Origin of the sequence: Mycobacterium sp. DBP42 (assembly GCF_005924235.1) — a bacterium.
Taxonomy (GTDB): domain Bacteria; phylum Actinomycetota; class Actinomycetes; order Mycobacteriales; family Mycobacteriaceae; genus Mycobacterium; species Mycobacterium syngnathidarum.
The window spans coordinates 1-57,031 of the sequence record NZ_VCMY01000025.1; the positions used below are offsets into that span (position 1 = coordinate 1).

55 protein-coding genes and 2 pseudogenes (1 of these 57 cut by a window edge) are annotated in these 57,031 nt (G+C 63.4%); 27 read left to right on the forward strand and 30 right to left on the reverse strand.

Going from position 1 to position 57,031, the window contains the following annotated elements:
- The 3 genes from E0T84_RS20565 to E0T84_RS20575 all read right to left on the reverse strand — a co-directional run.
- Positions 1–1,193 (reverse strand): ThiF family adenylyltransferase (locus tag E0T84_RS20565; protein WP_138745361.1); only part of this gene is annotated, 1,193 nt, incomplete at its 3' end.
- Positions 1,193–1,723, reverse strand: coding sequence for a hypothetical protein (locus tag E0T84_RS20570; RefSeq protein WP_138745362.1), 531 nt, complete (start codon positions 1,721–1,723; stop codon positions 1,193–1,195). The genes E0T84_RS20565 and E0T84_RS20570, both read right to left, overlap by 1 nt.
- Before the next feature lie 9 nt (positions 1,724–1,732).
- The gene (locus E0T84_RS20575) at positions 1,733–2,692 is read right to left on the reverse strand and encodes a hypothetical protein (protein WP_138745363.1); all 960 of its coding nucleotides are present in this window, start codon (positions 2,690–2,692) and stop codon (positions 1,733–1,735) included.
- 418 nt (positions 2,693–3,110) lie between these two features.
- On the opposite strand from E0T84_RS20575, the gene E0T84_RS20580 reads away from it, so the two are divergent.
- Positions 3,111–3,293, forward strand: coding sequence for a hypothetical protein (locus E0T84_RS20580; RefSeq protein ID WP_138745364.1), 183 nt, complete (start codon positions 3,111–3,113; stop codon positions 3,291–3,293).
- Positions 3,294–3,330: 37 nt separating this feature from the next.
- Positions 3,331–3,980 (forward strand): annotated as a pseudogene (locus E0T84_RS20585) (Fic/DOC family protein).
- Between the two features lie 163 nt (positions 3,981–4,143).
- On the opposite strand, the gene E0T84_RS20590 reads toward E0T84_RS20585, so the two are convergent.
- Positions 4,144–4,779 (reverse strand): TetR/AcrR family transcriptional regulator, encoded by a 636-nt coding sequence (locus E0T84_RS20590; RefSeq protein WP_371726183.1) that lies wholly within the window; start codon positions 4,777–4,779, stop codon positions 4,144–4,146.
- A gap of 375 nt (positions 4,780–5,154) precedes the next feature.
- Between E0T84_RS20590 and E0T84_RS31885 the strand changes: the two genes are divergently transcribed.
- The 3 genes from E0T84_RS31885 to E0T84_RS20600 are packed head-to-tail and all read left to right on the forward strand — an operon-like array spanning position 5,155 to position 8,608.
- Positions 5,155–5,301 carry a hypothetical protein gene (locus E0T84_RS31885; RefSeq protein WP_171055114.1) on the forward strand — a complete coding sequence of 49 codons (147 nt, stop codon included), beginning with the start codon at positions 5,155–5,157 and terminating at the stop codon, positions 5,299–5,301.
- Positions 5,286–5,720 carry an MmpS family transport accessory protein gene (locus E0T84_RS20595; RefSeq protein ID WP_138745365.1) on the forward strand — a complete coding sequence of 145 codons (435 nt, stop codon included), beginning with the start codon at positions 5,286–5,288 and terminating at the stop codon, positions 5,718–5,720. Before E0T84_RS31885 ends, E0T84_RS20595 begins: the two co-directional genes overlap by 16 nt.
- Positions 5,717–8,608, forward strand: a complete 2,892-nt coding sequence (locus tag E0T84_RS20600) for an RND family transporter (RefSeq protein WP_138745366.1) — start codon at positions 5,717–5,719, stop codon at positions 8,606–8,608. The genes E0T84_RS20595 and E0T84_RS20600 overlap by 4 nt, the downstream gene beginning before the upstream one ends.
- 92 nt (positions 8,609–8,700) lie before the next feature.
- Here E0T84_RS20600 and E0T84_RS20605 read toward each other — a convergent pair whose 3' ends face one another.
- The 3 genes from E0T84_RS20605 to E0T84_RS20615 form a co-directional block, all read right to left on the reverse strand.
- On the reverse strand, positions 8,701–9,489 hold the full coding sequence (locus E0T84_RS20605) for a cutinase family protein (RefSeq protein ID WP_138745367.1): 789 nt from the start codon (positions 9,487–9,489) through the stop codon (positions 8,701–8,703).
- Complete coding sequence (locus tag E0T84_RS20610) at positions 9,479–9,943, reverse strand: STAS domain-containing protein (RefSeq protein ID WP_171055115.1); 465 nt, start codon at positions 9,941–9,943, stop codon at positions 9,479–9,481. Before E0T84_RS20610 ends, E0T84_RS20605 begins: the two co-directional genes overlap by 11 nt.
- A 126-nt stretch (positions 9,944–10,069) precedes the next feature.
- Positions 10,070–11,005 carry a helix-turn-helix transcriptional regulator gene (locus tag E0T84_RS20615; protein WP_138745369.1) on the reverse strand — a complete coding sequence of 312 codons (936 nt, stop codon included), beginning with the start codon at positions 11,003–11,005 and terminating at the stop codon, positions 10,070–10,072.
- A 125-nt stretch (positions 11,006–11,130) separates the two neighbouring features.
- On the opposite strand from E0T84_RS20615, the gene E0T84_RS20620 reads away from it, so the two are divergent.
- The 7 genes from E0T84_RS20620 to E0T84_RS20650 are packed head-to-tail and all read left to right on the forward strand — an operon-like array spanning position 11,131 to position 18,026.
- Positions 11,131–12,366, forward strand: a complete 1,236-nt coding sequence (locus E0T84_RS20620; protein WP_138745370.1) for a multidrug effflux MFS transporter — start codon at positions 11,131–11,133, stop codon at positions 12,364–12,366.
- Between the two features lie 11 nt (positions 12,367–12,377).
- Positions 12,378–13,388 carry a zinc-dependent alcohol dehydrogenase family protein gene (locus tag E0T84_RS20625; RefSeq protein WP_138745371.1) on the forward strand — a complete coding sequence of 337 codons (1,011 nt, stop codon included), beginning with the start codon at positions 12,378–12,380 and terminating at the stop codon, positions 13,386–13,388.
- Positions 13,389–13,406: 18 nt separating this feature from the next.
- Positions 13,407–14,540 (forward strand): alpha/beta hydrolase, encoded by a 1,134-nt coding sequence (locus E0T84_RS20630; RefSeq protein ID WP_138745372.1) that lies wholly within the window; start codon positions 13,407–13,409, stop codon positions 14,538–14,540.
- A gap of 42 nt (positions 14,541–14,582) precedes the next feature.
- Positions 14,583–15,560, forward strand: a complete 978-nt coding sequence (locus tag E0T84_RS20635; RefSeq protein ID WP_138745373.1) for an aldo/keto reductase — start codon at positions 14,583–14,585, stop codon at positions 15,558–15,560.
- Positions 15,561–15,579: 19 nt separating this feature from the next.
- Positions 15,580–16,119 (forward strand): cyclophilin-like fold protein, encoded by a 540-nt coding sequence (locus E0T84_RS20640; RefSeq protein WP_138745374.1) that lies wholly within the window; start codon positions 15,580–15,582, stop codon positions 16,117–16,119.
- Between the two features lie 47 nt (positions 16,120–16,166).
- Positions 16,167–16,931, forward strand: a complete 765-nt coding sequence (locus tag E0T84_RS20645) for a glucose 1-dehydrogenase (RefSeq protein WP_138745375.1) — start codon at positions 16,167–16,169, stop codon at positions 16,929–16,931.
- Between the two features lie 54 nt (positions 16,932–16,985).
- A complete protein-coding gene (locus E0T84_RS20650) occupies positions 16,986–18,026 on the forward strand; it encodes an SMP-30/gluconolactonase/LRE family protein (protein ID WP_138745376.1) in 1,041 nt (346 codons plus the stop codon).
- A 140-nt stretch (positions 18,027–18,166) separates the two neighbouring features.
- Here the strand turns inward: E0T84_RS20650 and E0T84_RS20655 are convergent, their stop codons facing one another.
- Entirely contained in the window at positions 18,167–18,808 is a 642-nt protein-coding gene (locus E0T84_RS20655) for a TetR family transcriptional regulator (protein WP_138745377.1), read from the reverse strand.
- 130 nt (positions 18,809–18,938) lie between these two features.
- On the opposite strand from E0T84_RS20655, the gene E0T84_RS20660 reads away from it, so the two are divergent.
- Positions 18,939–19,397, forward strand: coding sequence for a hypothetical protein (locus E0T84_RS20660; protein WP_138745378.1), 459 nt, complete (start codon positions 18,939–18,941; stop codon positions 19,395–19,397).
- Between the two features lie 107 nt (positions 19,398–19,504).
- Here E0T84_RS20660 and E0T84_RS20665 read toward each other — a convergent pair whose 3' ends face one another.
- The 3 genes from E0T84_RS20665 to E0T84_RS20675 all read right to left on the reverse strand — a co-directional run bounded on the left by E0T84_RS20665 (position 19,505) and on the right by E0T84_RS20675 (position 24,004).
- Positions 19,505–20,428: a class I SAM-dependent methyltransferase gene (locus tag E0T84_RS20665; RefSeq protein WP_138745379.1), complete on the reverse strand. Its 924-nt coding sequence runs from the start codon at positions 20,426–20,428 to the stop codon at positions 19,505–19,507.
- Positions 20,429–20,699: 271 nt separating this feature from the next.
- The gene (locus E0T84_RS20670) at positions 20,700–23,582 is read right to left on the reverse strand and encodes an RND family transporter (protein ID WP_138745380.1); all 2,883 of its coding nucleotides are present in this window, start codon (positions 23,580–23,582) and stop codon (positions 20,700–20,702) included.
- Positions 23,579–24,004: an MmpS family transport accessory protein gene (locus E0T84_RS20675; RefSeq protein ID WP_138745381.1), complete on the reverse strand. Its 426-nt coding sequence runs from the start codon at positions 24,002–24,004 to the stop codon at positions 23,579–23,581. The genes E0T84_RS20670 and E0T84_RS20675 overlap by 4 nt, the downstream gene beginning before the upstream one ends.
- Before the next feature lie 295 nt (positions 24,005–24,299).
- Here E0T84_RS20675 and E0T84_RS20680 point away from each other — a divergent pair, with 295 nt between their 5' ends.
- Positions 24,300–25,034 (forward strand): TetR/AcrR family transcriptional regulator, encoded by a 735-nt coding sequence (locus tag E0T84_RS20680; protein ID WP_138745382.1) that lies wholly within the window; start codon positions 24,300–24,302, stop codon positions 25,032–25,034.
- A gap of 282 nt (positions 25,035–25,316) precedes the next feature.
- Here E0T84_RS20680 and E0T84_RS20685 read toward each other — a convergent pair whose 3' ends face one another.
- Positions 25,317–25,937 carry a TetR/AcrR family transcriptional regulator gene (locus tag E0T84_RS20685; protein WP_138745429.1) on the reverse strand — a complete coding sequence of 207 codons (621 nt, stop codon included), beginning with the start codon at positions 25,935–25,937 and terminating at the stop codon, positions 25,317–25,319.
- Positions 25,938–26,093: 156 nt separating this feature from the next.
- Between E0T84_RS20685 and E0T84_RS20690 the strand changes: the two genes are divergently transcribed.
- Both E0T84_RS20690 and E0T84_RS32580 read left to right on the forward strand, forming a co-directional pair.
- Complete coding sequence (locus E0T84_RS20690; protein WP_171055117.1) at positions 26,094–26,756, forward strand: class I SAM-dependent methyltransferase; 663 nt, start codon at positions 26,094–26,096, stop codon at positions 26,754–26,756.
- Positions 26,757–27,383: 627 nt separating this feature from the next.
- Positions 27,384–27,518 (forward strand): hypothetical protein, encoded by a 135-nt coding sequence (locus E0T84_RS32580; RefSeq protein WP_256366548.1) that lies wholly within the window; start codon positions 27,384–27,386, stop codon positions 27,516–27,518.
- Between the two features lie 220 nt (positions 27,519–27,738).
- Here E0T84_RS32580 and istB read toward each other — a convergent pair whose 3' ends face one another.
- The 11 genes from istB to E0T84_RS20745 all read right to left on the reverse strand — a co-directional run bounded on the left by istB (position 27,739) and on the right by E0T84_RS20745 (position 38,457).
- On the reverse strand, positions 27,739–28,536 hold the full coding sequence (istB, locus tag E0T84_RS20695; protein WP_138745383.1) for an IS21-like element helper ATPase IstB: 798 nt from the start codon (positions 28,534–28,536) through the stop codon (positions 27,739–27,741).
- The gene (istA, locus tag E0T84_RS20700; RefSeq protein WP_138745384.1) at positions 28,536–29,771 is read right to left on the reverse strand and encodes an IS21 family transposase; all 1,236 of its coding nucleotides are present in this window, start codon (positions 29,769–29,771) and stop codon (positions 28,536–28,538) included. The genes istB and istA overlap by 1 nt, the downstream gene beginning before the upstream one ends.
- A 470-nt stretch (positions 29,772–30,241) precedes the next feature.
- On the reverse strand, positions 30,242–30,442 hold the full coding sequence (locus tag E0T84_RS20705) for a hypothetical protein (protein WP_138745385.1): 201 nt from the start codon (positions 30,440–30,442) through the stop codon (positions 30,242–30,244).
- Positions 30,443–30,865: 423 nt separating this feature from the next.
- The gene (locus tag E0T84_RS20710) at positions 30,866–31,531 is read right to left on the reverse strand and encodes a TetR/AcrR family transcriptional regulator (RefSeq protein WP_138745386.1); all 666 of its coding nucleotides are present in this window, start codon (positions 31,529–31,531) and stop codon (positions 30,866–30,868) included.
- 286 nt (positions 31,532–31,817) lie between these two features.
- Complete coding sequence (locus E0T84_RS20715; RefSeq protein ID WP_138745387.1) at positions 31,818–32,573, reverse strand: SDR family oxidoreductase; 756 nt, start codon at positions 32,571–32,573, stop codon at positions 31,818–31,820.
- A 52-nt stretch (positions 32,574–32,625) separates the two neighbouring features.
- On the reverse strand, positions 32,626–34,173 hold the full coding sequence (locus tag E0T84_RS20720; RefSeq protein WP_138745388.1) for a multicopper oxidase family protein: 1,548 nt from the start codon (positions 34,171–34,173) through the stop codon (positions 32,626–32,628).
- Positions 34,170–34,580: a hypothetical protein gene (locus E0T84_RS20725; protein WP_138745389.1), complete on the reverse strand. Its 411-nt coding sequence runs from the start codon at positions 34,578–34,580 to the stop codon at positions 34,170–34,172. Before E0T84_RS20725 ends, E0T84_RS20720 begins: the two co-directional genes overlap by 4 nt.
- 1,487 nt (positions 34,581–36,067) lie before the next feature.
- A complete protein-coding gene (locus E0T84_RS32750) occupies positions 36,068–36,409 on the reverse strand; it encodes a DUF6285 domain-containing protein (RefSeq protein ID WP_138745390.1) in 342 nt (113 codons plus the stop codon).
- Positions 36,406–37,416: a phosphotransferase family protein gene (locus E0T84_RS20735; RefSeq protein ID WP_138745391.1), complete on the reverse strand. Its 1,011-nt coding sequence runs from the start codon at positions 37,414–37,416 to the stop codon at positions 36,406–36,408. The genes E0T84_RS32750 and E0T84_RS20735 overlap by 4 nt, the downstream gene beginning before the upstream one ends.
- 202 nt (positions 37,417–37,618) lie before the next feature.
- On the reverse strand, positions 37,619–38,056 hold the full coding sequence (locus tag E0T84_RS20740) for a PPOX class F420-dependent oxidoreductase (protein ID WP_138745392.1): 438 nt from the start codon (positions 38,054–38,056) through the stop codon (positions 37,619–37,621).
- Positions 38,056–38,457: a nuclear transport factor 2 family protein gene (locus E0T84_RS20745; RefSeq protein ID WP_138745393.1), complete on the reverse strand. Its 402-nt coding sequence runs from the start codon at positions 38,455–38,457 to the stop codon at positions 38,056–38,058. The genes E0T84_RS20740 and E0T84_RS20745 overlap by 1 nt, the downstream gene beginning before the upstream one ends.
- Positions 38,458–38,657: 200 nt before the next feature.
- Between E0T84_RS20745 and E0T84_RS20750 the strand changes: the two genes are divergently transcribed.
- The 4 genes from E0T84_RS20750 to E0T84_RS20765 all read left to right on the forward strand — a co-directional run bounded on the left by E0T84_RS20750 (position 38,658) and on the right by E0T84_RS20765 (position 43,264).
- A complete protein-coding gene (locus E0T84_RS20750; protein WP_171055118.1) occupies positions 38,658–39,665 on the forward strand; it encodes an NADP-dependent oxidoreductase in 1,008 nt (335 codons plus the stop codon).
- A 58-nt stretch (positions 39,666–39,723) separates the two neighbouring features.
- Positions 39,724–40,986 carry an acyl-CoA dehydrogenase family protein gene (locus E0T84_RS20755; RefSeq protein ID WP_138745394.1) on the forward strand — a complete coding sequence of 421 codons (1,263 nt, stop codon included), beginning with the start codon at positions 39,724–39,726 and terminating at the stop codon, positions 40,984–40,986.
- A 280-nt stretch (positions 40,987–41,266) separates the two neighbouring features.
- Entirely contained in the window at positions 41,267–42,538 is a 1,272-nt protein-coding gene (locus E0T84_RS20760; protein ID WP_138745395.1) for a cytochrome P450, read from the forward strand.
- Between the two features lie 123 nt (positions 42,539–42,661).
- Complete coding sequence (locus tag E0T84_RS20765; RefSeq protein WP_138745396.1) at positions 42,662–43,264, forward strand: TIGR03086 family metal-binding protein; 603 nt, start codon at positions 42,662–42,664, stop codon at positions 43,262–43,264.
- Positions 43,265–43,464: 200 nt separating this feature from the next.
- Here E0T84_RS20765 and E0T84_RS20770 read toward each other — a convergent pair whose 3' ends face one another.
- Positions 43,465–44,223, reverse strand: a complete 759-nt coding sequence (locus tag E0T84_RS20770; protein WP_171055119.1) for an SDR family NAD(P)-dependent oxidoreductase — start codon at positions 44,221–44,223, stop codon at positions 43,465–43,467.
- 345 nt (positions 44,224–44,568) lie between these two features.
- Between E0T84_RS20770 and E0T84_RS20775 the strand changes: the two genes are divergently transcribed.
- Positions 44,569–45,261 carry a FadR/GntR family transcriptional regulator gene (locus E0T84_RS20775; RefSeq protein WP_171055120.1) on the forward strand — a complete coding sequence of 231 codons (693 nt, stop codon included), beginning with the start codon at positions 44,569–44,571 and terminating at the stop codon, positions 45,259–45,261.
- 53 nt (positions 45,262–45,314) lie between these two features.
- Here E0T84_RS20775 and E0T84_RS20780 read toward each other — a convergent pair whose 3' ends face one another.
- Positions 45,315–47,264, reverse strand: coding sequence for an acetoacetate--CoA ligase (locus E0T84_RS20780; protein WP_138745398.1), 1,950 nt, complete (start codon positions 47,262–47,264; stop codon positions 45,315–45,317).
- A 169-nt stretch (positions 47,265–47,433) separates the two neighbouring features.
- Here E0T84_RS20780 and E0T84_RS20785 point away from each other — a divergent pair, with 169 nt between their 5' ends.
- From E0T84_RS20785 to E0T84_RS20795, 3 genes and pseudogenes are all read left to right on the forward strand, one after another.
- On the forward strand, positions 47,434–48,435 hold the full coding sequence (locus E0T84_RS20785) for a 3-keto-5-aminohexanoate cleavage protein (RefSeq protein WP_171055121.1): 1,002 nt from the start codon (positions 47,434–47,436) through the stop codon (positions 48,433–48,435).
- A complete protein-coding gene (locus tag E0T84_RS20790; RefSeq protein ID WP_138745400.1) occupies positions 48,432–49,460 on the forward strand; it encodes a homogentisate 1,2-dioxygenase in 1,029 nt (342 codons plus the stop codon). Before E0T84_RS20785 ends, E0T84_RS20790 begins: the two co-directional genes overlap by 4 nt.
- 111 nt (positions 49,461–49,571) lie before the next feature.
- Positions 49,572–49,771 (forward strand): annotated as a pseudogene (locus tag E0T84_RS20795) (NAD(P)-binding protein); the annotation flags it as partial.
- Positions 49,772–49,778: 7 nt separating this feature from the next.
- Here E0T84_RS20795 and E0T84_RS20800 read toward each other — a convergent pair.
- Both E0T84_RS20800 and E0T84_RS20805 read right to left on the reverse strand, forming a co-directional pair.
- The gene (locus E0T84_RS20800; RefSeq protein WP_138745401.1) at positions 49,779–50,330 is read right to left on the reverse strand and encodes a hypothetical protein; all 552 of its coding nucleotides are present in this window, start codon (positions 50,328–50,330) and stop codon (positions 49,779–49,781) included.
- 247 nt (positions 50,331–50,577) lie between these two features.
- Positions 50,578–51,438: an SDR family oxidoreductase gene (locus E0T84_RS20805; protein ID WP_138745402.1), complete on the reverse strand. Its 861-nt coding sequence runs from the start codon at positions 51,436–51,438 to the stop codon at positions 50,578–50,580.
- A 183-nt stretch (positions 51,439–51,621) separates the two neighbouring features.
- On the opposite strand from E0T84_RS20805, the gene E0T84_RS20810 reads away from it, so the two are divergent.
- Complete coding sequence (locus E0T84_RS20810; RefSeq protein WP_138745403.1) at positions 51,622–52,827, forward strand: GAF domain-containing sensor histidine kinase; 1,206 nt, start codon at positions 51,622–51,624, stop codon at positions 52,825–52,827.
- Complete coding sequence (locus E0T84_RS20815; RefSeq protein ID WP_138745404.1) at positions 52,827–53,516, forward strand: response regulator transcription factor; 690 nt, start codon at positions 52,827–52,829, stop codon at positions 53,514–53,516. The genes E0T84_RS20810 and E0T84_RS20815 overlap by 1 nt, the downstream gene beginning before the upstream one ends.
- Positions 53,517–53,559: 43 nt before the next feature.
- Here the strand turns inward: E0T84_RS20815 and E0T84_RS20820 are convergent, their stop codons facing one another.
- The 3 genes from E0T84_RS20820 to E0T84_RS20830 are packed head-to-tail and all read right to left on the reverse strand — an operon-like array spanning position 53,560 to position 56,184.
- Entirely contained in the window at positions 53,560–54,192 is a 633-nt protein-coding gene (locus tag E0T84_RS20820) for a maleylpyruvate isomerase family mycothiol-dependent enzyme (protein WP_138745405.1), read from the reverse strand.
- Entirely contained in the window at positions 54,189–55,025 is an 837-nt protein-coding gene (locus E0T84_RS20825; RefSeq protein ID WP_138745406.1) for a fumarylacetoacetate hydrolase family protein, read from the reverse strand. The genes E0T84_RS20820 and E0T84_RS20825 overlap by 4 nt, the downstream gene beginning before the upstream one ends.
- A gap of 4 nt (positions 55,026–55,029) precedes the next feature.
- Entirely contained in the window at positions 55,030–56,184 is a 1,155-nt protein-coding gene (locus E0T84_RS20830) for a cupin domain-containing protein (RefSeq protein ID WP_138745407.1), read from the reverse strand.
- A 91-nt stretch (positions 56,185–56,275) separates the two neighbouring features.
- Here E0T84_RS20830 and E0T84_RS20835 point away from each other — a divergent pair, with 91 nt between their 5' ends.
- On the forward strand, positions 56,276–57,031 hold the beginning of the coding sequence (locus tag E0T84_RS20835) for an FAD-dependent monooxygenase (protein ID WP_138745408.1). The gene runs 816 nt beyond the window's last position; only the first 756 of its 1,572 coding nucleotides appear in the window; its start codon is at positions 56,276–56,278; its stop codon lies beyond the right edge, outside the window.

Here is a 57,031-nt window from a genome sequence, read left to right on the forward strand (position 1 = left end):
GGCCACATGGGGGCGGGGCGCAACGCGATGATCAAGTGGTCGCTAGGCAGGCGCTGATCGTTGAATCCGGCTGCCTGCAGCAGTGTTGCCACGGCCATCTTTGCTGCGTATGCCGCAACGAGGTGTAGATCGGCGCCGACTGCGGTCATCGGACGGTGATGGGTTCCTTCGCCATACGGGCGGTTGATGGCCGGTTCTGGGTCAAACGCGCCGGTCTGCTGATGGCGCGCGCGGATGCAGGTGATGCACCCGCGGTCATGCCAGGGGCGTAGCCGGATGACCTCGCCGAGGGCGCCGCTTTCGAGGACACAGGCAAGGATGGCGTCTTTGCCTGCTCGACGGGCCAGATGTCCGGCCACACGCCGTGAATTCACACCGTCGGTTGCGCAGACGATGACATCGACGACATCGAACAATGCACGGATGGTGTTGGCGTCGTCGACCACGTCGAGCGGATAGGTGTTCACCCGAGTGTCCGGGCGTTGCCGTTCGAGGTCTTCCCTCAGGGCGTTGACCTTCAGCTTGCCCACCTGGCGTGCTGAACTCGTATGCCGAACCAGGTTGTGGCGCAGGAGTCGATCGGGATCGACGAGATCGAGTGTGCCGATGCCGTACAGCGCCAATGCGTGTGCGGTGGCCGAGCCGATACTGCCGGCGCCCACGATGCACACCCGCTGCTCCTGCAGATTCTCGATCGGCCAATGGTCGGCCAGTTGTTGCACGCTGCTGGTCGGTGTATCGATGTCGACGGCAATCGGGTGCACAGCTTCGTTACTTACCGCCCAGCCTGCCAGGCGCGGCACCCGAGCTGCGGTGTAATCGGCCGGCATATCGGGTGCGTAGGTGAGCACGAGGTAGGTGTGTTCACCTGGGCTCGGCAACGCGGCGGATAGCAGCTCGCGGAACCCTTTTAGGGTGATTCCGGCAGCGCGACCCCGCGTGAGCGTCCACACCACCTGGGCGTCAGCGTCAACTTTGTACCATCGGCCGGCCCGGCGGACATCGGCTGTGCCCATGAAGTGGGAGCGATTGAGCCCTACCACGGGCACGAGTCCGGCCCGGCCGGAGGAGACGGCGACGATTCTGGCCAGTTGCTCGGGTTCGGACATCTGCGCGGACATCTCGCCCCAGAGCCCATCTTGTTCGATCGTGTCGAGCACCGCGGTGGGAACCAGCACGAAGAGCTCAGCCATCACGGCCTACTCTGAGTCAGGGCCCCGGCGATCACGGCATCGAGTTCGGTGTTTGTGACGATGCCGTTGATGGTCATGGAATCGATCAACCCAGCTTTCATCAGGGCGTATTCGACGTGCCAGCCAGCCGCTTTGAGAAGAACGTCGACCAATCTGGCGCGGGTACTCCAGGCAGCTTCGCTTTGAAAAAGGCACAACGTGCCATCGCCGTTGACGTGCCATCGCTGCTGGGTACGCTCGATGATCTGCGGTTCGGGATCGAGGGGTACGACGCGGGGCGGCGCTGCGGGGTAGGCCTGGCCGCATCGCACCAAGGCCTGTAGTCCGCGGCCGCCGAGGAGCGCGTCGAGACCGTCGGGCGGGTCGCGATGAAACGGCCACATCGGGAGCTCACCGCTCCATTGGCCGTTTCCGTCAGTGCTCCAGGTCAGGTCAGGGAAGTGGGTCTGAAGCTGATCCCTGTCTGCTTCTAAGCGGCCAGGTTCGTGGTGCCACCATTCATAGCGGTCATCGTCGGCGTCGGCTGGCACTGGCTGTCCTCAGCCTTGCGGGGAGTCGGTGATGAGGGGAACCACCGCTGGTGGCAACTGGGGACTCGTCTTTTTTGGTGGGGCGGGGAAGTCTTGCCCGAACAGTTCTTGCCAGGTGCGTTGGGCGCCGTCGGGGTCGTTGCGTGCGGCCTGGTCGCAGGCCTGGTCGGCGAGGTCGGCGGCGTCGAGCAGGGCCTCGCGCAACGCCGCGGTGTCGAGGTCGGGTTGGATCGGGCCGCAGTGGCCGGCAGGATCGTCGACGCCGAGGTTGACCTGCACCGCTGCAGCGGTGAAAAACTGCCGTAGAGCTTCTGGGCGATTGCCGACATGCGGAAGGCATTGCAACGCAAGAACTTCGATAACAAGGGACTTGATGCGGGTATCGCTGGTCACGCCTTTGCGCCAATTCTTGAGGACCCGCACCATAGGGCGGAAGAATGACCAGTCCTGCTGATGGAGACGGACTTGTTCGATCAGGTATTCGGGGTCGGCGGCCGACCATTGCCGGGCGCGAGTGCTTGGGATGAGCAAGGTGTTGTCGGCTTGCCGGATAACCGGCATGACATCGACGGTGAAGGGATGTTCGCTCTCAGGGGGATCGACAAAGCACTTCACGGCGTGATCGCGGGTGTCGGCGCGCCGGACCAGCTTGCTGTCGGTTCCTCGCGACAGTCCAAGACGTGCCACAATCTCGTCGTGGGCGCGGCTGAGCGCGTCAACTGACGATTGCCCCGGTGTGCCCCAGTCGGGTACGGCGGCGGCGTCGAAGACCATGATCAGGTCGACGTCGTGGATGGGCTCGAGTTGGGTGCGGCGCTCCAGGGATCCGGACTTTACGATCTCCTTGACGTCGTCGGCCTTCTCCAGGGCGCCTATGAATAGGTCCCGTCGTGTGCGCGCGAGGGCGACGTGGGCCGGGTCGGCGTCGATCGTCTGTTGGTACGCGTTGAAGGCTTCATAGACTCCCACGTCGCGACTCCCACCCGACACGTGTGTCGTTTTCAGCCTCCTGCCGGGGCGGTTCGCAAGCGAAACTCGGGAACCGTGTGTGACGGCTCCGGGAACTCTAGCCGCAGCCTGAGTGGACCCTTGCGAGCTTGCTGGAAACTGGTCCGGCTGGTCTCGGCATCCTCTGGGTGACGGAATTTTCACCCAGCGTCAATAGTACCCGCATGGTCCGACAGGTGGTCAGAGTAAGTGCCGGCCGAATCACATACCTGGTATTCACGTGCGGCATCGCCGTGGTGGCGGACCAGGCTTACGGGGCGTCGGGATTAACTGGAGTGCATTTTTGCGCTGCTGTGGGGATTGCATGTTGTGGGGGCGAGTCTCCTCCTCGCTGTCCGGCGTGTGCACTATCTTGGAAGGACACGAGAGGTGGTGTCCGGTGGGAGAAGTGCGGAAGTCTGAGCGTCGGGTCAAGGCGGTCCGGGCGATCCGACGCAGCTCCGAACTGGAAGGCGCGCGCAGTACAGAGGCCACCCGCGATGATCAGGACGCGTACGTCCGAGGGACGATCACCGCCGCTGAGCTGACCGATCGGGTCCGGCGCCGCTACAACATCCAGTAGCCGAGTCCCTACGCCCCACCCATGGGATACCGGCGACATGGCGAAGAACTGGCAGGGGTACTTCCTGTCAGGCACCATGATCTTGAGGAATCGCGTCGGCGCCCAGACCGCTGAGGAACTTCGCGACTCCGAAAATGACCTCGTTGAGATCCGCGTTATCGAGCTGCGCGAAGACCCCGACCTTCAGGCGAGCGCTCCTACGATCTAGCGTTCCTGCAGAGAATCCACCGCCAGCTCTTTCAGGACATCTACGATTGGGCCGGTGACGTGCGCACCGTCGGCATCGAGAAAGGCGACGAATCCTTCTGCCCTCCAGGCAATATCGGTCAGGCAATGCAACACGTCGCCTCCGAGGTTCACCGTCTTCAACAGCTCACCGGCGTAGCGGATGTCGACCTGGCATGTACCGTGGCCTACCTCTACGACTACACCAACTTCGCCCACCCCTTTAGAGAAGGCAACGGCCGCTGCACCCGCGAGTTCTTTGACATCCTTCTATCCGAACGGGGTGCCGGACTCGACTGGACCAAAACAGATCTGGACGAGCTACACAGCGCGTGCCACGCCGCGCGAGTGGAGCCCAATCTGAGCGGGTTGATCACGATGTTCACGCGGATCCTCGACGCCGACCCCGCCTACTACTTCTCCCTATTCTCCCTAGAACTGTTGATCAGAAGATTCGGATGATTCGGATGTCTCCATGGTGAATGTGCGCATCGATGCTGTGGTGCTACCGCCTGGTCCGCCAGGATCTGGGCAGTGGCCATCGTCAACCTTCGTTGGTGCCTTGTGCGCGACAGGCGAGTGTTCACCCTGATCTGTGCGATAGGGCCATTAAGCTCGCATCGGCCTAGGCGGTGAAGATCTCGTGGAGTAGTTGGGCGGTGTGCTGCACGTGAGGCACGGGTGTGTCTGATGGCGCGGACACGTCGCTGCTGATCCAGCGCTGGAGCCCGCAGCGCACGGTGGCCAGCGCCAGCGCGGAAATCAGCGCTGTCTTGTTGTCGCCGGGTGGTACACCCATGCGCTGCGCGACGAGCTGCGCCAGCCGTGACTCGAAGCTCTCCATCTCGGCGAGCAGCGCAGCGCGTACTGCCGGCGTGGTAGCAGCGATATTCAGCATGGCCGCAGCCTGTGCACGGCCGGGAGCCGACGCGAGTTCGTGGCTCAGCAAGGCGATCAACTCGGTGAGCACGGTCGCCGCCGGCGCGGGTTGGGCGGAGGTGAAATCGTCAATCATTTGGGTCGGCAGGTCATCGAACGGGTTATACGCGATCGACGATTCTTTGTTCGGGAAGTAGTTGAAGAACGTGCGCTGTGAAATCCCGACCTCAGAGCAGATCTCTTCAATCGTCACCTTGTCGAAGCCGCGTTCACTCATCAACCGCACGGCAGTCTCACGGACCTCCGCGGTGGTCTGTCGGCGGCGACGCAGCCGCAGATCCACTTTCTCTACCATCTCTACCACCCCACCATACTTGCACATTCTGCAAACATTGCTGGCGCAGTGTGTGCCGCATGGATAAGCGGTCACGCCGAAGAAGAAGCTGATCGCGCCCTCTGTCAGAGAGCTCGCGGCGACACACACAGGTTGAGATGCTTCAGTTGCTCATTGACCGCAGTCGTGATTGCTCGGGTGCTCATGAGCCGCGGGCTTAGGCGCTCCCGCTGGGCGCGCGGCTCCGGGTAAATGGTGGATTCGTCTGCGGCGCAAAGGTAGTCGGCTCTGATGTGTCCGCCTCTATCCAGTCAATAGGTATGGCGGGCCTCGATCCGTCGTGTTGAGCGACGCGATTTGCGCATTTCCATCACTTCCAACGATTTAGCACGCTGCCGTTGCTGCATAGCTTGCAGATAGTGCATGATCATCAATCAGTGCAACCTCAGCTGGCGATGGCCCGAAGACGCGCACACCGACGCCGGCGTGGACAACGAGGAGATCAGCACGATGACGCTCATGCGGGTGTGGTCAGGCGAACGGAAGGTCCATCAATGGTCGGAGCGGTGAAGCGGATATGGATTCCGCTGCTCATCGTGGTGGTGTTCGCCATCGGAGGATTGGTGGTGTATCGCATGCACGGGTTTTTCGGCTCGAACAACGAGATCACCCGGCCGGGGGCTGGCTTGGCTGAAGACGCCGAGCCGTTCGACCCCAAGGTCGTGAAGTACGAAGTTTTCGGAATGGACGGTGCTGTGGCCACCATCAATTACCTCGACCTCGATGCGGAACCGCAGATTGTGCGGGATGCCCCCCTGCCTTGGTCGATTACGCTCACTACAACCGCACCATCGGCCAGTGCCACCATCGTGGCCCAGGGCGATGGCAACAGCATTGGTTGCCGCATCGTGGTAAACGACGAGGTCAAGGCTGAGAAGACCTCAGACGGTGTGAAGGCTCAAACCTTCTGCCTGGTGAAGTCCGCATGAGCAGCGACCACGCCGGCAAGCATCCGGCGATCCCTCGGTTCATTCGCCTGTTCTGTGTGCCAGTTCTTCTGGGTTGGGTGGCGCTGACAGCCATCCTGAACGTCGTTGTGCCCCAACTAGAAACGGTCGGTCAGGAGCACTCGGTGTCCCTGACGCCCGATGATGCACCGTCGCTGCAGGCGACGAAGCTGGTCGGTGAGGTCTTTGAGGAATTCGACTCCAACAGTTCGGCGATGATCGTCCTGGAGAGCGAGAAGCCACTCGGAGACGAGGCCCATCGTTACTACGACGGACTGATCACCAAGCTCAGGGCTGACACCAAGCACATCCAGCATGTTCAGGACTTCTGGGGCGATCCTCTCACCGCCGCGGGCGCGCAGAGCGCCGACAACAAGGCGACGTACGTCCAGCTATATCTGGCTGGCAACCAGGGCGAGGCGTTGGCCAACGAATCCGCTCAGGCGGTAAAAGACGTGGTAGCCGCTGATCCGCCGCCGGCGGGCTTGAAGGTCTACGTCACCGGGTCGGGGCCGCTGGCGTCCGACCAGCAGCACGCCGGAGACAAGAGCCTGAAGCTAGTCACCGCACTGACCATGGGCGTGATCGTGCTCATGTTGCTCCTCGTCTACCGCTCGGTCGTCACGCTTGTCCTGGTACTGCTCACGGTCATGCTCGAACTACTTGCGGCCCGCGGCGTGGTTGCGTTCCTCGGCTACTACGAGATAATCGGGCTCTCGACGTTCGCAGTCAATTTGCTCACCATGCTGGCGATCGCGGCGGGCACCGACTACGCGATTTTCCTTGTCGGCCGCTACCACGAGGCGCGTCAAGTCGGCGAAGACCGCGAAACCGCTTTCTACACCATGTATCGGGGCACCGCACACGTGATCCTGGGCTCGGGTCTGACGATCGCCGGCGCAACCTTCTGTCTTAGTTTCACCCGATTGCCGTACTTCCAGACCCTGGGGGTGCCCTTAGCAATCGGCATGCTCACCGTCACCCTGGCAGCGCTCACCATGGCACCGGCCCTGATGACCGTGGCCAGCCGATTCGGACTGCTGGAGCCCAAACGCACCGCGAGAACACGATGGTGGCGTCGAGTGGGTACCGCCGTCGTGCGCTGGCCTGGACCGATTCTGGTGGCGACCATTGCTGTCGCCCTCATCGGACTCCTGGCCCTACCGTCCTACACGACCAGCTACAACGACCGGGACTATCTACCAGCCGGTATCGAAGCAAACCAGGGCTACGCCGCGGCGGAGCGACACTTCCCTCAAGCTCGCCTGAACCCGGAGTTGCTGATGGTCCAGGCCGACCACGATCTCCGCAACCCGGCAGACATGCTCATCATCGAACGCATCGCCAAGTCCATCTTTCATCTCCCGGGTATCGCTCGAGTCCAGGCCATCACCCGGCCACTGGGTACGCCGATCGACCACACCTCGATCCCATACCAGATCGGTATGCAAGGGGTGACCCAACAGCTGAACCGGTCCTATTCAGAAGATCGCACGGCTGACCTCCTGGTGCAGGCCAAAGACATCTCCAACACGATCGACATCCTGCGGCAACAGGTGGCACTGCAGAAGGAGAGCGCGGCCGCCCAACACGAGCAGACCCAAGCCTTCCACGATCTCATTCCGGTCGTCATGGATCTGCGCGACAAGATCGCCAACTTCGACGACTTCTTCCGGCCGCTGCGCAATTACTTCTACTGGGAACCGCATTGCTTCGACATCCCCGCATGCGCCGCAATACGGTCGGTGTTCGACGCCCTCGACGGCATTGACTCGCTCGTTGACCAATTCGGAAGCATCACAGGCAGTTTGGACAAGCTCGATACCCTCCAACCGAAACTCAATGCTCTGCTCCCGCCCCAAATCGCAACTCAGGAGGCCAACCGCGACCAGATCCTGGCCAACTACGCCACGCAGAAGGGCCAGCAGGATCAGCAAGCCGAGCAACAACAGAACTCGAATGCGATGGGCAAGGCGTTCGACGATTCCAACAACGACGACTCGTTCTACCTACCGCCCGAGGTCTTTGACAATGCGGACTTCAAACGGGGCCTCAAACAGTTCGTGTCGCCTGACGGTAAGGCCGTGCGTTTCATCATCTCCCATCAGGGCGACCCGGCGTCAGAAGAGGGCATCTCCCACATCGATCAAATCAAGAACGCTGCCTTTGAAGCCATCAAGGGGACCCCGATGGAAACCTCGAAGATCTACCTGGGGGGCACGGCCGCGACCTACAAGGATATGCGGGAGGGCTCCAACTACGACCTGATGATCGCTGCCGTATCCGCACTCTGCTTGATCTTCGCCATCATGCTCGTCATCACCAGGGCAGTCATCGCCGCATTAGTGATCGTCGGCACGGTAGTGCTGTCGCTGGCCGCGTCGTTCGGATTGTCAGTCCTGCTCTGGCAACACATCATCGGACTCGAACTGCACTGGATGATCCTGGGCATGTCCGTGATCATCCTGCTCGCAGTCGGGTCGGACTACAACTTGCTTCTGGTCGCCCGATTCAAGGAAGAACGGCACGCAGGACTAAAGACAGGCATCATCAGGTCGATGGCCGGCACTGGAAGTGTGGTGACCTCAGCCGGTCTGGTCTTCGCCTTCACCATGATGACGTTCGCCATCAGCGACCTACGCGTACTGGGTCAGGTCGGCACCACCATTGGACTCGGATTGCTGTTCGACACCCTGGTGGTGCGATCGTTCATGACGCCCGCTATCGCCGCGCTGTTAGGCCGCTGGTTCTGGTGGCCGCAGAACGTACGTACCCGCCCGGCCCGGCAACCAGGCGACCTGACCTTGGTCGGATCAGCAGGCTTGCACAGCACGCAGCCCGCACCCGACGAAGAGTCGAGAAAGGAATGAGCCGCGTGCTGGCATCGCGTTCTCCCATCGAATGAGTGCGGCGTCTCCACGGTGGCAGTCAACAGCTCTCGCTCTCCCGTGCCGTGCTTTCGTCAGGGGTTCGCCGGTGGATGGTCCCATTGGTTGGGTGGGACGGTGCTGGACGCAGGTTGGAGGCCGAGGTGGTCGGCGGCGAAATCGACACCTTGGTTGATCAGGCCGTCGTAGCCGGCGGAGGTGTGCACCGCGAAGTTCATTCCGTCTGAGCAGACAGCGTCCTCTGGGGCGCAGACCTTCAGTGTCTTGCCCTGATATTGCTGTCCGATGACTATGGGCGGTTCGCCGAGAAAGTTCATTGCCCGGATGTTCGGCGTCCCGTACAGCACAACCGCGGCGACCTTCTCGGCGACCTCTGGCTGTAACGGTTTGGGCACCGTGGCGGGATCCACGCCGTCCGGGACGGCGGCCGAGGTGACGAACCCCATGACCGCTGCTCCTTGGGAGTATCCGCCGAGCACCATTTTGGTGTCGGGACAGTCGGCGGCAGTTTTGGTCACGTGTGCGCCGGCGTCACGGATACCGTCCACGCCGGTGCTCCACTGGTCGGTGGCCGGATAGTTGACCGGATAGACGCTGAAAGACTTGTCTCCTAGCCGTTGTCGCAGGGAATCGGCAAACGCCTGTCCGGTCGGGCCGATGCCGGGAGGTTCACCGGTGCCGCGGGCGAACACCACTTCCACGTCGGGACATGGCTGCGCCGAGGCGGGTGGCGCGGAATTGCCGAGTAATACTCCTAACCCTGCGACCGCGACGGCACTGATGGGACCAACTAGGCGTTTGACCACGTGTGTTTCCTCTGCTGGTTCGAATTGGATTGTTGCGGTGGGCTGATCACTCACCATGGGCGCCGGCCGGCTTGAGTCTGTGTGTCACAGATGTTGTAGGTGTGTGCACCGATGCCAACGCCGCGGTGAGCGATTCGCTGACCGGAATCTCGTTGCCTTGGCCGCAGATGGTTAGCAGTCGCGACACCGACGGGCTGGCCACCAGTGTCCACCGCACATCGCGATCGAGGCAGTAGGCGCCTATGGTGTGCAGAGCCGCACAGCCGGCTGTGCCCATGAATTCGACCGCGGCCAGGTCCAGGACGAGCCATTCGCACCACGCGCTGTGGCGGACCTGGTCGATGAGATGGTCGGCGTTGGCGGCGTCGATCTCACCGACAACCCTGATCAGGTGGCCTGTACGGCCTCGGTGGGTCGTGAAATGGGCGCGGGAACCATGGCGCCGTGCACTGCCAACTCCGTGAATCGATGCGCCGGTCGATGTGTGCGCTGTGGCGATCAGGACAGACATGTCGACCCCTTCAGACGACATTCGTACTGCTGGGTTGTGGCAGGGAGCCGACTGGCCAGCACCCTGTGGCGGGGCTGTGGGCTCAACCTTGGAGGAAAAAATACTCCTGTCTGGAGTGCACAGCAATCACTGTCGAGACGGTGGCTCAGCTGATGAGGATTCGTTCGCCTGCACAGCGGAAAGTGCCGAGGGTGAACGTGCTGTCTCAGTGCGCGTGGCGGCCAGTGAGGCGAGGAGTTGCAGTTTCTCCGCGGAGGGCGATCCGGGCTCTGCGGTGTAGACGATCAGGGCCATGCCGGGCTCGGCGGTGATGGCGAGTTCTTCGTAGGCAAGGGTCAATTCACCGACGTCGGGGTGATGGAACCGCTTGGTTCCGGCGCCGTGGGTGCGCACGTCGTGGGTGCCCCAGAGGCGGCGGAAGGTCTCGCTCTGCGTCGAGAGTTCACCGACGAGGTCCTGGAGGCCCCGATGGTGTGGGTCCCGTCCGGCTTCGGCGCGCATGATCGATACGCACATGTGGGCGAACAGATCCCAATCGGGGTAGAAGTCGCGCGAGGCGGGGTCGAGGAACTGGAACCGCGCCAGGTTCGGCGTGCGGCCGCCGTCGCCGATGAGTGGGGAGTAGAACATCCGCCCGAGGGCGTTGGTGGTCACCAGATCTTGCTGCTGATTCCGGACGAACGCGACGCCGTTGGTGATGGCTTCCAGTGCCCAGTGCAAGCTGGGTCGGCTCGCACCGGTCTTGCTGCTGCGGCGGCGCGGTCGGCCGGATATCGGGATGCCGTCGGCGGCGCGGGCGAGGTCGAACAGGTGGGCGCGTTCGGTGTCGTCGAGCCGCAGCGCTTGCGCGATCGCCTCCAGCACCGAGGCTGATGCGCCGGCAATGCTGCCGCGCTCCAGCTTGGAGTAGTACTCGATGCTGACTCCGGCGAGGGCGGCAACCTCGCCGCGGCGTAGGCCGGGGACGCGACGTTGCCCGACGTCGGGCAAGCCGACGTCGGCGGGCGAAAGTTTCGCTCGGCGGGAGGTCAGGAACTCACGCACCTCAGCCTTGTTGTTCACCGATTCGACGGTACCGCTGCAGCGTGCGATCAGGGGTGCCCTGGCAGTACACCTCTCGCCAGTGCCTTCCTCAGGCGTTTGCGGGGCGGTTGCATGGATGTTGAATCCGGCATCGAGAGGATCTGATGACCCTGACCACTGAGCAGGCCGCGCGTCGCGCGCAAATGGGGCTGAGTGCGGGTGTGCTCGGCACGATCGTGCTGATCACCGCGATCGCGCCGCTGGCCACGGACATGTACGTACCTGCCTTCCCGCTGGTTGGCCGGGATCTGGTCGCCTCGGCCACGCAGGTGCAGTTGACGTTGACGACGTTCTTCGTCGGTATGGCGCTGGGGCAGCTGGTCGGTGGGCCGGTGTCGGACCGGATCGGTCGGCGGATGCCATTGCTGGTGTCGCTGGCGGTGCTGACCGTGGCCTCGGCGGTGTGCGCGTTCAGCCCGAGCATCGCGGTGATGATGTTGGCGCGGTTGGTGCAGGGATTCAGCGGGGGATGGGCGATGGTGATCGCCCGCTCGATCGTCGTGGACCTCACCCGTGGGGCGCGGCTGGTGCGGGCGATGAACCTGGTGGCCGGTGTCTCCGGGATCGCCCCGATCGTGGGGCCGCTGCTTGGCGGGGTGATCCTGCAGTTCTCGCACTGGCGGGTGTCGTTCTGGGTGGTGGCCGTGCTGGCCGCGTTGATGCTGGTTGCGGTCCTGGTTGGTGTACCGGAGACGCTTCCCGCCGAGCAGCGGCACGGCGGCGGGCTCAGCCACATCGTCGGTACGACGCAAACGGTGCTGCGCCACCGATCTTTTGTCGGCTATCTACTGGTGTTCGGCTCCTCGATGGGCATGATCTTCGCCTACGTGGCCACCTCGGCGTTCGTGCTGCAGTCGATGAACGGACTGTCGCCGATGGTCTATTCCATCGACTTCGCATTCAACGCGGTCGGTCTGACCGTCGCTACGTTGGCCGCGGCGCGGCTGGCCAACCGGGTATCCACCCGCAAAGTGGTCCGCGTAGGTCTAGCCGCGAGCGTGGCAGCCGGCGTGCTGCTGCTGGTGGGTGCGATCTGGTTCGACATGCCGCTGCCGATGGCGCTGGGTGGCTTTTTCGTCCTGATGACCGCCCAGGGGCTGGTCGGCCCCAACGCCGGCGCGCTGGCCTCCGGCGCCGTGCCCGAGCACCCGGGCACCGGCTCGGCGCTGCTGGGTTTCCTGCAGTGGTGCATGGCGGGTGTCATCGCGCCGTTGGCAGGTCTGGGCGGCACCGAGACCGCGGTGCCGATGGCCGCGATCGTGACTGTCCTCGCCATCGCATCCGCACTGGCACTCAGGGTGCTCGCTCCGGCGAATATCGCACAGTCTGAACAACATTGAGAGGAAACCTCATGCGTGGAGTCATCATGTACGGTCCGGGCGACGTCCGGGTCGAGGATCGCCCGCACCCGGTCATCGAACAATCCACCGACGCCGTCATCCGGGTCACCGCCACCTGCATCTGCGGATCCGATTTGTGGCCGTACCGCGGGATCGAGTCCGTTGACCACGCCCCGATGGGACACGAGTACGTCGGCGTCGTCGAGCAGGTTGGTGATGCGGTGCGCGACATCCAGGTCGGTGACTACGTCGTCGGCTCGTTCGTCGCATCGGACAACACGTGCGAAATCTGTCTGGCCGGATATCAGTCCCGTTGTGTTCACCAGGTCATGATGGGTGCGATCGGCACCCAGGCGCAGTACGCGCGCATCCCGTTGGCCGATGGCACCCTGGTCAAGGTGCCCGGCGAACCGACCGAGGCTCAGACGCGCAGCCTGCTGGCTGCCTCCGATGTGCTCGGTACCGGGTGGTTCGCCGCTGTCGCAGCCGAGGCCGGGCCCGGTAAGACGGTGGCCGTGGTCGGGGACGGCGCGGTCGGGTTGCTCGGCATCCTCGCGGCGAAACACCTTGGTGCAGAGCGGATCATTGCGATGTCTCGGCACGCGGACCGGCAGGTCCTCGCTCGTTCGTTCGGCGCCACCGACATTGTCGAAGACCGTGGTGAGGACGGGATCACGCGGATCAAGGAACTCACGGGCGGATACGGTGCTCACTCGACGATCGAAGCGGTCGGCACCCAGGAATCGATGCTGCAGGCCATCGGCGCCACCCGTCCCGGCGGGCACGTCGGCTACGTGGGAGTGTCCCACGGTGTCGAGCTCGATGGGCTCGATCTGTTCTTCGCCACTGTCAGTCTCCTCGGTGGTCCCGCGCCCGTGCGTCGGTTCCTGCCCGACCTGATCATGACCGACCAGATCAACCCGGGCGTCGTCTTCGACCTCACCTTGCCGTTGGACGACGCCGCAGCGGGCTACCGGGCGATGGACGAGCGTCGCGCCACCAAAGTACTTCTCACCCTGTGACAAACGAAGGAACCCGACATGACCCAGACTCCCGACCCGCGCCTGAGTAGGCGCGGCGTGATCCGGCTCGCCGGACTGGGTGCGGCCACGGCCGGCCTGCTCGGGGCAGCTGCGTGCTCGTCTGGTGGCGGCGGCACTGTAGCGGCGCCGTCCGACGGCCGGGCCAAGCTCCCGCGACCCGACTCCGGTCTTCCGCCGGGCGACACGTCCCGCGGCGCCGACAACTTCTTCATCAGCGATGATCTCACCGCCGAACCCGTCACTTTCCGTAATCAGTTTGGTCAGCGACTGTCGGCAAACCTGTTCGCACCCAAGGGCATGAGTCGCGCCGGCCAGAGTCCGGCCCTGGTGGTGAGCCACCCGATGGGAGCGGTCAAGGAACAGTCGGCCAACCTGTACGCCCAAAAGATCGCCGAGCAGGGTTTCGTCACACTGGCTGTCGACCAGCCGTACTGGGGCGACAGCGACGGAGAGCCACGCAACCTGGTCGCCCCCGACAGCTACGCCGAAACCTTCAGCGCCGGAGTCGATTACCTACGCTCCCTGGATTACGTGGATCGCGAGCGGATCGGTGCACTCGGTATCTGTGGCAGCGGCAGCTACGTGATCAGCGCCGCCAAGATCGATCCCCGGATCAAGGCCGTGGCCACCGTCAGCATGTACGACATGGGCGCAGCCAACCGGTTCGGTCTCCGTGGCGCGGTCACCATGGACCGACGCCGCGCGGTACTGGCCAAGGCCGCTGAGCAGCGCGACATCGAGTTCGCCGGCGGTCGAACCGAATTCACCAGCGGTACCCCCGAACAGCTCACCCCTCAGTCCAGCGCGGTGGACCGAGAATTCTTCGACTTCTACCGCACCGCCCGCGGCCACCAATCGAACACCACTACACACCCGACATTCACCAGCAACGTGCGGTTCCTGAACTACTTCCCGTTCGAAGAGATCGAGACCATTTCGCCGCGGCCGATGATGTTCGTCGCCGGCGATCAGGCACATTCATTGGAGTTCAGCCAGGACGCCTACCGTCGGGCCGCCGAACCCAAAGAACTCGTCCTGGTTCCCGGTGCCGGACATGTGGACCTGTACGACCGCGTCGACCTGATTCCGTTCGATCGGCTGACCGCGTTCTACCGGCAGCACCTGACCTGACATCCACCCGAAATGTCCTCACGACACGAAGGAGCATGACAAATGGAATACGCACATCTGGGTCGGTCTGGCGTCTTGGTGAGCCGTATCGGTTTGGGCACCATGAACTTCGGTGATGCCACCGGTGAGCCCGAAGCCTTCCAGATCATGGACCGGGCCGTCGAACTGGGCGTGAACTTCTTTGACTCTGCCGATGTGTACGGGGGCCCGCAGCGCCCGGACATGGAGAAGGGTTTCGGAACGTCCGAGGAGATCATCGGCCGTTGGTTGCAGAGGTCGGGCAAGCGCGACGACATCGTGCTCGCCACCAAGGCCTACCAGCCGATGGGGCTCGGCCCGAACGATCGGCGACTGTCGGCTTATCACCTCAAGCGGGCCTGCGAGGCGAGCCTGCGCCGGCTGCAGACCGACCACATCGACCTCTACCAGATGCACCATGTCGACCGCGCCACACCCTTCGAGGAAATCTGGCAGGCGATGCAACAGCTCGTGGTTGAGGGCAAGATCACCTACATCGGTTCCAGCAACTTCGCCGGCTGGGACATCGCCACCGCGCAGCTGACCGCTCAGCACCGCAACTTCCTCGGCCTGGTATCTGAACAAAGTCTGTACAACCTGACCAACCGGGCCATCGAACAGGAACTCATCCCGGCCCTACAGCATTTCGACATCGGCCTGATTCCGTGGAGCCCCCTGGCCAGCGGTGTCCTGGCGGGCAAACCCAAGGGCGAGCAGACGGTCCGGCGCGCCGCACTGTCCGCGACGTATGACGCATTGGCACCACAGCTCGACGCCTACGAGCAGCTCTGCGCCACCCGCGGGCGCACGCCCGCCGAGGTCGCGCAGGCCTGGCTGCTGCACCAGCCGGCCGTGGCGTCGGTGATCGCCGGGTCGCGCACCGTGGCGCAGCTCGACGCCGCCGTCGACGCCCTCACCGTCCAACTCGACGAGACCACACTCGCCGAGTTGGACCGTGTATGGCCCGGCCCCGGAATCGCACCACAGTCCTACGCCTGGTGAGCGGCGATCCCGTATGGGCATGACTACGCACCGCTGCCAGCTGACCGTGACGGCGCTGGTCCTGGCACTCACCATGTCTGGGTGCACTCACGATTCCGGAGGCGCCACGGCCGGCATCGCTGCTGAGACATCGCCGATCTCGGCAACCGTGCGCGGGCAGACCACTACTCGGGACGAGAGTCAGGAGGACGAAGTGACCGGAACGGCCGTGCATTTCACCACGGGATCGACAGTTGTGGAGGTGACGATCAACGAGGACACGCCCACCACCCGGGACTTCCTGGCGATGCTGCCCATAACGCTGACCTTTGAAGACTTCAACAGGATGGAGAAGATCGCCTACCCCCCGCGCGGATTCGACACCACCGGCAACACGGGCATGACACCCAAAGTCGGAGACCTGTTCTCCTACATCCCCTGGAGCAATCTCGGCTTCTTCTACAACACCGGCTCACTCGGCTTCTCCGAACAGCTCGTCCGGATCGGCACCACCGACGACCTCGACGCCGTGATGCGCCTCGACGGTCAGCAGGTCACCATCACGGTCGCGAGCCGCTGACCAGAATGCATCGAACCTAAAACACACAGACGGGAGAACAGCACAGCATGATCACCTACGATTTCACCGGTCAGGTCGCGCTTGTTACGGGCGCCAGTTCCGGAATGGGGTTGGCGACCGCACGCGCCTTCGCCGCCTCCGGCGCTGCAGTGGCCCTCGCCGACATCAACACCGAGCAAGTCGAAGCGGTTACCGCCCAGCTCACCGACCAGGGCTACCGGGCGATCGCGGTGACTTGTGATGTCACCGACGAGCAGCAGGTCGCCGCCGCCGTAACCGCTACGGTGGCTGCGTTCGGTCGCCTGGACATGGCCTTCAACAACGCCGGCATCATGGTCCCGCAGGCCGACGCCGCCGACGAACCAGCCGAGGCATTCGACCGGGTCACCGCGATCAATCTGCGCGGGGTCTGGGCGTCGATGAAGCATGAATTGCAGCAGATGCGCGAGCAGGGCTCAGGCGCGATCGTGAACTGTTCTTCACTGGGTGGCCTGGTCGGTGGGGCGGGTCGGGCGGCGTACCACTCGGCAAAGCACGGTGTGCTGGGCCTGACCAAAAGTGTGGCCTTGGAGTACGCCGCGCGCGGCGTACGTGTCAACGCCGTGTGCCCCGGCACCATCGCAACTCCGATGGTCGAGAGGATGACCGCCGAAGGCCAACTCGTTCCCGACGAAACGCTCGCTGTCACCCCGATGAAGCGCTACGGCACCGGCGAGGAGATCGCTGCCGCGGTGTTGTGGTTGTGCAGCGATGGTGCGAGTTATGTCACCGGTGTGGCGCTGCCGGTCGATGGTGGCTACACCGCCGCGTGACCGATCGAGTGCGCGGCGCGCACATCTGGCAACCACTAGAGAGAAGTACCGGAAATGGCAAAGAGCATGTCGACGGCAGCGCTGGCCGCGGCGTTGTCGGCCGTGCTCGTTCTTACCGGGTGTTCCGGCGAGTCGACCCCGTCCGGACCGGCCACGCAGCTGTCCTACGACGAGCACAACCGCGGTCCGGTGCCGATACCGCCGGCCGAGCGGGATCTGCAAACCGTGTCGGCAATGCCGTGGTTTCAAGTCTCGGAGACCCGACGGACCTTGGAAGGCGTAGCTTTCGACGCTGTCGGGAACCTGTACTTCTGCGACGTATCGGCCCGGCGCGTCCTACGGCTCACACCTGAGCGGGAACTGTCCACCGTAGTCACCCTGGAACGACTCGCTCCTGGCGGTCTGGCGTTCGCCCCGGACGGACGACTGTTCATGGCGGCACTGGGCGATGGCTACCGGGACGGGGCCATCATGGCGGTGAACACAGACGGGTCAGGTTTACGCTCGGTCATCGCGACCGATGCCGGATACCTGCCCAACGACCTGGTCTTCGGCGCTGACGGCGGCTTCTACTTTTCCGATTTCCGTGGTTCCTCCACGAATCCAGCCGGCGGCGTGTACTACGTCTCACCCGATTTCGCGACCATCACCGCGATTCTGCCAAACCTTGCTCAGGCCAACGGGATGGCGCTCAGCCCGGACGGAAAGCGTTTGTGGGCAACGGAGTTCGCGCGAAACCTTCTCCATCAGGTCCAGCTCACCAATGCCACCACTGTCGCCCCGATCGGAACGGCCATCGCCTACCAGTTCCAGGGCCCCGCACCGGACTCGATGCGGGTCGACGCCGACGGGAACGTCTACGTCGCTCTGTATGGACAGGGACGCGTCCTGGTGTTCAACAGCAACGGCATACCTATCGGTCAGGTCCTGCTGCCGGACCGGGAACAGGGCCACAATCTGCAATCCACCAGCCTGGGTATTCGTCCCGGCACCAATGACCTGTACATCGTCTCCGACGACACCGACGGCGGCCAGGGCGCAAACATCTTTCATGCCAAAGCGTTTGCATACGCCACATCCCCATTTGCCCGATGACACGCCCGCCGCTGCCTACGCAGTTTGGAGACGTCCAACGGTCCAGCCGGTTGAGTGGGTTGCCGGTGTCTTGGCCGCTCGCACTCATAGCGCGCGGTTCTGTGTACAACCCGGTGCCTTTGGCTCGGTGAGCCCGAGATTTATTGACGCACCGAGACCGGTTTGTGCGGCGACCGAGCGCCGTTGATCGTTGTAAACAAGAGATCGGTGAGCCGCTCCACTAGATCCTCGCGGTCAACTTCGATCTCGCCAGTAAACACACAAGTGAGGGCACCGGCGACACCGTTTAGTGCGAACTGTGCGGTGAGTTGCAGGTCCACAAGCTCCGCTCTGGCAGCGTTGCTGGCCGTTGCCCCGACTACGGTGGCCAAACGGTGGCCCTCGGCCAGCCGACGTGGGCCCAGGACCGGCGACGTGCCCGATTCGATAAGGACGATCTGCCCTTTCCTGCGGTCATCCAGTAGCAGATCGGTCACCGCACCTAGGGCGGCGCGCGCCTGCGCTTTGGGCTTATCCGGTGCTACCGCGATGGCCGCCATGCCGCGAGCCTCGATTTCGGCGACGATCTCGTCGAACACCGCAACATGCAAGTCATCAATGCACGCAAATGATTCGGAGAAGTAACGCGCTGCAACACCAGCCTGCGCGGCCACCCCCCGCAGCGTCGTCGCGGCGACGCCGTTGGTGCCCATCAGTTGTAGGCCGGCAGCGATGAAACGTCGGCGGCGTTCAGCTGCCCGCTCAGTTCCAGTCAGCCCGCCGTAGTTGCGGCGCTCGGTCATAACAGACATCTTGACACGCTCGTGGACAGATGATTAGGTTTGCCTTCATCTATCAACGAGTGGTGACAGATGAAGGCTCGGGGCTGACAACCAGGGCGCACTTGGATTCTTCAGAGGAGGGCTGGTCAGTATGAACACTCAGTTTGCGGTGCAGCAGCGCTGTTCTACGCGCCCGCCGTCGGCTCTCGTCGTTAGTGGCCTGATCGAACTTGCTGTGGGTGTGTTGAGCGGCTGGGTGTATGCAGCAGTCGTGGAACAACCGGCGACCATGCGCAGAGTCGGTGTGCGAGCGCCGAATCGGATCCGCCAATGGCATCTCGAGCTGATGATGGCCGGCGCGTTCAACGTCGTGTGTGGTCTTGCGGTTCCCAACGCTGGTCGCGGGACCACAGTGGCGCTTGCCGCAGGGTCATGGATTAATCCGAATGCGTTCCTACCCTTGGCATTCAATACCCGGTTCGATAAGAGCCGGCCCGCATATGTCTTTCCCGTGGTTGGCGGTCTAGCAGCCACGTCGTTCGGTTACGTCGGGATCGCCGTCGTTGCGGCGCGAAGCCGCATCGCGCGCCGACGGCGATGCTTGGAATAAGATCGGCGTCGGCATCGATGCCGTGGGCGGGAACCCCTATCTGATCGAGAGCGACGTCGCTAACGGTTGGTCCCGGAGAGCCTGCGGGCGTGCGGCATTGGTTGACGCTACATGCGTGTGGCCGTGACATACCCCATCACATTCAATGGATCTGTCTCGTCAGTATCTACATTCAATGGAAGATCCTGCGCGGCAATGAGTTCAGCGACTCTTGCACCAGTTGTATGCCATCCCCGAGCACTGAGGAAGTCGACGACATCGTTGCGGTTGCCGGCGTACCAGAGATCGTCCATATCGATGTCGAAACCGTGCCTGCGCCAGCTGTCGATAGCCTCCTTCATCCGAGTTTGCAGTGCGGTCACGGTCTGGGCCGCGTTGGCGACGTTTTCCGATGCCAGCCGACTACCTGCGGCGCTCAACTCTGTGATGTTGTCGAGTAGCTGATCTTGAGCTTCCGGCGGCAGGAAGGGCAGCAGTCCCTCAGCGCTCCAGGCAACCGGACGAGTCGGATCGAAGCCGGCTGACCGCAGAGCTGTTGGCCAATCATGTCGCAGGTCAACAGGAACAGCTCGACGGTCTGCTATCGAGATCGCGCCCATGTCATTGAGTGCCTTGGCTTTGAAATCGAGAACCTTCGGTTGGTCGATTTCGAATACAACAGTGCCATGTGGCCACGGCAGTCGGTAGGCGCGGGCGTCGAGGCCCGAAGCCAAGATGACCACCTGGCGGATCCCGTTGCGCACTGACTGCATGAAGAAGTCGTCGAAGAACCGGGTCCGAACTGCCATCATGTCTCGCATTCTGGCCATTCCGAACTCGATTCCGTCATCGACGCTGGCCGGGTCGAGTTCACCGGTGGCCAAGCGGGTGAAGAAATCCACCCCGACCGCCCTGACGAGGGGCTCGGCGAAAGGATCGTCGATCAGAGGGTCCTCGCCGCGACTAGCGAGTGCGCGGCCAACCGCCACACCTGTGGCGGTCGCTCCGACGCTGCTGGCAAGGTCCCAACTGTCATCTTCTGTGCGGGCCATACTCCTCATCTCCTCACATTGTCGTTAGCGGCGTTAGCTCACGTCACCGATCGGTGCGAGACGGTGCGCCTTCCAACCCGCACGGGTTCGCTTCTCGATTGCGCCCCACCGGGAGTCTGTGATAGCGCGCTGTATCGCTGCCCAGGCGCAGCATGTTCAGCGGAACGTATCCAGGACTGTTGTTACAGTTCGCGTTTCGTTGCGGCTGTCGGGCAGACCCGCGTCGCCATGTGCTAATCGATTGCGGCACGATCTCGTGTCGTTCCTCCGGTCAGACCGATGTCAATTGCGTTGGCTGAGGCCATGGTTGCGGTGTAGGACGAGCACGCACCATCTGCGGCCACCAGAACCACCTTCCGAGTAGCGCCGCGATGGAGGGGGTCATGAATGCCCGCACCACCAGTGTGTCGAACAGCAGGCCCAAGCCGATGGTGGTGCCCACCTGGCTGAGCACTGTCAGCGCACTGACCGACATACCCATCATGGTGAACGCGAACACAAGCCCGGCAGCGGTCACGACCGATCCGCTACCGCCCATGGTCCGGATGATCCCGGTTTTCACGCCGGCGTGGATCTCCTCCTTGAGCCGCGCTACGACCAGCAGGTTGTAGTCGGCTCCGACGGCTAGCAAAATGATGACCGACATGGCCAGCACCATCCAGTGCAGCTCGATACCCAGGAGGTGCTGCCAGATGAGGATAGATAGCCCGAAGGCGCTGCCCAGCGAGAGCACTACGGTGCCCACGATGACCACCGCGGCAACGACAGCTCTTGTGATGATGACCATGATGATGAAGATCAGGCTGAGCGCCGCGATCGCGGCGATGATCAGATCGTAGCGATTGCCGTCCGACATGTCTTTGAACATCGATGCGGTGCCGGCCATGTAGATCCGGGAGCCTTCCAATGGTGATCCCTTGATCGCCTTCGCGACGGCGTTCTCGATCGGCTCGACGCGCGAAATACCTTCGGACGACATCGGATCGCCCTCATGGGTGACCATGAAACGGATGGCATGTCCGTCGGGCGACAAGAACATGTCCATGCCGCGCTTGAACTCGGCGTTCTGGAACGCCTCCGGCGGCAGATAGAACGAGTCGTCGTTGCGCGCTTCGTTGAATGCCTCGCCCATGGCGTTCTGGTCGTCCTGCATCGCGGCTTGCTGATCCTGCTGGCCCTTCTGAGTTGCATATTGAGTCAACAGCATTGCCTGCTGGGTCTTCAAGTTCTCGATCATCGACGGCATCAGCGTCACCATTTCGGGCATCAGCGCCGCGAGGCGATGCATGATCGGAGTGAGTTCTTTGAAATCGGCAGTCATCGTGTCGATGCCGTCGAGGGTGTCGAACACCGATCGCAGCGCCGAGCACACCGGAATATCGAAGCAGTGCGGCTCCCAATAGAGATAGTTACGGAACGGCCGGAAGAAATCGTCGAAATCGGCGATGCCATCACGCAAGTCTTCGATACTGCCCACCATGGTGTCCATCTTGGAAACCATCTCCTGCATGAGCCCAGCCATCTCAGTGGTGATAGCTGACATCCGCTCCATGTCGGCGATGTTCTTCTCCATGTCCTGGGCCTGCTTGAGCGTGTTCGCCAGCAAATTCTCCTGGTACTTCTTGTTGAGCTGTCCCGATACACCCTGCATGCCCATCTGGTAGGCGAGCGACGTGTTCTCGATCGGCGTGCCCTGCGGACGAGTGATCGTCTGCACTCGCGCGACACCGTCGACACCGAAGATCGCCTTTGCGATCCTTTCGATGACAAGGAAGTCGGCCGGATTGCGGAGATCCTGATCGCTCTCGACCATCACCAACTCCGGATTCAATCGGGCAGGGTCGAAATGGCGTTCCGCGGCGGCGTACCCTTCGGCTGCTGGGATGTCCTTGGGCAGGTAATTGCGGTCGTTGTAGTTGGTTTTGTAGCCAGGCAAGGTCAGCAGACCGACCAATGCGAGCGCAATCGTGGCGATCAAGATGGGGCCGGGCCAGCGCACCACCGCGGCACCGATCCTGCGCCATGCCCGCACCCGTAGCTTTCGCTTGGGTTCCAGCAGACCAAAGCGGCTGGCTACCACCACCATTGCCGAACCCAGGGTCAAGGCCACGGCAACGATCACGACCATGCCGATCGATAGAGGCACAGCAAGCGTCTGGAAGTAGGGCAGCCGGGTGAATTGCAGGCAGAACGTCGCACCTGCGATCGTGAGACCCGAACCCAGCACCACATGCGCGGTGCCGTGGAACATCGTGTAATACGCCTGTTCTCTGCTCTGTCCGTAACCTCGGGCTTCCTGATAGCGCCCGATCAAGAAGATCGCGTAGTCCGTGGCGGCCGCGATGCCTAGGGTCACCAACAGATTGGTCGCGAATACTGAGAGTCCGATGATCTGGTGGTAGCCGAGGAACGCCACCACTCCTCGCGCCGCGAACAACGACCCCACGACCATCGCGATGACCAAGAACATCGTGACGATCGAGCGGAAGACAAGCATCAGCATCACGAAGATGATCGTGAATGTCACTGCCTCGATCAGCTTCAAGCTTCGGTCCGCGGCGATCTGCTGATCAGCCGTCAGGGCCGCCGGCCCGGTCACGTAGGCGGTCACTCCGGCCGGGGCCTGGACACTGGCCACGATGTCCTGTACCGCGGCAATGGACTCGTTGGCTTTGGCCTCACCCTGGTTTCCCGCGGTATACACCTGAACATAGGCCGCTTTGCCGTCCGGGCTTTGGGCTCCGGTCGCCGTCAGTGGGTCACCCCAGAAGTCCTGCACATGCTCGACGTGCTCGGTGTCAGCCTTGAGCTTGTCAACGATCTCGCCGTAGTAGCGACGGGCCTCGTCACCGAGGGGCTGCTCGCCCTCCAGCACGATCATCGCCGAGCTGTCGGAATTGAATTCCTCGAATACCTTGCCGATGCGCTTCATGGCAATCATCGACGGTGCGTCGTCGGAGCTCATCGAGACCGACTGCTGCTGACCGACAACTTCCAGCTGCGGCACGGTGATGTTCAGAATGGCGATGATGGCCAGCCAACCAAGGATGATCGGCACCGACAGTCGGCGGATCCACACCGCAAGCCGTCCACGCGCATCCTTCGGGGGTGCCGGCTCCGCACTCGTCCGCGTTTCGCTTACTGATGTGCTCATGCCGATTTCACCAAGCAGAAGGTCTGGGCGGCCATGCCGGTGTAGGTCCTCTCGTCTTTGACTTCCCCGTCGATGCTGACGCGGCAGGTGATGCTGTCCCCGTCACCTTGGGCGATGATGTTCGGGAAAGCTGATGGGTCAGTGGTTTTCAATGTCAGGGTCCATGGCAAGGGAGCACCGTCCACGCGCTTGGGCCGACTTTCCAGATCCAGATAGTTGATGTCGGCGTAGGTTCCATTGCCGAACACCTCGTAGGTCACAACCTTGGGATCGAAGGGCTCGGGATCATTGGCGAAGTTCACCGGGGTCACCCGGGCGCCCTCCGCGCCGAAGTAACCGCGGACTCGGTCGACCACCAACCCTGCGACAACCACCACGGCCACGATGAGCAGCGGAATCCACAACTTTTTCAACACCTTCACCGCAGTCCTCCTAAAAGTTAGGCAACGCTCGTCATCACGACGATCGGCACGGCCCCGACGACATTGGGGACTGCGCCCCGATCATGTCCAGCTCATCGAACTGGCAAGGCACGGGTAGTTCAGCGTTCGTGACCGCCTGCATGCCGCCTCGGCGTCCCCCGTTGGGGCCCAACGGGAATGGTCCTTTCACTGGCCGGCCACCACATATGCGGAGTCGGAGGGGCGTTTGCACGGTTAACATAAACAAATAAGTGGACCGGGTCAATCCACATAACTTGTGACCTACACTTCGCAGATGGACACCGGCCGACTACCCCGGCGACCGCTGCGCAAAGACGCTGTCCTCAACCGGCAGCGCATTGTGGAGGCGGCACGCGAATTGTTCGCAGCGCGTGGTCTTGAAGCCACGCACAAAGAGGTCGCCCACTACGCCGGGGTGGGTGTGGGCACCATGTACCGGCGCTTTCCCACCAAGCAAGCGCTGGTCGATGCCATTTTCGAGGACGGGATCGACGAGATCACCGCACTGGGGGAAACTGCCCTGGGTATGTCTGACTCGTGGCACGGCTTCGTGTTCTTCATTGAGGAGATGTGCCAATTGACGGCACGGGACCAGGGACTGCGGGAAGCTGTGCTCAGTCGCGCCCACGGCGGCGACCGAGTCGAAGCGGCGCGACTGCGTCTGGATCCGATGGTCGCCAAAGTCGTCGAGAAGGCCAGTGCCGACGGCTACCTTCGCGCCGATATCGGCGACACCGACCTGCCCCTGGTATCCATCATCGCAGGTGCCGTCACCGAGTTCGCCGGCGACAGTCGACCTGAATTGTGGCGTCGGTATGTGGCAATCTTCCTCGACGGCCTGCGATCACGGGTTGACCAAGCGCCCCTCCCGGTGGCAGCGCTGACCAGCGAGGAGCATGAAGCGGCGATGCGCAGTTGGCATGCGAGCCAACAGCGTCCACTGCCCCAGCACCCTGATGACCGTGCGATAGACGACGAAACTGCCACCCAACCCGGCGACTGTCAATAGACGTACTAGAGACTGCTTGGTCGATTTAGGCACGGCCGCGCAGTTCGGCGTGTGGGAATGCGAACCCGCCGACTGGGCAGTCGTCAACCGACCCCACACCGAAACCTGCTACATCGCCGCGGACAAGGAGACGATCACCGACAACGAAACCGGGAGCGTTGGCGAAATATCCACCGAGGGTTTCGTCACTCTGCCTCGGGGTCGCAGCGACGCTGATCGAGCCCGGATCCCGACGATCGCCGCATCTCTCCCAACTTCGGCACGGCCGGGTCCCTCCGGCCGTCACCCTCGGGGGACGCCGCGGGTTTTCCCGCGGGTTGTGCGCTTCGGCGATGCGGTCGTCTGCGGTCGCAGCAGCGATTGCAGCAGTGGCGCAAGGAGTTCCAGCATCTCGTCCATGTCGACGCTGACCAGATCGGGCAGCTGCAAAATGTATCGCTGGCTGGCGATACCCATGAGCATGGCACTAGCCAGCGCGGCCCGCAGTCGCCCATCGGGTGCATCGATGGTGGGCGCCATGGCATCGATGGCGTCGTGAGTGATGTGTTTACGCAAGAGGTCGGCAGCTACTTCGCTGGTCATGCTTGTACGTAGCAGCACGGCCATGGGGCTGTTGGGGTCAGAGGCCCACGCCGTGAGCATGGCCCGGGTCAGTTCGGTAGTGGTGGCCACTCCGACGCTGTTCAGATCAGTTACTGGTATGTCCCAGTGCACTGCTTCCTGAAAAAGGGCCTCTTTGGTGCCGAAATATTTGATGACCGAGGACTTGTCGGCATCGGCGACAGCTGCGATAGCTCGGATGGTGGCCCGGTCATAGCCGACTTCAGCAAATACTTCACGTGCGGCCTCAAGGATCCGCCGACGTGTGCGCTGCCCCTTGCGCTCAGCGGTCGAGTCGGCCATCGATTCGGGCTCTGGGACCGGCGCGGCACTGTTCACCGTGGCTTTCCTTCCCGTCGGTTTCCTGGGGGAATGCTACCCAAGACAAAAGTAGACACGTGGTGCTAAATTGGGCCACGGTAGTTGAAACCACCGACAGGCTAGGAAAGGAGGCTCAACGTGACACAACCACACATGGACTGGGAAAGCCTCTATCGAGGCGACATCGCACCGCCGTGGAGCATCGGTGCACCTCAGCCTGAGCTTGCCGCCTTGATCCAACAGGGTGAGGTCCGCAGTGACGTGCTCGACGCCGGATGCGGACACGCCGAATTGGCGCTGTCGCTAGCTGGCGGCGGCTACACCGTGGTCGGTCTGGATGCCAGTGCTACCGCTGTGGCGTCGGCAGCAGGTGCCGCCGCTGAACGGGGCTTGAGCACTGCCACTTTTGCTCAGGCGGACCTCACCGACTTTCATGGCTATGACGCCCGATTTGCCACCGTGATGGACAGCGGATTGCTCCATTCGCTTCCCGTCGATCGTCGACAGGCTTACCTGCAGGCGATCCATCGCGCGGCCGCGCCGGAAGCGAAACTGTTCGTCTTGGCGTTCGACAAACACGCTTTCGGAGGGCAGGCACCCGGGCCCGGCGGGTTCACCGCGGAGGACTTGCGCGAGACGGTGGCGGCCGTGTGGACGGTCGATTTCGTACGGTCGGCCAAGCTGTACGCCAACGACGTGCCGATGCCCGAAGGCGCGCCACCGACGACAGAGGTGGAGCGAAACGCTGAGGGCCGATTGGTGATGCCGGCATGGCTGCTGGGCGCGCACAAAGCGAATTGAGCGTCCCGCGAGGTGATCTCAGCAACGTGTGGCCAACACCGCGAGGCGGCGTCCCAATTGCGCACGGCGTCCCTGAACTGGTCGGCGGTGGGCACCTCCACTGGAAGCGCCGCCGCTTGTCCGGGTTGAGCGTGTCTGCCACCGACGAAAATGACCGCGTAGCGGCGGCGCCACTTCTCGGGCCGGAAACCGCCGGCGAACTCGGTGACGGTACCGGCGTGACCGACACGAACGGCATGTCGGCGTCGTCGATGCCTGGGCGCGGATCGACGAACATGTCTGAACGCGTCACGAGGGAGCAGACGTGCAATTTTCTGGCCGCAGCCTTGCGGCCGTACCTACCCCGATGAGGCCGACATCGTGAACCTGCCGGCGAGCTGAGCGAGAGATCGAACACATGTGGCGACACCACAATCGGCACCGTCGCGTCCTGGCACACCGTGCCAGTGATAACCGCAACGCGCCCGCCAGTCGCAGCGAAGTGACCGAACCCAAACCAGGCAACGCATGGTCGAGGAGTTGATCAGAATGCGCCGACACCAAAAAGTCCTCGACTGCCACGCGACCCGCCCAGGCCATCGACCACGGGTGACCGATGGCCAGGACATTGGGTTGACGGAGGCCTTCATGTCCGAATTCGATGCACTTCTGGCCAGCGGCGATCGTGACACTGCCCTTCAACTCCTCGATCACCAAATGCGGCATACGTACGCGCTTCTGGATGCCGTGACCGAGTTCGAACAGTCACTCGACGACGACTAAGCGACCGAAGCTCACATGAGCCCCCCGGGCGTACCGTGTTCTGATCCGGGACATCGCTGATAATGCTCACTGAGCGACAGTTCCCATGCGATCCTTCACACCCCTCCCGCCGAGTCGCGTGGCCCGTCAGCGGCCACTCGGACCAACGGCGCCTGTGAGGTGTCAACGGCAACTGAAAACTGACCAGCTGTCGGCAATCCAAAATTGACCAGCTTGGGGTTCATTGGTCGTCGGCCGTGACGGTGGGGACGCGGCCGAGATCTCGGTCTTTGATGCGGTAGCTGTCTCCTTTGAGTGCGATGACCTCGGCGTGGTGCACGAGACGGTCGATCATGGCTGCAGCGACGACGTCGTCACCGAAGACCTCGCCCCAGCGTCCGAAGGGCTTGTTGGAGGTGACGATGAGGCTGGCCCGCTCGTAACGCGAAGACACCAGCTGGAAGAACAGGTTGGCGGCCTCGGGCTCGAACGGGATGTAGCCCACTTCGTCGACGACGAGCAGTGGGTAGCGGGCCAGTCGGACGAGTTCGGCTTGCAGCGTGCCTCCGTGGTGAGCGCCGGCCAGGCGATCGACCCATTGCGACGCGGTGGCGAACAGGACCCGGTGCCCGGCTTGGCATGCCCGGATCGCGATACCGATTGCCAGATGCGTTTTCCCCGTTCCCGGCGGGCCGAGGAACACCACGTTGTCTTTGGCGGTGACGAAGTCCAGAGTGCCCAGATGGGAGATGAGGTCACGCTTGAGACCTCTGGCATGGTCGAAGTCGAACTCCTCCAATGATTTCCGCGACGGGAAGCGGGCAGCTCGGATGCGTCCTTCACCGCCATGGGATTCACGGGCAGATACTTCACGCTGCAGACACGCCACCAGGAACTCCTCGTAGCTCCAGGTCTCGCTGCGGGCACGTTCGGCAAGCCGCCCCACCGCCTCGCGCAGGGTGGGCGCTTTCAAGGCCCGGGTCAAAAACGCCAGCTCGGCGGTCACGTCCCGGCTGCTGGTGGTGGCTTTGGCGGCCATCACGCCACCGGTCCATCTAGGCCCAGTGCCGTGTCGTAGTCGGCCAGCCGGCGTTGTTCGACCTCGACGTGAGCGGGCACGGTGAGGACCTCGAAGCGGTTGCGGCGCAGCAGCTTGGCAGCATCAAGGTGCTCGGGATCGCAGATCGTCTGGTGTTTGGCCCAGATCCGCCCATGGTCGGCGACCAGGGCGCCAGCGCACCAGACTCGGACCCGCTCCAGATCTGCGGTGACTTCGATGCGCCGCCCGACCGAGCCGGGATGCACCGAGTAGGCGTTGCTATCCAAGCGGATGTAGTGATCGCGCGGCAGCCGTGTCGAATTGCGCCATCCCACACTCGGCCCGACTGGCGGCAACGCCAGCATCGCCGCCTTGTCGGCGTCAATCCGGTCGGCCGGGCGGCATCCCAGCACTCGGTGTTGGCGGTGATTGGCTCGCACCAGCCAGTCGGCCAACTGGGTGTTGAAGTCCGCCGGTGAGGCGAATACCCGCCCCGGCAGGAACGCGCGTTCAAGGTAGTCGTGGAAACGTTCCACCAAGCCTTTGGCTTCAGGGTCGGCCGGTTTGCAGATCAGCACCTTGGTGGCCAGCGTGCCANGAAACGCCTGGCATGCCGCGGTCAGTTCAGGTTGTCGTGCCCGNCAGCGCCCGACCGCGCCTTCGCCGTCCCACACCAACACCCGCGNCACCGCACCCAACACTGAAAGATGCTGCCACCAACCGGCATACAGATCTTCTGCGCTGCGTGTCGGGATCAGCAGCGCGGATGCCCACCGCGAATACCCACACACCATCGTCAACACCGGCAGTGCGGTGGCGGTGCGGACCTGACCGTATCCGACCGGCACCTCGATATCGGGAAACCAGAAGTCGCATTGGGCGATCTCGCCGGCAGCATAGGTCGTGCGTGAGGCTGGGTCCGGCGGCAGATACACCGGCCGCAACTCCCGCACCCGCTCACTGAGCGTCCGGATCGAATACGACCAATCGATCCGCTCGGCAATCACCGTCGCCGGCATTCGCGGATAGGCCGCCAACAGTTCACGAATCCTAGGCTCGACCTCGTCAACCACCGACCCCACCGGCGCACGCTCATACTTCGGCGGCCCCTGCGAAGCCAGCGCCGCCTTCACCGTGTTCCGAGAAATCCCCAACACTCGCGCGACCTCCGAGATCGGCAATCGCTCCGACCGGCGCAACCGCCGGATCTCTGCCCAGTCCTCCACGCTCAACACTCGCTTCCTCCCTTGACCGATAGCCAAGGGTCTCCAGGAAGCTGGTCAATTTTCAGTTGCCGCGCACTGGTCAGTATTCAGTTGCCGTCGACATGAGGCAAGATTCGAGCTGAAGAGGCGAGCCGTGGGCAGTTCTGATCAGGGCGGTCTGTTCGCGCGTGCGTTGTTCGGCGGGCCCTACATTTTGGCTACGTCCGATATTGATGAACAGGCGCGCGCGGCAAAGCTCCGGTCAGGCTCACCCTCGTGCGAGGGAGCCTGAGCAAAGGCCGCCCGAGCACACCCAACGATGTGTCTCCGACAGTAGGTAGCCCCCGTGAGCTCGGCGAGAGCACCGACCCGGCCCAGATCCGCGCCGGCCGACACTCGCCGGTAATGGGACCCAACCGGTCGACCATGCGGCCTGAAATCTGGCCGATCGGCCAGTCCTGGGGTCGAACCAGCTGGCCAGTCCGTCCCAGTCGCGCCGGTCACCGCCCTTCGAAGCGGCAAGGATACTCGACAGCCACCCGGGTGGCGGCGTAGCCCACCAGCAATGTCTTCAGTTCGGGGGTGCGGTCGTCATCGAGGTCGAACCGGTCGGCCAGGCCCATCAACGTGTCCTCGGCGCCCACCAGTGAAGAGTCAAGGTTGTCCTGGGCGATAAAGACTTCGTTGACCTTGGTGCGCAACCGGCCGTCATCCGGCCACGACTCGGCTGCGAGTGCTTCGAGTGCGTGACGACGGTGTCGAGGGACTGTAGCGGGATCTCGCGCATCACTAGGGTGTCGGCCAGCGCCGTTCCGTAGAAGCGCTGCACTTGTCGTCCGTGGCGGGTTGCCGTGTAGCGGAAGTGGCGTGGCAGTAGGTTTCCTGTACCCAGCGCACTTGAGTTTGATCGGAGCGAGCTGAGACTGCGGCCCATTCACGCAGTTGTGTCAGCCTCGTCTCGACCAGGCGCAGGTCTATTTCCTCACCGCGTGCATGCAGCGAGATGGCGACTTCAAGGGGAGCGAGGTCAGTCGGTGAGGATTCCAGCACGCGCCCAGTGTCATCGTCGAGCCCCTCTCGCAAGAGAGCTGAGCATCCGGCGAGGCGCTCTCAGCAGCGTGTGGTCAACGCCGCGAGGCAGCGTCCCGGTTGCGCATCGCTTCGTTGAGTTGCTCGGCGGTCGGCGCTTCCACCGGCAGCGCGAGCTGTCCCGGTCGGGTGCGCATGCCGTCGAGAAGAATCGCCACGTAGCGCCGCCACATTTCGGGTTGGAAGCCGCCGGCGAATTCGGTGACGGCGCCCGCGATAATCGACACGAATGGCATGTCAGTAGGGTCGATGGTTGGGCGCAGGTGACCGTCGGCGCGGGCTCTGTCGACGACTTTGGCCAGGAGAGGGTCGAGCCGGAGGCGGGCGGCTTCGATCCGGTCGCCTCCGTCGGCGCGACGGAAAATCGCCTCTCGCAGTCCGCGGTCGCGTGCGGTCCGTGCGCACAATTCGTCAATGAAGAACAGCAGGCCGTGCCAGGAGTCCTCCCTGCTCAACGCGGCCTCAGCGAGAGCAGCGATCTCGTCGATGCCGTCTTCGAAAATGGCGTCCATGAGGCTCTGCTTGGTGGGGAATCGGCGATATATCGTGCCTACACCGACTCCGGCGTGTTGGGCCACCTCGTTGTGGCCTGTTTCCAGGCCGTGTGTTGCGAACAGCTCGCGTGCCGCCTCGATGATGAGCTGCCGGTTGTGCAGAGCGTCTTTTCTCAGCGGCCGACGCTTGCGCTCAGCGGTGTCCACGTGAGGAGTGTAGTTCGCTCACACGTAAGTGGAAAACTTTTTCCGCTTAGCGTGAGGTACGTCCGCAACGCGTTTGTCCAGGGTGCCGGTGAATCCATCACTTGCCGCATCACCAACGACGATCAGGTTGGAGACGAGAGCAACGTTACTGGCTCTACACCATGTTCGGCGGAACCGCTCACCTGGTGCTGGGTTACCCGAGCACCGCGCCTTTTCAGGTCCGCTCCCTGTCCAAGTTCCGTCCGAATCACGACCGGCAACTCTGGCGATATCAGCACATGTCGAGCTAGATGACTGTCAGACCGCCGTCGACGACGAGTTCGGCGCCGGTGATGTAGCTGCTTTGGTCACTGGCCAAAAAGAGGATCGTTGACGCGATTTCGTCGGGCTGGCCCGTTCTTTGCAAAGGCGCGGTGTTGATGATGGCCTGCCGTCGATTGAGAGCAGCGTGCGCTGCTTGCGGCCCGACGTTGCCTTCGGGCGGCCCGGTATCGACCGCGCCGGGGCTCAGAAGGTTGACTCTGATTCGCCGGTGGCCCAGTTCGGCCGACCACGTTCGGGCGAATGACCGCAGCGTGGCTTTGGTGGAGGCATAGAGGCTCAGACCGGGCTGGCCTCGGTGGGCCAAGGTGGATCCGACAAGGATCACTGATGCGCCGTCGCGCAACACGGGCAGCGCCTTTTGCACGGTGAAGAAGACGCCGCGGACATTGACGCCGTACGCGGCGTCGAAGTCGGCGGGTGTGGTCTCGGCCAGCGGTGCCCACACCCGCAGCGCGGGATTGGCAACGACGATGTCGAGGTGCCCGCTGATGGCCGAGACTATCGCATAGAGTTCGTCGAGGTGGGCGAGGTCGCCGGCGTTGCCACAGACCGCGTAGGCGTTGGCGCCTAGTTCGGCCAGCGCCTTGTCGAGTCGGTTTTGGTCGCGGCCGGTAATGATGACCCGGGCACCTTCAGCGAGGAAGCGATGAGCGGTGGCCAGACCGATTCCCCGGCTGCCGCCGGTGATGACGGCGACCTTTCCTTCCAGTGCTCCCATGGTTTGCTCCTATCGTGCCGTTGCAGTGCTCATCGTCGCTTGTGACTCGCCGTCATTGTGTGATGAAGTCGGACATCATGGCCATGTCCTCATGCTCGAGGTTGTGACAGTGCACCAAGAAGGTGCCGGCGTAGTCGGTGAACCGGATGGCGATTTCAACAGCTTCAGACGGTTGCACATCGACGGTGTCTTTCCAGCCGCTGTCGTATCTTCCGGGTGCCCGGTTGTTGCGTGAGAGCACTTGGAAGTGGTTGAGGTGAACATGGATTGGGTGATGGACGTCGGTGATGAAGCGCCAGATCTCTACGTCCCCGAGGCGTGGGCGCGCCAATGGTCGGCCGGGCTGGTAGGCCATGTCGTTGATGGACCAGATGCCTTTGGGTCCGAGACCGAATTTGAAGGTGCGCGTGGCGGCGACACGGTCGAGAGGCAGCGGGCTGACACCGTTGCTGAGGTGCGCGGGAATGGAGGAGTCGTCGCCGCGGTCTTGGCCGACGACGTCAAATCGCATGACCTCGCGGGTGTTGCCCTGGCCCAGGGTGTTGACTAGGCGCACTTGCGTCCCTGGGGCGTAGCGCGAAAAGTCGACCACGACATCGAAACGTTCGGCGGGCGCGATGTCGAGGCAATCATGGTTCACCGGCCGCTGCAGCAGACCACCATCACTGCCGATCTGGACCAGTGCTGAGCCGCCGGGCGGCTGCGGATCGAGTTGCAGACGGTATCGGCGGGCGTTGGAACCGTTGAGTATCCGCAAACGGTAGCGGGCGGGGTCGGCGTGCAGCACCGGCCACGGCGCGCCGTTGACCAGAATGACGTCACCCAGCACGCCGTTCATGTAGTCGGCGACCACCATGCCGTCCTGGTTGAGCGGGTATTGGAAGGAGCCGTCGGCGGCAAAAGACCGATCGGCGATCATCAGCGGAATATCGCGGTGTCCCCGGGGCAGGGGAAGGGCGTCTTCCTCGTCGTCGTAGATGAGGTGGAGTCCGGCCAGCCCCCGCCATACGGATTCGCCGGTGTGGTCCATGCGGTGGTCGTGGTACCACAGTGTCGATGCTCGCTGCTGCATCGGGTAGGTGTAATCGCGTTGCCCGACAACGGTATCGCGCATCATCGCGCTGTGATCCATGCCTGGATGAGAGATGCCCGCGCTGGGTATGCCGGAATGGGGGAGGATCAGATCGAGCGGGTACCCGTCGTGGGCGGCGGGGGTGTGTCCGCCGTGCAGGTGCACCGCGACCGGTACCGGCAGGGTGTTGTGGTGGCGCACTGTGGTCTTGCGGCCCGACCGCGACACGATGGTCGGGCCCGGAAAGGTGCCGCCGTAGGTCCAAGCCGGTGTGGTCAGCCCGGGCAGGATCGTCAAATCCGACACGCGTTGTGTGAGGTGGTAATAGTCGGTGTCGGCGTCACGGTGCAGCGGCTGCAACACCGCAGGGACCGGCAGCGGCACCTGGTAGGGCTGCGGTAACCGAGCAGTGCTGCGCAGCAAACGGCCAGGCTCGGCCGGGCCGACGAACGCCTCGGGCCAGGTCGCACCGATGACGCCCAACCCCGCTGCGGCAGCGCCGAGCTGCAGCAGGGTCCGTCGTTTCACAGCGCCGCGTCCTGTCGTTCTGAATTGGCACGCCCAGGCAACGGCAGCCGCCACACGCACAGCGTCACTTGGACGATGCCGAGGATCAGCAGTACGCCGAGCGGGACGTGCAGCCCGGTCAGTCGGAACAGTCCCGTGGCCGACTGGACCATCACCACCACCATGATCAAGCCCGCCATCGCAACCAGGCTCCAGGAACCGCCGGCTCGGCGCAGTAACACCAGCGCGACGAGCTGGAGGAGTGCGAGAATCTCAGTGGCCCTCGCTCCGAGCGAATGCAGCATCAGTGCGTCATAGTGGCCGCCGAGAAAATTGCCGGCCAGCGCGGCCTGGATGACCACCAGCACCACCAGCGCCGCGGTGATTGTCCTGGCCGCCAGGTACTGCCAGTGTGACGCGACGGGCATGGGCGCCTCTACTTCTACACGTTCAGCGACCATTGCCGCGTTCAACCTTTCCGTGGCTCTGCGGGCGGCGTGCCAGGCGAATTCTCACCTGAGAGGCCGGATCAGTGCACGTCGTGGGGCGGCAGCATCACAATTTTCGGCGCTGCACAAGCTGACGGGCGCCGGGCCGTCGACGGGCGACAACAACTTTAACAAAAGTGTACAAGCGTTGACTTTATTGGGGCAAGATGTTCCTGTGTGACGAAGGTTGCTGAGGTGGGATCGGGTTAGTTCGGCGTGCAGATCCCGTGTTGGAAGGTCTCGATCACCGCGGGATGTGGCAGCGTGCCGGGGTGCCAGTCCGTCTCTGACGGCGCGGGAGGCTGACATGATCAGCCCGTAAAGGGCGTGCTAAATCCATTGTGGGCTCAGTGCAGAGTTGAACAATCCTGCGGGCCTGGCCGCGTTGGATCAGGGCCGTGAGCCGGCCGTTGCTCAACAGTGCAGTGGGGGCCATGTTTTGGCCGGGCGCGCGATGATTGAACAGGACCGTAGTCTGATCGCCGAGAGACAACAGCGCGTTGGTGACACGACGGATCGCCTTCATGGCGCAGTCATCGGCGGGTGCGGCCGCAGCCACTGCGTCGGTGTGAGCCTGGCTCGAATCAATGATGATGGCCTTCAAGAGGCCGTTACGGTGGGAAAGTAGTGATGCATCGTCATGCATCCTCCCAGCGCTGCTCTGGCTGCAAGACGTCGAATTTCGGCAGTTGAAGGTAAGGGCTCGTCAACATCCCGCGTGGTGGTACCGCCGGTTCCGCCGGCAAGAAATCGAATGGGATTGGAGCTGTTCGCATGCCGAGTCGACCGTTTTCGACGACACCGGCAACGGTCTGCAATGGCCGAAAAGATGAAGTATCACGTTGTACGGCACCAACACTCTGCCACGAAGGCCTTCACATTCGGTAAGCCATGGGGTCGCTGCCCTCCTTCGTTTGGGCCAAGAATTGAAATGGATCAACTCCGCTGCAGCAGCATCCCATTCGATGCACCAAATTGTTTGTCGTGCTGCTTATCTCGCTGCGCGGGTGCCTGGAAGGCCAATACCGAGCCGGTGGCCCAGGCAGACTGCGCCAACGGAACCGGGCGAGGCGGCGCGAACCCCGCTGCGTCGCCGCGACATTGCGGCCAGTGCCGCCCACGGCCAATATCTTCTTGATGGACTGCACCTGCCCAATCTGCCGCTCCTGTCTCCTGTCGCCGGCCGTCTGGGCATAACGGCGTGACACTGGGGGAGGACCGAGTGGTCGTGCTGCTTCAGCAGTCACGCTGGCCGAGCCTTCTTGCAGATCGAATTCACGTGAAGGCACTCCTGGAAGTTGATGCGCCTGACTCGTCCATCTGGGCGGTGGCGCCGGCTACCCGCCCCGTTTGGTGGATGGTCTGACGAGCAATGCGTCGCAGATCATATGAGCATGGAGCTTTCTGAGTAGGCGAAAAGTCCTGCATCACCGTCGGTCGTAGCCGGGATTTGCGATGCCGAGTCGGTGCAGCACGAGTGTCCGCAGGCATGCCGTGACGTCGTCCGAGCGGTTGTCGAGAGCACCGGAACGGATGGCGGCAGCCAGCTGCTGTTCGTTGTCGTATCCGACCGAGCCCAGCGCTTCTGTTACCCCGGATGCAGAACGATCGAGCAATTCACGTTCCACGATGCGTAAGACGTTGGCAGCTACACGAGCACGAAAGTTGATGTGGCCAGTGCACGCTTGCCGTACATCCTTCTCAAGGAATTCGGCTACTGCCGCAACCAGTTCGGAAGCGGTCGGCCGTCCGTGAAGCCAAGGGGTCATCGAGCTCCGTCCTCATCTAACAGCGTGAGTAGGTCCCATTCGGTTTCGCAGACGCGCCGGCCGATCGCGGCAAGTTCTACTGAGCGAGTCTGGCCGCTCAGGTGACGTTCGGCCTGATAGCGGCAGATTGCTCCCCAACGCAGTGTGGCCAGGACGAGCCACCATCGGAAGCTCGCCCGATCGAGCTTGGTGCCGCTGCTGGCTTCGTATGCGCTCAGGAAGGTCTCGATCTCTCCGAGTCCGCCGGCGCCGAGATGCTCGGGTGCGCCGAAGCGCCAGGCCCGGATGCAGAACCATGCCACGTCTTCGTAAGCCTCGCCGACATGTACGAGTTCCCAGTCCAGCACTGCCGAGAGCGCGCCACCGTCGATGATCAGGTTTCCCATGCGGAAGTCGCCGTGTACCAGCACCGGCGGCGATGGTGGTGGCCGGTTTGCGGCCAGCCAGCGCATACTCCACTCAAAGGCAGCTGTGGTTTCGCCTACGCCATCCAGACGTGCCCGCAATTCAATGAGTGGGTCACTTTGCTGCAGTGCTATCCCGGTTGTGTCAGCACGATGGATAGCCGCCAGCGCTTCTGCGCACTGCCGGAGCAGCCGGTCGTATGCGCCCTCGTCTGCCTTGTCGAGTTGACGGCGGATCCGCCGCACGATCGTTTCACCGGCTATCGCTTCGCAGATCAAGTACGGTTTCCCCAGTGCGGCAAGGGAATCGTCCGCAGTAATGATGGTGGGCACCGGTGTGCCGGCCAGGGCCGCACGGTGCTGGACGGCCGCTTCGAGTTCCATGCTCGCATGTTGTTGGAAACTCAGATCTGATGCCGGGGCGTTGGCCGGCCCGGTACGCAGGATCAATGGTCGACGGTGCTCGCCGATGACGGCGTCAAACGCCCAGGTGTCGCGACTGGCTCCGCCGGTGACTACGCTGAGGTCAGTCACCGCGACGTCAGATCCGAGAATTGGTCGGAGGACCGTTGTTAGCCTGTGGGCGAGTGTGGCGCTGCTCATCGTTCGCTGACCATGAACTCGCCCACGTGTGATCGCCGAGTATCACCGCTGGTGGTTGCACGCCAACGACCGGGCATGGTGATGCGTGGGCTTCTGAATAACAGCCGGCAAGCCAGAAGACCTGAAAACGCGCGTATGTCGATGACGAAGCGAAGAGCTGTTGCGCCGTCGGCCTGCGGCGCCGTTGGCGCAATGTGTCGCTTCACGTTTCACTGGCGGCCGCGGCGCGACTGTGCGGAGGTTCAAACGGAGCGGTTTCGATCCCCCACGAAGTGATCCAGCTAGGGGAGACGCGGACCCAGATCGGACCGAAACCAGGCGCCAATCGCTCGCCGCCCGCGGCCACGATCTCTGCTCGTCCACGGATCTGAATGCCGCGTGGCGTCCAAGGATTGGTGGACACCAGGTCATCTATAACGAGGGCGACGACAGGATTGTTCTCGATGTGCCGGTGATACAACCGGCTTTGGCCTCGGCCGGGAAGCACATGCGCGCCGATGTGTATCGTCTCCGATTCCTTGTCGAGCGTGAAACTGACCGGTACCACGTGGGGACGGCCTGTTGGCGTCGCCGTGGCGAGGCGCGCGAGCGCCTGATCGCTGAGGTAACTGCTTTCTGCTGCGGTGAATGCTTGGGCCATCAGGCTGTTTCCTCCCCGAGGCAGTCGACGTCGCGGGAGTCCAGGTATTCCTCGATCCGTTCGACGAGGCCGTCGTGGTTGACCACAATCCGCATCATTGCGGGCATGCGCAGTTGGGTTCCCGAGTGGAGCGATGCAGTAAGGGTGTGCTGAATGAACGCTTGCGAACCGACCGTCGTGACGCGGCGGTCCTCGTAGACGCGGCTTGTCGATACGGCGCACAGATGACCGATGATGGCCACGACAGTTTCGACGTCCTGCTCGAGTTCGTCACTGTTGTGCCATGCGAGTGCGCCCGCGGCGAAGCAACCACGCAGTGTGTCGGTGTCGCCTTGCTCGATAGCGTCCAGCATGCGGCTCACCACGCTGAAGTCTGTTGCGTGACACTCGTCTGTCAGCATGTCTCCTCGATTCTGGGCGTCTGGCGCAACCGAAGTTGCGGTGGTCTCGCCCTCAAAGCAAACCACGAACTATTCAATGTTTCAATAGAGTCGATCGTAGTGCCGGTCGAGCCAACTACAGATAGCGGACACCGATGTGCTGTTCATGACTTCATGTGTCCCCGTCATCGATGCAGACAACAAAATGCGACAGGAGCAAGATGCCCGCGATGAACCACCAGATCTGCCTGGCGGCCAGACCCCAGGGTTGGATCACCCCCGGATGCTGGCGACATGTGGCGGCGCCAGTTCAACAGCCTGCCGACGGGCAGTTCGCGGCCCGGACACGTTATATTTCGGTGGATCCAGCGATGCGCCGCTGGCTCGATGATCGTCGCTCCTACTCGGCTCCCATTGGAATTGGCGAGGTGATGCGAGCTCAAACGGTCGTGGAGGTCACGGAATCGGACCATCCGGAATTCCAGCCCGGCGACCACGTCGTGGGCTACTTCGGAGTCCAAGACTACGTCGTCTCCAACGGCGAGGGCGCACGGAAGATCGATCCCGATCTGGCCGCCTCGTCCGTCTTTCTCGGCGCTCTGGGACTGTCCGGCATGACGGCCTACTTCGGGTTGCTGGACGTCGGCGCCCTGCGCGAGGGTGAAACCGTCGTGGTTTCTGCGGCGGCGGGTGCAGTGGGATCCATGGTCGGCCAGATCGCCAAACTCAAAGGTGCGCGGGTGATCGGAATCGCCGGCGGAAGACAAAAGTGCACCCTGGTGACAAACGAACTCGGCTTCGACGACGCAGTCGATTACCGAGCCGAAGACGTGTCGGAAGCGCTTCGTGCGCGGGTGCCCGACGGCATCGACCTGTACTTCGACAACGTCGGCGGGGAAATTCTCGACGCCGCGGTCGCATGTCTGGCCCTGCGAGCGCGGGTGGTGGTCTGCGGCGCAATCAGCCAGTACAACAACGACATTCCGGTACGAGGACCGTCAAACTATCTGTCACTGCTGGTTTGTCGTGCGCGCATGGAGGGCTTCGTGGTGACGGACTACGCTGCACGCTTCGCCGAAGCCGCCGCTGAGATCGCCGGCTGGATCAACAACGGCCAAATCACCGTCAGAGAACACATTGTCAAGGGAACCGTCGAGGATTTCCCGGAAACGCTCCAGATGCTGTTTCGCGGCGACAAGGTCGGCAAGCTCGTACTGGAGTTGATGTGAAGGTCACCGAAGCCGAGCCGGTTGCCGCTCGGCGCCACCCACAATCAAGGACCACGTCATGACCTTCTACGCGCTTCCGGCTCCCTCTGCCCGTGCCCGTGAGCTCCAGGACAAGATGGTGCGCTTCATGCGGGATACGGTGCTGCCGGCGGAGGCTGCGTACCTGGCCGAGCGCAAGGCCGCCGGGCCCGACGGTCACACGGTCCCCCCCGTCGTGGAGGTCTTGAAGGAACAGGCTCGCGCCGAAGGATTATGGAACCTGTTCTTGCCCGCGGAGTCTGGTTTGACCCAGCTCGAATATGCGTCTATCGCCGAGTTGTCCGGATGGAGTATGCACCTGGCTCCAGAAGCCATCAATAGTCAGGCTCCCGATAGCGGCAACATGGAACTGCTGCACCTGCTCGGCACGGAACAGCAACAACACGATTGGTTGCGGCCGTTGCTTGCTGGGAAGATCCGCTCGGCGTTCGCGATGACCGAGCCCGATGTCGCGAGCAGCGACGCCAGCAATATCGCCACACGCATCGAACGGGACGGCGGCTCGTACATCATCAATGGGCGCAAGTGGTGGGCCAGCGGTGCCATGGACCCACGGTGTGCGTTCTTCATCGTCATGGGAAAGACGGATCCCTCGGCGCCGTCGCACCGGCAGCAGACGATGGTGATCGTCCCGCGCGACACGCCCGGGGTGACCATCGTGCGCGACTATCCGGTCTTCGGCCACCACGATCAGCACGGTCACGCTGAGGTGGTATTCGACCGGGTGCGAGTGCCCATCACGAACACCATCGGTGAGGAGGGCGGCGGATTCGCGGCCGCGCAGGCCCGACTGGGTCCCGGCCGCATCCATCACTGCATGCGCGCCCTCGGTGCCGCCGAACGGGCGCTGGCATTGTTGACCGATCGCGCGAAGCATCGGGTTGCCTTCGGTCGGCCTCTCGCCGAGCAGGGCGTGATTCAGCAACAGATCGCCGAGTCGCGGGTGGAGATCGACCAGGCCCGATTGCTGGCCCAGCAAGCCAGCCACCTGATCGATGTCGCCGGCAACAAGGCCGCTCGAAATCTCGTCGCCATGGCCAAGGTTGCCGTCCCCCGGGCAGCGGCCGGCGTGATCGACCGAGCGATTCAGGTGCACGGTGGCGCCGGGGTCACCGACGCGACCCCGCTTGCGGCGATGTACGGGTGGCATCGGGCGATGCGCGTGTTTGACGGGCCCGACGAGGTCCACCTTCGCTCAATTGCCAAGCATGAACTCGCACGTACCCCCGTGCTGCCCCCGTCACGGTCTGCGCCGGAAGACAACCGGCACGGGGCTGGGTAGCCGCCAGGCAACGAGCGTTGACGTCCCAGTTCTCCGCGTCGGAAGGAAATACAAGAAACATTTGAACTATTCAATGTTTTGTGGTGTGATGTGAGATGTGTCCGACCGGATGTCGATTGTGACCTGCACAACGGTGTGCGTGGCGCCAGACCCAGCCAGCACAACGAGCCGGAAGTGAAGGCAGCGCCGATGGTCGATTCTGGTCGTCACACGGACGGAACGCCCGTCGCGATCCTCGAAGGCTTCGGACGGAATCTAGGCGAATGGAGACTGCTGCACCATGACTACTGATATCGCCTCCGGTGCAAACCGGGTGGGAGAGTGTCCGCACCGCTCGTACAACTGGGCGCTCCCGGAGGAAATGGTCGATCCGTATCCGTCCTACGCCCGAGCACGTCAGGAGACCCCGATCTTCTGGAGTGACGAGATGCAGTGCTATGTGATCACCCGGTATGCCGACGTGGTCGAGGCCGTCAAGAATACGGAAGCGTTCAGTTCGCGCGATGTGCTCTACAGCGGCGAGGTTCCCGCCGAGTTGCGCGACCGTCTTCCCGATGGCTATCCCTACGAGCCGCCGTCGTTAGTGAACTCCGAGGGTGCGCACCACACAAGGGTCCGCAAGATCGTCTTGTCGGTGCTCAGCCCGCGGCGAGTCCAGTCGCTCAAACCGCTGGTCATGGGACTCATCGAGGACATGGTCGGGGCGCTGCCACAGTCCGGAACGTTTGACCTTTGTGCCACGATTGCCGTGCCGTTGCCGTTGACGGTAATCGCCCGGGTTCTGGGACTGCCGGTGGCCGACGCCGCCCGGATGAAAGAGTGGTCAGACGAGTTTTCCGTGCTGGTAGGCAATCCGCTGCTGGAGCCCGAGGAGCGGTTACGCGCGGCGGAGGGGCTCGCCGAAGCGCGGGAATATCTGCTTGCTCAGATCGCCGCCCGCCGCGCCGAGCGTACGGAGGACCTGATGTCGGCGCTGGTGTGGGCCGGCGTGGACGACCCGGAGGGGCCATTGACCGACACCGAATTGGTCAGTGTGTGCACGCAGTTGATGGAGGCCGGAAACGAGACGGCAACCGTGCTCATCGGCAACATGATGCACCAACTGTTGTCGAACCCGGAGCAGTGGCGAGCCGTCTGCAACGACGAGTCGCTGCGCGGTCCGGCAATCGAGGAGACACTGCGCATCATGGGCGCGGTTACCGGCATGCTGCGGATCACCACCCGCGACGTCGAAATCGGCGGTGTCCGGCTGGAAGCGGGCAGGCGTGTGGTGCTGATGTATGCCTCCGCGGGCCGCGATCCCGAAGCGTTCGATGATCCCGAGAAGTTCGACGTGACGCGCTCCGGTAGCAATCGTCACCTCGCCTTCGGCTACGGCGAGCACCTCTGCGTGGGAGCGCCACTGGCCCGGCTGGAGGTACGGTGCCTGCTGGATGCGCTGTGCGAATTCGGAGATCGGCTGCAGTTGGCGTCGGACGAGCCCGAATGGATCCCCGTGCCGACCATGCACGGATTCAAGAAACTGCAGTTGAAACTGGCTCCGCCGCAGTAGTTTTCCATTTGTTCCCAGTACGGCTGCGGGGCCGCGCCTCGAAATGTTGCGCCGCCCCCACGCTGCTGGCTGCGTGCCCATGGTGGCAGTCAATTAACACGATATGAGGAGGTAGGGGTCCAGATGTCCAGTGGCGACCTGAAATCCCTGATCGCAGTCGCCGGAGCGGAATTGGCCAGAGTCGCAGAAGCAGTGCGGGCCGACGCGATGACGGCGGAGACCCCGTGCGAGAAGTTCGATGTGCAGGGGTTGCTGACGCACCTCCTCTACTGGGCGCCGGTATTCGAACTCGCAGCGCGCAAAGAGCCGATCCCCACCGGTCGCCCCGCCGAAGGCGAGCAGGACCTTGCTGTGGGGGACTGGCGGAACCTGTTGGCCGACAACATCCACGCTCTGGCCACCGCATGGTCCGATCCGGCTGCGTGGGAGGGTGTGACTAGTATCGGCCGAAGTGATCTGGGCGATCTGCCCGCGGCGTTCGTCGGCTCGCTCGTGCTCTCCGAATTCGCCGTGCATGGGTGGGATCTTGCCCGGGCAGTGGGTTCTTCCTATCAATGTGACGACCATGTCGCCGAGGCAGTGTATGGCATCCTCGCAGAATCCGCCGAGCACGGAAGGGCATCCGGAGCGTTCGGTCCCGAAGTCGCTGTGCCTGCGACCGCATCCACACTGGATCGCACGTTGGGTGTGTCAGGACGTGACCCTAACTGGTCCCCCAAGGGCTAACTGTTGTGACCTGACAACAACGTGTCAGGTCACAACAGCCAGCCGCCGAAGCGGCCCCTAAAGTAGGGCAGAGAAACTGTGGGGTCCGAGGTGAGGTGTGTTCGCGAAAAGAGTTGTGCTGCATTAATTATCAAAACTTGGCGCCGGGGTCGTACCGAGCCAGCGCCACCATACCGGTCGGTGAGGTCAATGGCCGGCCATCAGTGGGCGAGGTAGCCGCCGTCGACTGCCAGTGTCGTGCCGGTGATGAAGCGCGTCGCATCCGATCCCAGCCAGGCGACAGCCTCGGCAACATCGCGTCCACGCCCCAGTCGCCCGATGGGGTGCTCGCGCAACAACATCTCCAGGACCCCTGGGTTCTCGGCCGCGGCTTCCGCGACCATCGGAGATTCGATCACGCCGGGCAGGACGGCGTTCACGCGAACCCCGCGCGCTGAGTATTCGAGCGCTGCAGCCTTGGTGAGGCCCACCACCCCGAATTTAGATGCGACATAGGCGGATTGGTGAGGAAGTGCAACCTCCCCGAGGGCCGAGGCGGTATTGATAATGGAACCTCCGCCTTGTTTGAGCATGTATGGAATCTCCGCCCGCAGGCAGTAGAAGACGCCAGTCAGATTCACATCGAGGACTCGGTGCCAGCCCTCCACGGGAACATCCACGATATCGGGACCGACCAGGTCGATACCCGCATTGTTGTGGGCGATGTCGAGTCGCCCGAAACGCTCGACGATCGTGGTCACCAGGTGATCGACGGACTCGACCACTGCGACATCCGTCACGACCGACAGAACGGCGTCGCCACCGTCGAGCAGTTCCACGGTTTCGCGGACCGCCGCCTCGGCTACATCGGCTACGGTCACCCGCGCGCCGTACTCGAGCAGCGCCCGGGCGGTCTCGCGGCCGATTCCACTGCCCGCACCCGTCACCAGCGCAACCTTGCCGTCCAACATATCAGACATTCGAATTTCCTTCTGGTGCATACATATACAACGCGGCAGCACGCCGCCGTCGGTGTGCGTTGAACACGCCACCGTGTCAGCCTAGAGTAAAATGGAGTGAACTATTGAAAGATTGAACAGTTTAGTCGGTGGTTCTGATGGGGCCGGGTGATCGCCTTGTGGGGGAGGGTCGGTTCCTGGGCTTTCGTCGGGCGCGTCCGGCGGAAGACCGGTGCTGCCGCCAACTGGAAACCGATACCCACGGTTCTCCTCCTGCGCGGAATCCGAGCTCGGCCCCGGAGGCACCCTGTGGACCCAAAACATGTAAATATCCAACATTCGACTATTATCGTGTGGGTGTACCCAGTGCCTGATATAGAGCGCCCGCATGAGTGGGTCGTCCGGCAGTTGCGTTCTGCAATTCTCGACGGCACCTACGTACCCGGGGATAAGTTGCCGGTCGAGCGAGAGCTCAGCGAGCGGTTCAAGGTCAGTCGCTCAGCCGTCCGCCAGGCACTTCTCATCCTCGATCAACAGGGGCTGGTCCGGGTCAAGCCGGGGGTGGGCGGCGGCCCGTTCGTGGCCCGGGAGCCGATGCCGGCCGCGATCACCGCATTTGAGAACCTCCTCACCGTTGACGAATCTTCGCTCGACGAATTCATCGACGCCAAGATGATCCTGGAGCCGGCGATAGCGGCACACGCCGTGACGAAGATCTCCCGCATCGATCTGGATGCCCTGGAAGACAACATGGTTCGTACTCGCGAGGCGGATCGGCAGGGCGCCGACCTGACTGAGCTTTCGATGGAGTTCCACGAAATCCTCTTCCGGGCGATCGGTAATCGGTTCATCGACGTCGTTCTCGAGATCCTGAACCGCAGCAGATACCGACTGCCCAACGGATCGATGGAGTTCGCCGACGTGGGCTGCGTACTGGAAGATCACCAACAGATTCTGAATGCCATCAGCCGAGGGTCTGCGACCAAGGTCAGCCGGCTCATGTCGGAGCACATCACCCGGGTGTGGAGCCGCCAACTGGAGGAGCGTTCGGGCGCGTGACGCACCGATTCCGGTGCGGGCCCGGACAGCGGATTGCCGGCTTGGGCCCGCTCCTATGAAGCGGGAGTTTTGCTTCGGAGCTCACCGAACAGCGTGAGTAAATCCGGTCGGTCCACCGACTGAGGGTCCACCGTGGTCGGCAGGCCCTGCAGCATCCTCTTGACCGGCACTTCGAGCTTCTTGCCGGTCAAGGTGTGCGGAATCCCCGGCACGGCGATGATCTGGTCGGGAACGTGCCGTGGTGACGCATCACGTCGAATTGTTTCTTTGATCCGGCTTATCAGGTCGTCGTCGAGGGTCAGGCCTGGCGCGAGCACCACGAACAGCGGCAGCCAATACTGGCCGTCATCACCGTCGACACCCACAGCCAGTGCCTCGGCGACCTCGTCGAGACGCTCGACCGCCTGATAGATCTCGGCGGTACCGATGCGGATCCCCATCCGGTTCAGGGTGGCGTCGGACCGGCCGTGGATAACGGCGCTTCCGCGCGCAGTGAACTCGATCCAATCGCCGTGGCGCCAGACGCCCGGGAACTCCTCGAAATACGAAGACCGATAGCGTTCGCCGTGCGGATCGTTCCAGAAGTACAACGGCATGGATGGCATGGGTTTTGTCACCACGAGTTCGCCGACCTCGCCCACGACCTGTTTGCCGGCGGTATTCCAAGCCTGCACACTGACGCCCAGGCACGGACCGGGGATTTCCCCCGTTCGGACGGGGAGCATCGGATTACCGGCGACGAAGGCGCTGGCGACGTCGGTGCCACCGCTGCTGGAGAACAGCGGGATGTGCTCCCCGACATCCCGGTGTGCCCAGTGAAATCCGTTGGCCGACAACGGTGAACCGGTGGAGTGAAGTGCTCGAAGCGAGGTGATGTCGTAGTCGCGCCTCGGCACCAGATTGGCCTTCGCGCAGCCGTGCAGATACGCGGCGCTGGTGCCGAATATTGTGACGCGCTGATCGTCCACGATGCGCCACAATGCGTCCGGCGCGGGGTGGGTCGGGCTGCCGTCGTAAAGAACGACTGTGGAATCGAGCAGCAATGCCGAGACGACCACGGTCCATACCATCCAACTGGTGGAGGTGTACCAGAAGAACCGATCGGAACTCTGCACGTCCATGTGCAGGCCGAGCAGTTTCAGATGTTCAAGCAGAATCCCGCCGTGTCCGTGCACGATTCCCTTGGGGGCACCGGTCGTGCCCGAGGAGAACAGGACCCACAGCGGATGGTCGAACGGGACTGGCTCGATGCCGGTCAGCTCCGCCGTGCTGATCGCGTCGGCCCAGGAGACAGAATCGGTGAGCGGCGCGTCTGCTCCGAAGGTGACCACCGCCGTCAACGACGGCAGCGCCCGACGCAGCTCGGCGATTTCGTTCGACCTGTCGTGGTACCGGCCGCCGAATCGGTAGCCGGACTTGGCGATCAACACCTTGGGTTCCAGGGGGGCAAGGCGTGCCGCGACGCTGGCCGGGCCGAACTCTGGACCGCAGATCGCGAAGATCGCTCCGATGCTGGCCGAAGCCAGGAATGCCACGATCGCCTCCGGGGTGTTGGGCACGAAGGCGACCACGCGATCACCCCGCTGTACGCCCTGTCCGCGTAGGTAGCCGGCAAACGAGGCGACCTCGGCGCGCAGGCGTTGCCAATCCCATTGCTCCGTCTCGCCGTCTTCGTGCACCGCGGTGATGGCGGTACCGGAACGCGTTGCGCCGAGCAGATGCCCGGCATAGTTGAGTTCGGCTCCCGGGAACCATGCCGCACCGGGCATCGAGTCGTCGCCGAGGACCGCCCGCGCCGGGGCGGCGAAGCGCACGTCGAAGAACTTGCTCACGGCGTCCCAGAACGTGGCGATGTCCGACACCGACCAGGACCAGAGGTCCTGGTAGCTGTCGAAGCTCAGACCGTGCCGGCGGTGCAACCAGTCCGCGAAAGCGGCGATTCGGGTATTGGCGCTCGTCTCAGGGGCGGGCGACCACAGCAGTTCGGGATCGGAGGCGTTCATCATCGCCAAGTAGATCTGGCAAGTTACGGGCGTGTCAAGAAAACCTTGAAACATTGCATGGTTCGTGATGTACTTGGCATGCGCGATCACATGTGCAGCCGATCATGAGCCGCATCACGCTGCCAGCCGTGGGCGAGCTGCAACGAACTTCCAAGAGAGGTGCATCCCATTGTTTGATCTCAGCAAGGATTGGGCGGAGCTTCCGTCCATGCGCCAGGCGCTGCACGCACGCGGAACCAATGACATGGACGGGCTGCCGGACCTGTCCGTGCAGCCGCGGTGGGACATTCCGGAGCTTGTCGTCGTCGGTGCGGCGGTCTCGGGCCGCATCGTGCGGAACGACGCCGGTTCTCATGAGCAGTTCGGTTTGGACATCGACTCATTTGCTCAAGCTGCGGCCGACTCCATTGATGCTGGCGCATGCGGGATCCACTTCGATGTTCTGGGCATCCCGGGAATCCGCGATTCCGGACTCAGCCTGCCCGAGGCCTACGCCAAGATCTACGCCGGAATCGAGGCACGGACATCGCGTGACTGGATCTGTGACGCCAACGTCCTCACCGGCGACAACTTCGCCGAGAACATGTACGCGATCACTGCCGGGCTTGCCGAGTGGGTCCCGATGGCTCCCAACTTCCCGGTGGAGTGGATGGAAACCACCGCGCACGTTGCCACCGAACACGGTGTGCGCTTGACGTTCTCGATCCACTCGGCTGCCGAAGTGGACCTGGCCAACCGACTGATCCTCTCCAAGGGCATCCTCAAAGAGAAGCCGATGTGGGGAATCCTGATCGGCTACCCCTACGACGAGACAACCTCGCGGTTGGCGACCTATCTCGCCCATCCCAAGGCGATGATGCAGGAACTCATCCAGATCGTCGACCGTATCCGCGAGATCGATCCGGACGCACACATCATCGTTCCCGCAGCGGGACGTGCCAGCCACTACCTGGTGACGACGGCGATGCTGCTGGGGTTGCACGTTCGAGTCGGCACCGAAGACACAGCGTTCAAATACCCGCACAGCAATGCTCTCCTGGAAAGCAGCAAGGAATCCGTGGAGCGGGTACGTGCCACGGCCGAGTCCCTCGGTCGGCGGTTGGCCACCGCTGAGGAGGCCCGGGCGTTGCTCGGGCTGCCCGCCGGCAAGCGAAAGGCTGTGTTGTCGTGACGGAGCACGGCGAACTAAACGTCGACCTCTACACCCGGAACGGCTTCGCCGGACCGCTTTCGACGATGGTGCGCCCCACCTATTCGCCTGGCTACACCCGGGTGGAGGGGACGTACCGCCCCCAGCGGTTGCACACTTGGACGCTGGAGGCCGCCGACGATCCACGTGCCATTCCGGTGACCGTGCTGGACAGTGACACCGTCAAGTTCGAACTCTGGCACCGTAATCTCGATACGGCGTTCGCGATGCGCGATGTCAGGAACGACCAACTGTTCTTCGTCACTCACGGTAATGCGCGCCTGGAGACGGATTTCGGCGTGCTCGAGCTGAGCCCGCTCGACATGGTTGTCGTGCCCCGAGCGGTGTCCTATCGGCTCAGTCAGGTCGACTCCCTGCGCATGATGGTGCTGACGACCGTGGAACAAATGAACATCGATGCTGACATGGCTACCGTGCTGGACCGCGAGGTGGAGCTGCCCAGGGCGTTCGATGCCGGCGAAATCCGTTCCGGTGAACAGGAACTCGTGGTGCGCCACGGCGCCGAGACCACCTCGTACTACTTCGACTATGATCCGCTGGCCGTGTTGAAGACCGAGGGCGCCCCCGTCGTCCAGCGATTCAGTCTCGAAGGCATCACCCCACCCCCGAGTGAAGGTCCGATGGCCGCGCCGCCCGCGCGTTTGGTGTACGGCGCGAGTCAGGAGACGCTGGTGTTCTACCTGGGGGCCCGTGAGACGGTGCGCCCGCCCGTGCATCACAATGCCGATTACGACGAAGTCGGTATCTACGCCTGTGGCCCAGGGGTTTTCGGTCATATGACCCACCCGGGGACCGTGGTGTGGGTCCCCAAGGGGCTGATTCACCAGGGGCCGGCGGAGAACGTCCCCGAAGGTTACGTCGCATGGTTGTTCGAGACGCGAGCCAACCTTGAACGGACCCCGGCAGGTGCCGAGTTCGCTGCCCTCATGGAGACTTCGCTCTTCGGTATTCATCCCTCCGAGGACACCGCGAACATCAAACAATGACGACGCGAGTGCGAGCCGGGGCCTGCTATCGGGCCCCGGCGCATCCCGGCCAACCGTCAAGCCGGTGACGGGTCCACTCGGGCGTTCGCCGTTTTCGAGTTGGAAGCGTCGATGGATGTCACCGTGGTCGGCAGCGGCCCGGATGGACTGGCGGCCGCGGTGATCTGCGCGCGTGCGGATCTTTCGGTGCGGGTGTTCGAGGCACAGTCGACGCTCGGCGGGGGCGCCCGCACCCTTCCCGCGCCGGAATACCCGGGCGTTTCCCATGACATCTGTCGGCGGTCCACCCGATGGCGCCGGCGTCGCCATTCCTCCAAATCAGCGCACTGAGGGATTGCGCCGCTTGACCCATGACCCCACGCGAGTGCGTACGAAATGTACTGCGGGCAACCCGATCCAGGTCACCCAAGGCACCAGGATCACCGTCGAAATCAGCGTACGCAACACCGGCGCCAGCCCCTCGAGATGTGGGATCAACAGGAGATTGATCAACAACGCAGCGGGCATCAGCGCGGTCCACACCCACAACGTCGTCCACCATCGCAACGACGCCGTGGCCACCGAAGGCGGCGCGGTCCACAGCATATCGAGGTTCGACATCGTCAACCCGACCATGGGACCTTCGGTCAACTGTTCTCCGCGGCGCACGTGTTCGGTCCGTGCGTCGCTTTCCTCCCAGGCCACCAGATCCTGGGACCGCGCGAAGTTGAGCCCAACCACCACATCGACGGCACCGTCTCGGTCGATCGTCCGTATCTCCGAGTCGAGGTATCCGTGGAATCCCCGTGCCGCGTCCACCAACTCCCGTGCCCATTCGTTGGCCGCATCGCAATTGTGCGCTGTCACCCGCCGCGACACCGCGACAGTCACGGGAAGTTCCGGCGCGAACCTCCGCCCGCCCCGATGCTTCGATCGATCTGGATCCCCCGACGCCGGCCCGGCGTTCTCGCCCATTACCGGGTGGCCCCCTTTGGGACGTTGTGGTTTTGGGGCGCGAGTCCTACTGCCCCAAATACTTGATCGTTCTTACGGTACGAGAAGTACCCATGCCGGGGTGCCGCGAGGGAAGCCGCCGGCATGGGCAACTACCGAAAGGCGCCGATGTCAGCGAGGGCCGTCAGCGGAAGACCTCTACATGGTCGGCCGCGTATTCGTCGAATGTCCGGGCCGGGTGGCCGGCCAGGGTCGCCACCACGTCGGTGATCGGGTTCAGTTTGCCGGTGTCGTACATCGTGTGCAGCGCGACAAGGGCGTCCGCGAGCCAGTCTGGCATGCCGGACGAATGGAGCGCCGCGAACGCCTCGATCGCCGACACCTCGTTGTAGCTGATGGTGCGGCCCAGGACTGCGGAGAACTTTCGCGCGCAGTCCGCATAACTGATCGCCTCTGGACCGGTGATCAGGTATTCCATGCCCTGGTGGCCGTCGGTGGTCAGCACGCTGGCCGCCACATCGGCGACGTCACGCACATCCACCATGCTGATCGTCTTGTCGGGCCCCACCGCTGCGCTCATCTGGTTCTGCTGCCGGATCGTCGCCCCGAACTGAAGCGGCTGATTCTGCATGAAGGTATGCGGGTAGAGAATGGTCCAGTCCAGACCGCTGGCCTTCAGATATTCGTCGTTGTGCCAATGCCAACGACTCAACGAGCACGGTGAATGCTCTTCCGAGGTGTAGACCGACAACTTGACCACATGCGGAACCCCACTCTTCTTGGCGAGGTCGACCAGTCGATTCTGCGTCTCCAGTTGGTCCGGGGCACCCGGGGTGAGCAGAAAAAGTTTGGAAACGCCGTCCAGGTGTTCGGCGACGGTGTCGGGACTGGTCAGGTCCGCGTGTACCGGTTGGCCGCCGCGGTCGCGGATGCTCTGCGCAGCGTCTTCGGTGCGTACCACAGCGCGGTAGGGGACACCGGTCTGGTTGAGGCGTTCGGTGAGGTAGCCACCGACCTGTCCTGTCCCGCCGAGAATGAGAATCATCACGTAGGCCTTCCGCAGTTTGCCGAACCGGGACTAAGGTAGCCGCTCTTCGTACGTCGGACGGTGGGCATTTGACGTCCTTTAGGTCGGTCAAATGACGTATCTGGCTGCGTATTTGGGCCGTCCATCTTGCTAGGCATCCTTGCTTGTGACCGACGATGTCGGCCGCGTAGATTCGACGGCATGGCAGTATCTGTGACGACCGTCTCAGATGCCTCGCGGCAGCGGCACGACCGGATGATCGAAGCGTTCGCCCGTTCGGCATCGAGCATCGCCTGGCAGGGTCCGTTGCAAGCGGTTCTCGATCAGTTGGCCCGCGAGGCCTGTGTCGCCAGTGCTGCAGACATGTGTACGGTGAGCATCTGTTCGCGGTTCCACGACACCTTCGAGATGGTGGGCGCATCGGGTTGTCCGCCTGCCTACCACCGATGCCTGGAACAGGCGCGTTCGCTGGGAGCGCCGTTGCTCACCGTCGAGGCTTTCCGCACGGGCCGGTCTGTCGTGGGCGATGTCGACACAATGGTCGGTGACAGTCGGTTGGCGCCGTTGCTCGATTTGGCCCGTCAACGTGGATGGGTGGCGCTGGCTGCCGTCCCGCTGTCGGTGCGCGGCGAGGTCGTCGGGGCGATGACGGCCTTCTATACCCGGGAGAACCGACCAGAGCCATCCGACATCGCCTTTCTGACCGCGATGGCCGACCACGGTGCCCTCGCCGTGCACACCGCGCGGTTGGCCGCCGAGATGCGTGACAAGGCGGCGCTGGAAGAGCGGGCGCACGTCGCCCGCGACCTGCACGACGCGATTTCTCAGCTGTTGTTCTCGATGCAACTGAGAGTCCGTGCGCTGCAGTTGGAGGCCGCCCGCGAAGATGCGGGTCCACGTCTCAGTGACGGGCTGGGGGAACTCGGCGGTGTGATCGCCCGCGCAGTCGACGAGATGCGGGCGCTGATCCTGCATCTGCGTCCCGCGGAACTGCGAGAACACGCGCTCGTCCCCGCTCTGCAGCAACTAGGTGAGACGGTGCGGGCGCGCGAGGGTGTCGCTGTCACGGTCCGGGCCGTCGAGGATATCCCCCCACTGAAACGCCCGGACGACGAGCAGATCTATCGAATCGTGCAGGAGGCCATCGGTAACGCGATCAGCCACGCCGACGCGCGCAGCGTCCGCGTCGAGGTCACAACTGCGGCCGATATGTTCGGTGAGGTGTTCGTCGTCGAGGTGGTGGACGACGGCCACGGTTTCGATGCGACCGAACCCAAGCCCGGTCACGTTGGTCTGGCCAACATGCGGGCGCGGTGTGCCGAACTGGGGGGACGTCTGACGATCGACAGCTCGCCGCAGGGCACCACGGTTCGGATCGAAGTTCCCCTCGGCCGGATCGCGGAATGATGGATGGCTCTGCTCGCCAGGCGATCCGTGTCGTGCTGGTCGACGACCACGCAGTGGTCCGAGAAGGCATGCGGGCTTTTCTCGCGATGCATGACGACGTCGAGGTTGTCGGTGACGCCGCCGACGGTGACACGTTGTTGGAGCTACTGAACCGACTCCTGGCCTTCGACCAGCTCCCCGACGTGGTGGTGCTGGATCTGCACATGCCGGGCTTGTCCGGGGCGCAACTCATATCCCGGATCTGTTCGACATTTCCGACGGTGGCCACCCTCGTGCTGACCAGTTTCGGAGACCCGAGTCGCGCACGGCAGGCGATCGATGCGGGTGCCAACGGCTATCTGCTCAAGGACGCTGGCCCAGATGAGCTGGTCTCCGCGATACGCAGCGTCATGGCGGGGGAAATGCCAGTGGACCCCGCGGTGACAAGCGCCCTGGCGCGATCGTGGAAGGCAGCGGACCGGCCGGCGAGCCACATCACGGCACGAGAGCAGATCGTCGTGAGCCTGGTGTCGCAGGGTCTGTCCAACCAGGAGATCGCGACCCGGCTGTCGATCAGCGAGCGCACCGCACGCACCCACGTCAGCAACATCTTGGCAAAGTTGGGCCTGTCATCACGTACCCAGATCGCGCTTTGGGCGCTGGAGACCGGGGTTACCGCACTGGGTGAGACGGGCCCGTCCAATTTCTGAGACGTGACCGAAGAGCTGTCGGTCCCGAGATGTCAGACGCCGCTCACAGCCAGGGGCCGAGATCTGGGACGTCGACCAGGGCATGAGCCCGGCCGGCCAGCCAGGCCACAACTTCGGGGAGGTCTCCCTCGGGTAGTTCGGAGTCCTCGAGCCCGCGTTTCGCCACGACGTCGGCACGGAGTGCCTCGAGAAAGTCGGTCGGCAGGTCGGCGAACGTCGCCCCGTGGTCCAGATCGACCGTGTGGACGAAGAGTTCGCGATCACGCATCCACGGGATTTCGGTGGCGGGCACGGTGCGACCCTGGGCGGTGACCACCTTGGTCTGCCATTGCTCCTCGGTGAGCGCCACCATGGCGTCCTCGAGTTGCCCGGCCGAACTGTGCAGCCACGCGCGCAACTCGTCATCAGGCAGCTTGCTGCCCCGCTCGATGCCCTCGGCTCGCGCCGCCGCCGACGCGTACATCGGTGTCTCTTCGCCGGTGGATGCCCATGTCACCAGGTTCTGCAGGGCGTCCGAGTTGGCCGCGACATGGGCGACCAGGTACTTGCGGGACCAGCCGGGCAGCTGGCTGGGCTGAGCCAGCGCGGTCTCATCGAGCCCCGACACGGTATCGAGGAGCAGTTCGGTACCGATGTGCATCCATCGCCGTGCGTCCGCGAAGGTGCGTGGCGTCATCCCGCGTCCTTCACGATCTTGTTCGTCATGGTCCCGATGCCCTCGATGGTGATCTGGACCGTCTCGCCGCCCCAGAGGAATTCCTGCGGTGTGCGGGCGTGACCCACGCCGCCGTTGGTGCCGGTGGCGATGAGGTCGCCGGGACGCAGCGTGATGATCGTCGAGATGTACTCGATCAGATGCACCGGGTCGAACAACAGGTCGGCGGTGTTGGCGGTCTGTTTGACGACGCCGCCGATGGTCAGCTGGGTGTCGAGCGCGGGACGTACGCCGCCCGGCAGTTCATCGGGTGTCACGACGTAGGGGCCGACCGGGGTGGTCGCGTCCCAGATCTTGCCCTGCAGCCATTCGCGGGTGCGGAACTGCCAGTCGCGTGCGCTGAAGTCGTTGAGCGCGGTGAACCCCGCGATCGCTGCCTCGGCCTCGGCCCCCCGCGCGTGGCGGACGGTCTTGCCGACCACGACCGTGAGCTCGCATTCCCAGTCGAACTGCTCGGTCTCGGCGGGTTTTACGATGTCGTCGTCGGCCCCGGCCAGGGTATCGGCGAACTTCGCGAAGAGCACGGGGTGGTCGGGCAGGTCACGGCCCATCTCCTCGATGTGGCTGCGGTAGTTGAGCCCGACGCACACGATCTTTGACGGGTTGGGTACCACCGGCGCGAAATCGGCGCCTGCCACGGGGTAGGTCGGCCCGGTGGCGGCCGCCGCGCGAGCTTTCCAGTCTGGATCGGCGAACAGTGCCCCGAGGTCGGGTGCGGCCAGGTCGATGAGCGTATCGCCGTCGAGCCTGACGGCGTGGGTGCCGTCGGAGGTGCGGATGGTGGCGAGTTTCATGATGTCAGACGTCCTTGCCGGTATGGAACTGGATGCGGTTGAGGTTGAGCGCCTCGAAGATCGGGGCGTCACTGAAGCGGAAGAGATCGAGGTGGCCCGAGTCGGAGTCGGACGAACCGGCCTCGGATCGGGCGGAGAACGGCTCCCAGGAGGGAACCACGAACATGTCGCCCCGGGTGGCCGTCCAGGACTGATCACCGACGGTGATGATGCCGGAGCCGTCGAATACCTGGAAAACCGAGGAGCCGGTCTCGCGTACCGGGGCGGTCTCGGCGCCGCGGCCAATGCGATGGAACTCGGCGCGGATGGTCGGCAACACGTCGCCGCCGGTCGCGGGGTTGACATAGCGCACCGCGGCGTGACCGGGCTCGACGGTCCCGCCGTACCCCTGCTGTTCCAGTGCGAGCTGATCGGCGAGCGCACGGTCGGTGAACTCCCACTTGTAGGACAGCAGTGGTGAACCCGGACCCGCCGCCCCCACCGACAGCGGACGCAGGCCAGGGTGTCCCCAGAGCCGCTCCGAACGGGAGCGCTTGGGGGTGCTGCGTTCGGCATCGGTGATGTTCTCGCGTCCGAACTCGAAGAACTGTGACTCGTTGGTGTACTGGAACGGGATGTCCAGACCGTCGATCCACGCCATCGGCTCGGCGGTGGCGTTGTGGTGGGCATGCCAGTTCCAGCCGGACTGTGGCAGGAAGTCGCCGCGGTTCATCGGAACCGGGTCACCTCCGACGACGGTCCAGACCCCGGAACCCTCGACAACGAAGCGGAACGCGTGCTGGCTGTGGCGATGCTCGGGGGCGTTCTCGCCCGGCATCAGGTACTGGATCGCGGCCCACAGCGTGGGCGTCGCGAAGGGGCGACCGCCCAGAGAGGGGTTGGCCAACGCGATCGCGCGGCGCTCGCCGCCGCGGCCGACCGGTACGAGGTGGCCGGCCTGGTCGGCCAGCCGGATCAGGTTGCGCCAGCGCCACAGGTGTGGAACCGCCCGGGAGCTGGGATGCGCGGGCATGAGGTCGCCGATCTGGGTCCACAGCGGGACCAGGAGCTCCTGTCCGAAGGCCTGGTACAGCGCATCGAGCTGCGGGGTCACCTCGGGCTGGCCCGGCCCCGCAACAGCGGTGATCTTGACGGGGGTTTCGGCGTCGCCGATGGTCATGGGCTCAAGCCTGCTCCCCATATGAAACGATGTCAAGGCGTCCGCTCAAGAAGTGTTGCATATTTGGTTGCTCGGGATTACCGTCTCCGACATGCCTGATTCGTTGTCCAGCGTCGCGGTGGTCGGCGGCGGCCCCGGCGGGCTCCTGCTGGCATCGCTCATCGCGCGGTCCATCCCATCGGCAGCGGTCACCGTCTTCGAGCGGAACCGCCGCGAAGACGCGTTCGGCTTCGGAGTGGTGTTCTCCGATGCCACCCTGCGCACGATCGACGCGGCCGACCCGGTCCTGGCTGAAGCCCTGGCCGAGACAGGTACCCACTGGGACCGCATCGAGGTGTGGAGCCAAGGCGAGCGCCACGGATTCGCCGGAAACGGGATGTCGGCGATTCACCGCAAAGAGCTGTTGCGGCGGCTGCAGGACAGCGCGGAGCTCGCCGGAGCAGACATCCGGTATGCCACCGTCGCGCCGCCGCTGGACGAACTGCGCAGATCCTTCGATCTGGTGGTGGGCGCGGACGGAGCGAATTCGACCACACGCAGTCAGCTGGAGACCGAGGCTCCCCTCGGCCACACCGTCGAGACGGCCGGCGCGAAGTTCATCTGGTTCGCCACCGATCACCTCTACGACGGCCTGACCTTCGTTCACCGGGTGTCCAACCGCGGTAACTTCGCGGCACACGCCTACCCGATCAGCAACGAACTGAGCACCTTCATCGTCGAGACGGACGAGGACACCTGGCGCCGGGCCGGCCTGGACACCTTCGACGTCAGCCAGCCGCCCGGGCCGTCGGACGAGTTCACCCAGCACTACCTGGAGTGGCTGTTCGCCGAGGACCTACAGGGCGGG

Coding starts and splice junctions, on each gene's coding strand:
- E0T84_RS20590 (WP_371726183.1), bottom strand. CDS start 4,779: ATGTGCAAGTATGGTGGGGTGGTAGAGATGGTAGAGAAAGTGGATCTG.
- E0T84_RS31885 (WP_171055114.1), top strand. CDS start 5,155: ATGATCATCAATCAGTGCAACCTCAGCTGGCGATGGCCCGAAGACGCG.
- E0T84_RS20595 (WP_138745365.1), top strand. CDS start 5,286: ATGGTCGGAGCGGTGAAGCGGATATGGATTCCGCTGCTCATCGTGGTG.
- E0T84_RS20600 (WP_138745366.1), top strand. CDS start 5,717: ATGAGCAGCGACCACGCCGGCAAGCATCCGGCGATCCCTCGGTTCATT.
- E0T84_RS20605 (WP_138745367.1), bottom strand. CDS start 9,489: ATGGTGAGTGATCAGCCCACCGCAACAATCCAATTCGAACCAGCAGAG.
- E0T84_RS20610 (WP_171055115.1), bottom strand. CDS start 9,943: ATGTCTGTCCTGATCGCCACAGCGCACACATCGACCGGCGCATCGATT.
- E0T84_RS20620 (WP_138745370.1), top strand. CDS start 11,131: ATGACCCTGACCACTGAGCAGGCCGCGCGTCGCGCGCAAATGGGGCTG.
- E0T84_RS20625 (WP_138745371.1), top strand. CDS start 12,378: ATGCGTGGAGTCATCATGTACGGTCCGGGCGACGTCCGGGTCGAGGAT.
- E0T84_RS20630 (WP_138745372.1), top strand. CDS start 13,407: ATGACCCAGACTCCCGACCCGCGCCTGAGTAGGCGCGGCGTGATCCGG.
- E0T84_RS20635 (WP_138745373.1), top strand. CDS start 14,583: ATGGAATACGCACATCTGGGTCGGTCTGGCGTCTTGGTGAGCCGTATC.
- E0T84_RS20640 (WP_138745374.1), top strand. CDS start 15,580: ATGACTACGCACCGCTGCCAGCTGACCGTGACGGCGCTGGTCCTGGCA.
- E0T84_RS20645 (WP_138745375.1), top strand. CDS start 16,167: ATGATCACCTACGATTTCACCGGTCAGGTCGCGCTTGTTACGGGCGCC.
- E0T84_RS20650 (WP_138745376.1), top strand. CDS start 16,986: ATGGCAAAGAGCATGTCGACGGCAGCGCTGGCCGCGGCGTTGTCGGCC.
- E0T84_RS20655 (WP_138745377.1), bottom strand. CDS start 18,808: ATGACCGAGCGCCGCAACTACGGCGGGCTGACTGGAACTGAGCGGGCA.
- E0T84_RS20660 (WP_138745378.1), top strand. CDS start 18,939: ATGAACACTCAGTTTGCGGTGCAGCAGCGCTGTTCTACGCGCCCGCCG.
- E0T84_RS20665 (WP_138745379.1), bottom strand. CDS start 20,428: ATGGCCCGCACAGAAGATGACAGTTGGGACCTTGCCAGCAGCGTCGGA.
- E0T84_RS20670 (WP_138745380.1), bottom strand. CDS start 23,582: ATGAGCACATCAGTAAGCGAAACGCGGACGAGTGCGGAGCCGGCACCC.
- E0T84_RS20680 (WP_138745382.1), top strand. CDS start 24,300: ATGGACACCGGCCGACTACCCCGGCGACCGCTGCGCAAAGACGCTGTC.
- E0T84_RS20685 (WP_138745429.1), bottom strand. CDS start 25,937: ATGGCCGACTCGACCGCTGAGCGCAAGGGGCAGCGCACACGTCGGCGG.
- E0T84_RS32580 (WP_256366548.1), top strand. CDS start 27,384: ATGTCCGAATTCGATGCACTTCTGGCCAGCGGCGATCGTGACACTGCC.
- istB (WP_138745383.1), bottom strand. CDS start 28,536: ATGGCCGCCAAAGCCACCACCAGCAGCCGGGACGTGACCGCCGAGCTG.
- E0T84_RS20715 (WP_138745387.1), bottom strand. CDS start 32,573: ATGGGAGCACTGGAAGGAAAGGTCGCCGTCATCACCGGCGGCAGCCGG.
- E0T84_RS20725 (WP_138745389.1), bottom strand. CDS start 34,580: ATGCCCGTCGCGTCACACTGGCAGTACCTGGCGGCCAGGACAATCACC.
- E0T84_RS32750 (WP_138745390.1), bottom strand. CDS start 36,409: ATGACCCCTTGGCTTCACGGACGGCCGACCGCTTCCGAACTGGTTGCG.
- E0T84_RS20735 (WP_138745391.1), bottom strand. CDS start 37,416: ATGAGCAGCGCCACACTCGCCCACAGGCTAACAACGGTCCTCCGACCA.
- E0T84_RS20740 (WP_138745392.1), bottom strand. CDS start 38,056: ATGGCCCAAGCATTCACCGCAGCAGAAAGCAGTTACCTCAGCGATCAG.
- E0T84_RS20745 (WP_138745393.1), bottom strand. CDS start 38,457: ATGCTGACAGACGAGTGTCACGCAACAGACTTCAGCGTGGTGAGCCGC.
- E0T84_RS20750 (WP_171055118.1), top strand. CDS start 38,658: ATGCCCGCGATGAACCACCAGATCTGCCTGGCGGCCAGACCCCAGGGT.
- E0T84_RS20755 (WP_138745394.1), top strand. CDS start 39,724: ATGACCTTCTACGCGCTTCCGGCTCCCTCTGCCCGTGCCCGTGAGCTC.
- E0T84_RS20760 (WP_138745395.1), top strand. CDS start 41,267: ATGACTACTGATATCGCCTCCGGTGCAAACCGGGTGGGAGAGTGTCCG.
- E0T84_RS20765 (WP_138745396.1), top strand. CDS start 42,662: ATGTCCAGTGGCGACCTGAAATCCCTGATCGCAGTCGCCGGAGCGGAA.
- E0T84_RS20770 (WP_171055119.1), bottom strand. CDS start 44,223: ATGTCTGATATGTTGGACGGCAAGGTTGCGCTGGTGACGGGTGCGGGC.
- E0T84_RS20780 (WP_138745398.1), bottom strand. CDS start 47,264: ATGAACGCCTCCGATCCCGAACTGCTGTGGTCGCCCGCCCCTGAGACG.
- E0T84_RS20805 (WP_138745402.1), bottom strand. CDS start 51,438: ATGATTCTCATTCTCGGCGGGACAGGACAGGTCGGTGGCTACCTCACC.
- E0T84_RS20810 (WP_138745403.1), top strand. CDS start 51,622: ATGGCAGTATCTGTGACGACCGTCTCAGATGCCTCGCGGCAGCGGCAC.
- E0T84_RS20815 (WP_138745404.1), top strand. CDS start 52,827: ATGGATGGCTCTGCTCGCCAGGCGATCCGTGTCGTGCTGGTCGACGAC.
- E0T84_RS20820 (WP_138745405.1), bottom strand. CDS start 54,192: ATGACGCCACGCACCTTCGCGGACGCACGGCGATGGATGCACATCGGT.
- E0T84_RS20825 (WP_138745406.1), bottom strand. CDS start 55,025: ATGAAACTCGCCACCATCCGCACCTCCGACGGCACCCACGCCGTCAGG.
- E0T84_RS20830 (WP_138745407.1), bottom strand. CDS start 56,184: ATGACCATCGGCGACGCCGAAACCCCCGTCAAGATCACCGCTGTTGCG.